Source organism: Kribbella sp. NPDC051587, from assembly GCF_044453945.1.
Taxonomy (GTDB): Bacteria; Actinomycetota; Actinomycetes; order Propionibacteriales; family Kribbellaceae; genus Kribbella.
On record NZ_JBITDE010000014.1, the window covers coordinates 57,458 to 113,713 of the forward strand.

General features: G+C 66.6%; 54 protein-coding genes, 1 tRNA gene and 2 pseudogenes (2 of these 57 only partly in view). 23 read left to right on the plus strand and 34 right to left on the minus strand.

Features of this window, described 5'->3' with window-relative positions:
- From ACIA49_RS35010 to ACIA49_RS35035, 6 genes are all read right to left on the minus strand, one after another.
- Nucleotides 1–536, minus strand: the 5' portion of a protein-coding gene (locus ACIA49_RS35010; RefSeq protein ID WP_396382448.1) for an ABC transporter ATP-binding protein. Its footprint begins 526 nt before the window's first position; 536 of the gene's 1,062 nt are visible here — the first part of the coding sequence; its start codon is at nt 534–536; its stop codon lies beyond the left edge, outside the window.
- Nucleotides 533–1,546 carry an ABC transporter permease gene (locus ACIA49_RS35015; RefSeq protein WP_396382450.1) on the minus strand — a complete coding sequence of 338 codons (1,014 nt, stop codon included), beginning with the start codon at nt 1,544–1,546 and terminating at the stop codon, nt 533–535. Before ACIA49_RS35015 ends, ACIA49_RS35010 begins: the two co-directional genes overlap by 4 nt.
- 99 nt (nt 1,547–1,645) lie before the next feature.
- Entirely contained in the window at nt 1,646–3,415 is a 1,770-nt protein-coding gene (locus ACIA49_RS35020; RefSeq protein WP_396382451.1) for an ABC transporter substrate-binding protein, read from the minus strand.
- Nucleotides 3,416–3,482: 67 nt separating this feature from the next.
- A complete protein-coding gene (locus ACIA49_RS35025; protein WP_396382453.1) occupies nt 3,483–4,475 on the minus strand; it encodes an ABC transporter permease in 993 nt (330 codons plus the stop codon).
- A gap of 242 nt (nt 4,476–4,717) precedes the next feature.
- Nucleotides 4,718–6,313 carry an ABC transporter substrate-binding protein gene (locus ACIA49_RS35030; RefSeq protein ID WP_396382454.1) on the minus strand — a complete coding sequence of 532 codons (1,596 nt, stop codon included), beginning with the start codon at nt 6,311–6,313 and terminating at the stop codon, nt 4,718–4,720.
- Between the two features lie 61 nt (nt 6,314–6,374).
- Nucleotides 6,375–7,022 (minus strand): HAD family hydrolase, encoded by a 648-nt coding sequence (locus ACIA49_RS35035; protein ID WP_396382455.1) that lies wholly within the window; start codon nt 7,020–7,022, stop codon nt 6,375–6,377.
- A gap of 191 nt (nt 7,023–7,213) precedes the next feature.
- On the opposite strand from ACIA49_RS35035, the gene ACIA49_RS35040 reads away from it, so the two are divergent.
- The 3 genes from ACIA49_RS35040 (at nt 7,214) to ACIA49_RS35050 (ending at nt 9,861) form a co-directional block, all read left to right on the plus strand.
- The gene (locus tag ACIA49_RS35040) at nt 7,214–8,065 is read left to right on the plus strand and encodes a PAC2 family protein (RefSeq protein WP_396382456.1); all 852 of its coding nucleotides are present in this window, start codon (nt 7,214–7,216) and stop codon (nt 8,063–8,065) included.
- 96 nt (nt 8,066–8,161) lie between these two features.
- Complete coding sequence (locus tag ACIA49_RS35045) at nt 8,162–8,947, plus strand: L,D-transpeptidase (RefSeq protein WP_396382457.1); 786 nt, start codon at nt 8,162–8,164, stop codon at nt 8,945–8,947.
- 20 nt (nt 8,948–8,967) lie between these two features.
- Nucleotides 8,968–9,861, plus strand: a complete 894-nt coding sequence (locus ACIA49_RS35050) for a hypothetical protein (protein ID WP_391545077.1) — start codon at nt 8,968–8,970, stop codon at nt 9,859–9,861.
- Here ACIA49_RS35050 and ACIA49_RS35055 read toward each other — a convergent pair.
- Both ACIA49_RS35055 and ACIA49_RS35060 read right to left on the minus strand, forming a co-directional pair.
- Nucleotides 9,851–10,423, minus strand: coding sequence for a vitamin K epoxide reductase family protein (locus ACIA49_RS35055; protein WP_396382459.1), 573 nt, complete (start codon nt 10,421–10,423; stop codon nt 9,851–9,853). The genes ACIA49_RS35050 and ACIA49_RS35055 overlap by 11 nt on opposite strands.
- The gene (locus ACIA49_RS35060; protein ID WP_396382460.1) at nt 10,404–11,045 is read right to left on the minus strand and encodes a DsbA family protein; all 642 of its coding nucleotides are present in this window, start codon (nt 11,043–11,045) and stop codon (nt 10,404–10,406) included. The genes ACIA49_RS35055 and ACIA49_RS35060 overlap by 20 nt, the downstream gene beginning before the upstream one ends.
- Before the next feature lie 480 nt (nt 11,046–11,525).
- Between ACIA49_RS35060 and ACIA49_RS35065 the strand changes: the two genes are divergently transcribed.
- The gene (locus ACIA49_RS35065; RefSeq protein WP_396382461.1) at nt 11,526–11,873 is read left to right on the plus strand and encodes an ArsR/SmtB family transcription factor; all 348 of its coding nucleotides are present in this window, start codon (nt 11,526–11,528) and stop codon (nt 11,871–11,873) included.
- The gene (locus ACIA49_RS35070; RefSeq protein ID WP_396382462.1) at nt 11,870–12,547 is read left to right on the plus strand and encodes a cation diffusion facilitator family transporter; all 678 of its coding nucleotides are present in this window, start codon (nt 11,870–11,872) and stop codon (nt 12,545–12,547) included. The genes ACIA49_RS35065 and ACIA49_RS35070 overlap by 4 nt, the downstream gene beginning before the upstream one ends.
- A 94-nt stretch (nt 12,548–12,641) precedes the next feature.
- Here the strand turns inward: ACIA49_RS35070 and mshC are convergent, their stop codons facing one another.
- From mshC to ACIA49_RS35090, 4 genes are all read right to left on the minus strand, one after another.
- The gene (gene mshC / locus ACIA49_RS35075; RefSeq protein WP_396382464.1) at nt 12,642–13,862 is read right to left on the minus strand and encodes a cysteine--1-D-myo-inosityl 2-amino-2-deoxy-alpha-D-glucopyranoside ligase; all 1,221 of its coding nucleotides are present in this window, start codon (nt 13,860–13,862) and stop codon (nt 12,642–12,644) included.
- Nucleotides 13,863–13,964: 102 nt separating this feature from the next.
- On the minus strand, nt 13,965–14,756 hold the full coding sequence (locus tag ACIA49_RS35080) for an SCO1664 family protein (protein ID WP_396382465.1): 792 nt from the start codon (nt 14,754–14,756) through the stop codon (nt 13,965–13,967).
- A complete protein-coding gene (locus ACIA49_RS35085; RefSeq protein WP_396382467.1) occupies nt 14,753–15,328 on the minus strand; it encodes a DUF3090 family protein in 576 nt (191 codons plus the stop codon). Before ACIA49_RS35085 ends, ACIA49_RS35080 begins: the two co-directional genes overlap by 4 nt.
- Nucleotides 15,329–15,341: 13 nt before the next feature.
- Complete coding sequence (locus ACIA49_RS35090) at nt 15,342–16,028, minus strand: histidine phosphatase family protein (protein ID WP_396382469.1); 687 nt, start codon at nt 16,026–16,028, stop codon at nt 15,342–15,344.
- A gap of 49 nt (nt 16,029–16,077) precedes the next feature.
- On the opposite strand from ACIA49_RS35090, the gene corA reads away from it, so the two are divergent.
- Nucleotides 16,078–17,049: a magnesium/cobalt transporter CorA gene (gene corA, locus ACIA49_RS35095; RefSeq protein WP_396382471.1), complete on the plus strand. Its 972-nt coding sequence runs from the start codon at nt 16,078–16,080 to the stop codon at nt 17,047–17,049.
- Here the strand turns inward: corA and ACIA49_RS35100 are convergent.
- Both ACIA49_RS35100 and ACIA49_RS35105 read right to left on the minus strand, forming a co-directional pair.
- Nucleotides 17,046–17,873 carry an undecaprenyl-diphosphate phosphatase gene (locus tag ACIA49_RS35100; protein ID WP_396382473.1) on the minus strand — a complete coding sequence of 276 codons (828 nt, stop codon included), beginning with the start codon at nt 17,871–17,873 and terminating at the stop codon, nt 17,046–17,048. The two genes, corA and ACIA49_RS35100, sit on opposite strands and share 4 nt — an antisense overlap.
- Nucleotides 17,870–18,946, minus strand: coding sequence for an LLM class F420-dependent oxidoreductase (locus ACIA49_RS35105; RefSeq protein WP_396382474.1), 1,077 nt, complete (start codon nt 18,944–18,946; stop codon nt 17,870–17,872). The genes ACIA49_RS35100 and ACIA49_RS35105 overlap by 4 nt, the downstream gene beginning before the upstream one ends.
- A gap of 51 nt (nt 18,947–18,997) precedes the next feature.
- Here ACIA49_RS35105 and ACIA49_RS35110 point away from each other — a divergent pair, with 51 nt between their 5' ends.
- The 5 genes from ACIA49_RS35110 to ACIA49_RS35130 are packed head-to-tail and all read left to right on the plus strand — an operon-like array spanning nt 18,998 to nt 22,245.
- Entirely contained in the window at nt 18,998–19,939 is a 942-nt protein-coding gene (locus tag ACIA49_RS35110; RefSeq protein WP_396382475.1) for an aldo/keto reductase, read from the plus strand.
- Between the two features lie 29 nt (nt 19,940–19,968).
- The gene (locus ACIA49_RS35115) at nt 19,969–20,154 is read left to right on the plus strand and encodes a DUF5703 family protein (RefSeq protein ID WP_132414093.1); all 186 of its coding nucleotides are present in this window, start codon (nt 19,969–19,971) and stop codon (nt 20,152–20,154) included.
- Between the two features lie 57 nt (nt 20,155–20,211).
- On the plus strand, nt 20,212–20,658 hold the full coding sequence (locus ACIA49_RS35120) for a MarR family winged helix-turn-helix transcriptional regulator (protein WP_396382476.1): 447 nt from the start codon (nt 20,212–20,214) through the stop codon (nt 20,656–20,658).
- Nucleotides 20,655–21,467, plus strand: coding sequence for an ABC transporter ATP-binding protein (locus ACIA49_RS35125; RefSeq protein WP_396382477.1), 813 nt, complete (start codon nt 20,655–20,657; stop codon nt 21,465–21,467). Before ACIA49_RS35120 ends, ACIA49_RS35125 begins: the two co-directional genes overlap by 4 nt.
- On the plus strand, nt 21,427–22,245 hold the full coding sequence (locus ACIA49_RS35130) for an ABC transporter permease (RefSeq protein WP_396382478.1): 819 nt from the start codon (nt 21,427–21,429) through the stop codon (nt 22,243–22,245). The genes ACIA49_RS35125 and ACIA49_RS35130 overlap by 41 nt, the downstream gene beginning before the upstream one ends.
- Here ACIA49_RS35130 and ACIA49_RS35135 read toward each other — a convergent pair.
- A complete protein-coding gene (locus tag ACIA49_RS35135) occupies nt 22,242–22,982 on the minus strand; it encodes a GNAT family N-acetyltransferase (protein ID WP_396382480.1) in 741 nt (246 codons plus the stop codon). The two genes, ACIA49_RS35130 and ACIA49_RS35135, sit on opposite strands and share 4 nt — an antisense overlap.
- A 55-nt stretch (nt 22,983–23,037) precedes the next feature.
- Here ACIA49_RS35135 and ACIA49_RS35140 point away from each other — a divergent pair, with 55 nt between their 5' ends.
- Nucleotides 23,038–24,075, plus strand: a complete 1,038-nt coding sequence (locus tag ACIA49_RS35140; RefSeq protein WP_396382481.1) for an enolase C-terminal domain-like protein — start codon at nt 23,038–23,040, stop codon at nt 24,073–24,075.
- Here the strand turns inward: ACIA49_RS35140 and ACIA49_RS35145 are convergent.
- Nucleotides 24,006–25,214 carry an MFS transporter gene (locus ACIA49_RS35145; protein ID WP_396382482.1) on the minus strand — a complete coding sequence of 403 codons (1,209 nt, stop codon included), beginning with the start codon at nt 25,212–25,214 and terminating at the stop codon, nt 24,006–24,008. The genes ACIA49_RS35140 and ACIA49_RS35145 overlap by 70 nt on opposite strands.
- Nucleotides 25,215–25,287: 73 nt before the next feature.
- On the opposite strand from ACIA49_RS35145, the gene ACIA49_RS35150 reads away from it, so the two are divergent.
- The gene (locus tag ACIA49_RS35150; RefSeq protein WP_396382483.1) at nt 25,288–26,139 is read left to right on the plus strand and encodes a LysR family transcriptional regulator; all 852 of its coding nucleotides are present in this window, start codon (nt 25,288–25,290) and stop codon (nt 26,137–26,139) included.
- Nucleotides 26,140–26,181: 42 nt separating this feature from the next.
- Nucleotides 26,182–26,808 (plus strand): lysoplasmalogenase family protein, encoded by a 627-nt coding sequence (locus ACIA49_RS35155; protein ID WP_396382484.1) that lies wholly within the window; start codon nt 26,182–26,184, stop codon nt 26,806–26,808.
- Here ACIA49_RS35155 and ACIA49_RS35160 read toward each other — a convergent pair.
- A complete protein-coding gene (locus ACIA49_RS35160; protein WP_396382485.1) occupies nt 26,768–27,199 on the minus strand; it encodes a VOC family protein in 432 nt (143 codons plus the stop codon). The genes ACIA49_RS35155 and ACIA49_RS35160 overlap by 41 nt on opposite strands.
- A gap of 44 nt (nt 27,200–27,243) precedes the next feature.
- Here ACIA49_RS35160 and ACIA49_RS35165 point away from each other — a divergent pair, with 44 nt between their 5' ends.
- Entirely contained in the window at nt 27,244–27,906 is a 663-nt protein-coding gene (locus ACIA49_RS35165) for a GntR family transcriptional regulator (RefSeq protein ID WP_396382487.1), read from the plus strand.
- 19 nt (nt 27,907–27,925) lie between these two features.
- On the opposite strand, the gene ACIA49_RS35170 is transcribed toward ACIA49_RS35165, so the two are convergent.
- The 6 genes from ACIA49_RS35170 to ACIA49_RS35195 form a co-directional block, all read right to left on the minus strand.
- On the minus strand, nt 27,926–31,024 hold the full coding sequence (locus ACIA49_RS35170; protein WP_396382488.1) for an AAA family ATPase: 3,099 nt from the start codon (nt 31,022–31,024) through the stop codon (nt 27,926–27,928).
- On the minus strand, nt 31,021–31,641 hold the full coding sequence (locus ACIA49_RS35175; RefSeq protein ID WP_396382489.1) for a hypothetical protein: 621 nt from the start codon (nt 31,639–31,641) through the stop codon (nt 31,021–31,023). The genes ACIA49_RS35170 and ACIA49_RS35175 overlap by 4 nt, the downstream gene beginning before the upstream one ends.
- A 48-nt stretch (nt 31,642–31,689) precedes the next feature.
- A complete protein-coding gene (locus ACIA49_RS35180; protein WP_396382490.1) occupies nt 31,690–32,703 on the minus strand; it encodes a hypothetical protein in 1,014 nt (337 codons plus the stop codon).
- Complete coding sequence (locus ACIA49_RS35185; protein ID WP_396382492.1) at nt 32,700–33,209, minus strand: DUF4365 domain-containing protein; 510 nt, start codon at nt 33,207–33,209, stop codon at nt 32,700–32,702. Before ACIA49_RS35185 ends, ACIA49_RS35180 begins: the two co-directional genes overlap by 4 nt.
- 129 nt (nt 33,210–33,338) lie before the next feature.
- Nucleotides 33,339–34,652 (minus strand): M20/M25/M40 family metallo-hydrolase, encoded by a 1,314-nt coding sequence (locus tag ACIA49_RS35190; protein WP_396382494.1) that lies wholly within the window; start codon nt 34,650–34,652, stop codon nt 33,339–33,341.
- A 27-nt stretch (nt 34,653–34,679) separates the two neighbouring features.
- Nucleotides 34,680–35,156: a VOC family protein gene (locus ACIA49_RS35195; RefSeq protein WP_396382496.1), complete on the minus strand. Its 477-nt coding sequence runs from the start codon at nt 35,154–35,156 to the stop codon at nt 34,680–34,682.
- A gap of 141 nt (nt 35,157–35,297) precedes the next feature.
- Here ACIA49_RS35195 and ACIA49_RS35200 point away from each other — a divergent pair.
- Nucleotides 35,298–35,383 (plus strand) — tRNA-Leu (locus ACIA49_RS35200).
- On the opposite strand, the gene ACIA49_RS35205 is transcribed toward ACIA49_RS35200, so the two are convergent.
- The gene (locus ACIA49_RS35205) at nt 35,365–36,039 is read right to left on the minus strand and encodes a zinc ribbon domain-containing protein (protein WP_396382660.1); all 675 of its coding nucleotides are present in this window, start codon (nt 36,037–36,039) and stop codon (nt 35,365–35,367) included. The two genes, ACIA49_RS35200 and ACIA49_RS35205, sit on opposite strands and share 19 nt — an antisense overlap.
- Before the next feature lie 57 nt (nt 36,040–36,096).
- Nucleotides 36,097–36,417: pseudogene (locus tag ACIA49_RS35210) on the minus strand (recombinase family protein); the annotation flags it as partial.
- 217 nt (nt 36,418–36,634) lie between these two features.
- Between ACIA49_RS35210 and ACIA49_RS35215 the strand changes: the two are divergent.
- The 3 genes from ACIA49_RS35215 (at nt 36,635) to ACIA49_RS35225 (ending at nt 43,530) form a co-directional block, all read left to right on the plus strand.
- A complete protein-coding gene (locus ACIA49_RS35215) occupies nt 36,635–37,780 on the plus strand; it encodes a PD-(D/E)XK nuclease family protein (RefSeq protein WP_396382498.1) in 1,146 nt (381 codons plus the stop codon).
- Between the two features lie 49 nt (nt 37,781–37,829).
- Complete coding sequence (locus ACIA49_RS35220; RefSeq protein WP_396382499.1) at nt 37,830–39,824, plus strand: zinc-ribbon domain-containing protein; 1,995 nt, start codon at nt 37,830–37,832, stop codon at nt 39,822–39,824.
- Between the two features lie 178 nt (nt 39,825–40,002).
- Entirely contained in the window at nt 40,003–43,530 is a 3,528-nt protein-coding gene (locus ACIA49_RS35225; RefSeq protein WP_396382500.1) for a DUF4020 domain-containing protein, read from the plus strand.
- Between the two features lie 182 nt (nt 43,531–43,712).
- Here the strand turns inward: ACIA49_RS35225 and ACIA49_RS35230 are convergent, their stop codons facing one another.
- The 6 genes from ACIA49_RS35230 to ACIA49_RS35255 all read right to left on the minus strand — a co-directional run bounded on the left by ACIA49_RS35230 (nt 43,713) and on the right by ACIA49_RS35255 (nt 50,463).
- Nucleotides 43,713–44,471: a hypothetical protein gene (locus ACIA49_RS35230; protein ID WP_396382502.1), complete on the minus strand. Its 759-nt coding sequence runs from the start codon at nt 44,469–44,471 to the stop codon at nt 43,713–43,715.
- A gap of 218 nt (nt 44,472–44,689) precedes the next feature.
- The gene (locus tag ACIA49_RS35235; protein ID WP_396382504.1) at nt 44,690–45,820 is read right to left on the minus strand and encodes a hypothetical protein; all 1,131 of its coding nucleotides are present in this window, start codon (nt 45,818–45,820) and stop codon (nt 44,690–44,692) included.
- Nucleotides 45,821–46,150: 330 nt separating this feature from the next.
- A complete protein-coding gene (locus ACIA49_RS35240) occupies nt 46,151–46,555 on the minus strand; it encodes an FAD-dependent oxidoreductase (protein WP_396382662.1) in 405 nt (134 codons plus the stop codon).
- Entirely contained in the window at nt 46,552–46,689 is a 138-nt protein-coding gene (locus ACIA49_RS35245) for a hypothetical protein (RefSeq protein ID WP_396382667.1), read from the minus strand. Before ACIA49_RS35245 ends, ACIA49_RS35240 begins: the two co-directional genes overlap by 4 nt.
- Nucleotides 46,690–46,828: 139 nt before the next feature.
- Complete coding sequence (locus ACIA49_RS35250; protein WP_396382505.1) at nt 46,829–47,968, minus strand: S8 family serine peptidase; 1,140 nt, start codon at nt 47,966–47,968, stop codon at nt 46,829–46,831.
- Nucleotides 47,947–50,463 carry a fibronectin type III domain-containing protein gene (locus ACIA49_RS35255; protein ID WP_396382507.1) on the minus strand — a complete coding sequence of 839 codons (2,517 nt, stop codon included), beginning with the start codon at nt 50,461–50,463 and terminating at the stop codon, nt 47,947–47,949. Before ACIA49_RS35255 ends, ACIA49_RS35250 begins: the two co-directional genes overlap by 22 nt.
- A 317-nt stretch (nt 50,464–50,780) precedes the next feature.
- Between ACIA49_RS35255 and ACIA49_RS35260 the strand changes: the two genes are divergently transcribed.
- The gene (locus ACIA49_RS35260; protein WP_396382509.1) at nt 50,781–51,215 is read left to right on the plus strand and encodes a nitroreductase/quinone reductase family protein; all 435 of its coding nucleotides are present in this window, start codon (nt 50,781–50,783) and stop codon (nt 51,213–51,215) included.
- Here ACIA49_RS35260 and ACIA49_RS35265 read toward each other — a convergent pair.
- Genes ACIA49_RS35265 through ACIA49_RS35275 form a run of 3 tightly spaced genes read right to left on the minus strand, consistent with a single transcriptional unit; the run spans nt 51,202 to nt 52,758 of the window.
- Nucleotides 51,202–51,489, minus strand: coding sequence for a hypothetical protein (locus tag ACIA49_RS35265; protein ID WP_396382510.1), 288 nt, complete (start codon nt 51,487–51,489; stop codon nt 51,202–51,204). The two genes, ACIA49_RS35260 and ACIA49_RS35265, sit on opposite strands and share 14 nt — an antisense overlap.
- Before the next feature lie 59 nt (nt 51,490–51,548).
- Nucleotides 51,549–51,872 (minus strand): hypothetical protein, encoded by a 324-nt coding sequence (locus ACIA49_RS35270; RefSeq protein WP_396382511.1) that lies wholly within the window; start codon nt 51,870–51,872, stop codon nt 51,549–51,551.
- A gap of 4 nt (nt 51,873–51,876) precedes the next feature.
- On the minus strand, nt 51,877–52,758 hold the full coding sequence (locus tag ACIA49_RS35275; RefSeq protein WP_396382512.1) for an alpha/beta fold hydrolase: 882 nt from the start codon (nt 52,756–52,758) through the stop codon (nt 51,877–51,879).
- 175 nt (nt 52,759–52,933) lie between these two features.
- On the opposite strand from ACIA49_RS35275, the pseudogene ACIA49_RS35280 reads away from it, so the two are divergent.
- From ACIA49_RS35280 to ACIA49_RS35290, 3 genes and pseudogenes are all read left to right on the plus strand, one after another.
- Nucleotides 52,934–53,155 (plus strand): annotated as a pseudogene (locus ACIA49_RS35280) (hypothetical protein); the annotation flags it as partial.
- Nucleotides 53,156–53,269: 114 nt separating this feature from the next.
- Nucleotides 53,270–54,709 (plus strand): acyltransferase domain-containing protein, encoded by a 1,440-nt coding sequence (locus tag ACIA49_RS35285; RefSeq protein WP_396382513.1) that lies wholly within the window; start codon nt 53,270–53,272, stop codon nt 54,707–54,709.
- On the plus strand, nt 54,706–56,256 hold the 5' portion of the coding sequence (locus tag ACIA49_RS35290) for a fatty acyl-AMP ligase (RefSeq protein WP_396382514.1). The gene runs 36 nt beyond the window's last position; the window shows 1,551 of its 1,587 coding nt (coding positions 1–1,551); its start codon is at nt 54,706–54,708; the stop codon falls past the right edge of the window. Before ACIA49_RS35285 ends, ACIA49_RS35290 begins: the two co-directional genes overlap by 4 nt.

Below are 56,256 nucleotides of genomic sequence, written 5' to 3' on the forward strand. Positions count from 1 at the left end.
ATCATCGCGCGCTGCCGCATACCGCCGGAGAACTGGTGCGGGTAGGAGTCCACGCGCTTGTCGGGCTGCGGGATACCGACCCGGTCGAGCATGTCGATCGCGTGCTTGCGGGCGACCTTCTTGGTCACCTGGTTGTGCACCCGGTAGGCCTCGACGATCTGCGCTCCGACTGTGTAGAAGGGGTGCATCGCCGACAGCGGGTCCTGGAAGATCATCGCCATCCGCTTGCCGCGGAGCAGCCGGACCTCCTCCGGCGTCGACGAGACCAACTCCTGACCGTCGAGGAAGATCTCCCCGGTGATCCGGGCGCCGCCACGGGCGTGCAGGCCCATGATCGACAGGCTGGTCACGCTCTTGCCGGAGCCGGACTCCCCCACGATGCCGAGGGTCTTGCCCCGCTCGAGCTGGAACGAAATCCCGTCGACCGACTTGACCACTCCGTCGTCGGTCGGGAAGTGCACCTTCAGATCCCGGACGTCGAGGAAGGCCTCGCCGCGGGGAATCCGCTGGACTGTGGTGTCTTGGGTTTCGGTCACGAGATGCGCACCCTCGGGTCGACGACGGCGTACAGGAGGTCAACGATCAGGTTCGCCAGCACGATGAAGAACGCGGCGATCAGGGTGACGCCGAGCACCTTCGGCAGGTCGTTGGCCCGCAGTGCGATGACGGCATACTGGCCGATCCCGGGCAGCGAGAACGTCGTCTCGGTGAGGATCGCGCCACCCATCAGCAGACCGAGGTCCAGACCGAAGATCGTCAGGATCGGAGTCAGTGCAGAGCGCAGCCCGTGCTTCATGACGACGGTCCGCTCGGTCAGGCCCTTCGCCCGAGCCGTCCGGACGAAGTCCTCGTTCATCGTCTCGAGCATGCCGGCCCGGGTCAGCCGTGCGTACGACGCGGCGTACAGGAAGGCCAGCGTCACCCAGGGCAGGATGAGGTCGTACGCCCACCAGACGGGGTTCGTTTCATCGAGTGGGTTGGTACCGCCCTGAACTGTCCAGCCGAGCCCGTAACTGAAGATCGACAAGGACAGCAGGCCGGTGAAGAAGATCGGGAGCGAGACACCTGCCAGCGCCACCGTCATCAACGAGCGGTCCAGCACCGAACCGCGCCGCAGCGCGGAGACGACCCCGGTACCGACGCCGGTGATGAGCCAGATGAAGGCCGCACCACCCGCCAGCGAGGCGGTGACAGGTAATCGCGCCACCAGGTCCGGCCAGACCGGCTGCTGGGTCAGGAACGAGTACCCGAAGCACGGAGCCGGGCAGTGCTCGGTCGCCGGGCCGTAGTTGTAGTCCTGCCCGACGAACAGGCCCTTGGCGAAGCGGCCGTACTGCTCGTAGAGCGGATCGGTGAAGCCGAGCCGGACCGCCGTCTCGTGGATCTGCGCCGCCCCCGCGCTCTTGCCGACATAGCGGGACGCCAGGTCGTCGGCGGTCGCGCCGCCGAGCTTGGGAACGAGAAAGAAGATCGCGAACGTCACGGCCGTGACGATGAAGAGCAGGATTACTGCTCCGATCACCCGGCGGACCAGATATGCGAACACCGTGCTCGGCGTGGTGGCCGATGATCATCGCTGATCACCGGCCACCGAAGCCTTCACCTACCTCTACTGGCGAAATGGTTGGTTGGGCAGGGCAACGACTTACTTGAGGCCGATGGCCGCGTAGTCGTACATGTTCTGACCGGAGTTGGTGAACACGTTGGCCACCGTGTCCGGGCGGTACAGCAAGCCCTTGGCCCAGATGCCCGGCAGCGCGCCGGCCTGCTCCATGACCTTCTTGTCGACGTCGACCCAGAGCTGGTTGCGCTTGGTCTCGTCGGTCTCGGACATCGCCTTGTCGACCAGCGCGTCGACCTCGGGGATCCGGATACCCAGGTTGGTGTTACCACCGGTGTCCCGGATGGTCCGGCTGTCCACGATCTGCTGCAGGAAGCCGAAGCCGTCGTTCCAGTCGGCACCCCAGCTGTAGACGATCAGGCCGAGCTTGTTGGTCTTCGCGAAGTCCGGCTTACCGGCGTACAGCTTGGTGTAGTCGCCGGTCGGGTAGGACTTGGCGGTCAGGATGATGCCGACCTTCTTCAACGACTCCTGCAGGGTCTCCGCGACCGCCTTCTCCTTACCGCGGTCCGTGCGGTAGGTGATGTTGATCGGGAAGCCGTCGGGCTTGCCGCACTGCTTCAGCTCGTCCTTGGCCTTCTCGGCGTTGCCGTTCTTGTCGGCCTCGAAGCCGTAGTCGTCGAACTTCTGCGAACCATTGACCGCGGGCGGCATCAGGTTCGTCGCGATGTCGCCACCGACCGGGCCACCGTAGGCACGCTGGTAACCCTCGTGGTCAGCGGCGTACAGGATCGCCTTGCGGCAGTGGATGTTGTCCAGCGGCGGGACCTGGGTGTTCAGCACGGTGAAGTTCAGGCGCGGTGCCGGCACGTTGTCCGTGTGCGCCTTCAGCTTCGGGTCGGCCAGCACCTTGGCCTGGGTCTCCGGCTGCACACCGGTACCAGCCAGGTCGACGTCGAGGTCACCGGCGATCAGCCGGTTGTCGATGTCCGTGCCCTCGACGTTGTAGGCGATGGTGATCTTGTCCGGCAGCGCCATGCGGCCCGAGTCCGGGTCGGTGGACGCGTCGTAGTTCTCGTTGCGGACCAGGTCGAAGCCCTTGTTCGAGTCAAAGGTCCCGAACTTGTACGGACCGGTCGAGACCGGGTGCTCCTTGTACTTCGCACCGGTGTCCTTCGCCTGCGGGACCGGGGCGGTCGACGGCAGTTGCGCGAAGTAGTCGAAGCTCGAGAACGGCTTCTTCAGGTGGAAGACGATCGTGTTGGCGTCCGGGGTCTCGATCGCCTTGGCGACGCCGGCCAGTGCCTTGTCCTTGTAGACGCTGAAGCCCTCCGGCACGTCCAGCAGGAAGTCGTTGAAGTACGTCGGGCCGCTCGGCAGCGTCGCCTTGTCCAGCGACCGCGCGACGGCGTACTTGACGTCCTTCGAGGTGACCTCGGTGCCGTCCTCGAACTTCACGCCCTTGCGGATCTTGTAGGTCCAGGTCTTGGCGCCGTCGCTCGGAACACCAGGAGCCTCGGCCAGGTCCGGAACCGGCTTGCCGCCCTCGGCACCCGGAACGGCCTTGAAGGTCATCAGCGGGCGGACGTAGTTCCGCACCAGGTTCCAGGACAGACCGTAGTAGGTGTCACCCGGGTCCGTGGAGTCCCAGTCCTGGGTGATGGCCATCCGGAGCGTGCCGCCCTTTTTGTCACTCGGGCTGTAGATCTTGTCGACGGCCGCGTTGGCCTCCGGCGCGCTGCCACCTTCGCTGGTGCCACCGCCCGGCTTGGCCTTCGGTCCCCCGCATGCCGCCAGACTCAAGGCGACGGCCGCAGCGACGGCTACTGCCGTCGTGATGCGTTTCCGACTCATCTCTTGTTGCACCCCTTTGTGTGGTGAGAACCCTGCCTTCACAAGGCTCCCGGTTTGGAGAGAAGTACTACCGCGACCGCGGGTCCAACGCGTCGCGCAACCCGTCGCCGAACAGGTTGAAGGCCAGGACCGTGACGAAGATCGCCAGGCCCGGCGGGATCATGTACATCGGGTCGACCGAGTACCACTTCGAGGCGATCGACAGCATGTCGCCCCAGCTCGCGGTCGGCGGGCGGACACCGACGCCCAGGTAGGACAGACCGGCCTCGAACAGGACGTTGGTCGGGATCAGCAGCGTCGCGTAGACCAGGATCGGCGCGATCAGGTTCGGGAGCAGCTCGGTGAACAGGATGTAGGGCCGCCGGGCGCCGAGGCTCCGGGCCGCGTCCACGAACTCGCGCTCCCGCAGTGAGAGCGTCTGACCGCGAATGATCCGGCCGATATAGGGCCAGCTGAAGAAGCCGATGATGAAGACGATCAGCGCTACCCGCAGCGCGTCACCCTCCAGGCCCAGCAGCTTGTCCGGAATCGCGCCGACCAGGGCGAGCGCGAACAGCACCAGCGGGAAGGCCAGGAAGATGTCCATCAAGCGGCTGATCAGCGAGTCGACCCAGCCGCCGAAGTAGCCGGCGACCACTCCCATGACGACGCCGATAACGACCGAGAGCATGGTGGCCAGGACTGCGATCAGCAGCGAGATCCGCGCGCCGTAGATGACCCGGGCCAGGATGTCGCGGCCGTTGACCGGCTCGACACCGAGCGGGTGGTCCCAGCTGACGCCGCCGAGCTTGCCGATCGGGGTCTGCAGCGACGGGTCGACCAGCTTCTGGTTGAAGTCGTTCGGCGTGATCCCGATCGCCTTGCAGATCAGCGGGGCGAAGATCGCCACCAGGATCAGCAGGACGACGAAGACGCCACCGGCGAGCGCGACCTTGTCGCGCTTGAGCCGCATCCAGGAGATCTGCCAGAGCGACCGGCCCTCGATCTTCTTCACGCCGTCGAGGACGGCCTCCGGCTGGGCGTCGGACGACCCCGGTGCGACCTCGAGTGGTGCGCTCACGCGATGCGACTCCCCTGCGTCATTCGGTTGAACCGGAACGGAATCCGGTATGGCTGCGGCCTTAACCTGCCGCCATTACGGTCTGGAGTCAAACGCCGAATGCGGTGCGTTGCCCGATCGTGATCGGCAGGAAATCGTCCCGTATCGTGGACGTTTTCGCAGTAAACCACGCCGTCCTACCGAGGGTCGCCATGACCTCGCAAACCGTTACTGTCATGGCATCTTTGTGTCATCCCACGGCGCTATTTGCGAAGTCCTGACAGATGCAAAAAGGCCAACGGATCGAGGGCTCCGGACAGGTTCTGCACATCCTGACCGGCGACTACGCTCAGTCGCCCCTGCCAGGTCGGCAGCACCGGAACCTCCCGGGCGAACACGCCCTGGAGCTGCTCGATCAGCTCGGCGCGCTTGATGCCGTTCTGCTCGGACCTTTCCTGCTGCAGCAGCTTCATCGCGGCCGCCGAGCGGTACCCGTTCGGGAAGGGATCGCTGACCCCGACGAACGGCGCCAGGTAGTTGTCCGCGTCCGGGTACTCCGGGATCCAGCCCGCGATGTAGAGGTCGAAGGCGCCCGCCTTGATCTGCGCCTGGTACGCCGGCCACTCCGCGCTCTTCAGCGTCACCCGGAAGAGTCCCGACGCGTCCAACTGCCGCTTCAGCTCCAGCGCCTCGGCCTTGGACCCCGGGCCGAACCGCGACGGCGTCCAGCCGAGCGTCAGCGGCACTACGCCCTTCACGCCGCCCGCTTTCAGGATCGCGGCGGCCGCCGCCTTGTTCGGCTGCTTGTACTCGGCCCGGAACGCATCCGTCGCGCCACCGAAGCTCGGCGGCACCATCGAGTACAGCGGGCTGACATGCTCGGCGTACGCCTTCTTCACCAGCGCCGGACGATCGATCAGCTGCGCGATCGCCCGTCGTACCGGCAGTCTGCGGGCCGTCACCGACTTCAGCTGGAACGCGACGAACTGGATCACCGCGTCCTCGGACTCGACCACCTGCACCTGGTTCGACGTCCGGAGCTTGTCGAGCTGGCCGATCGTGAACCCGCGATAGGCGAGATCGACCTGCCCACCGTTCTTGCTGCCGGTGCCCTTGCTCCCGGCAATCGCCTGGTTCAGCGCGACCGCGTCCTTGACCAGAGCGATCTGTACGCCGTCGTTCTGCGGGCCACGTGACCCCTTGTACCCGGCGAAGCGCGCGAGTGTGACCGACTCCCCCGGCCGGTACGACGTGAGCTGGTACGGCCCGCTGCCGAAAGCGGAGGTGTCGAGGAGCTTGGTGCGCGGGTACGCCTCCTCGTCCACGATCGACGCGCCGGTCGTGGTCAGCAGGTAGGGCAGCCGGGCATCCGGGCCCTTCAGGTTGAAGACCGCGGTCAGCTCGTCCGGCGTACTCACCGAGGTCACCGAGGAGAACAGTGGCGCCGGCCCACCGGGCGTCTTCAGCGCCAGCATCCGCTCGAAACTGAACCGCACGTCCGACGAGGTCAGCTGATGACCGTTGGGGAAGGTCAGCCCTTCCTTCAGACTGCACGTGTACGTCGTCGGCGAATCGAACTGGCAGTCCGCCGCGTCCGGCACCGGCGTCGGCTTGCCCGGCAGGATCGTCAGCAGCGTCTGGTACAGATTCGCCTGCACGGTCCGCGAGCCCACGTCGTACGGGCCGGCGGGATCCAGCGAACTGATCGAGTCGGTGGTCGCGACCCGCAACACCATCGACTTCGGCGTCGGGTCACCGGTGTGCGGTGCGTTGTCGTCGGGCTCACCGCACGCGACCAGGCCGGCACCCAGCCCACCGATCGCAGCGGACATCACGACCCGCCGCCACAACTCGCTCACCCTGTCACCTTCCCCACGACCCCAGTAACTGCCCCCGAGGGCACCAAGTGACGGTAACGCCTCAGCGGAGCAACTCCCGCAGCGCCTCCGGAGTCACGGCTTCCAATGAGCCGACCACCAGACGGCGCGGTGCCTCCGGGATCGGCACGAAATGCGGTACGGCGACCACGTACGCGCCGGCCGCCGTACCGGCCTGGGTCCCGGTCAGCGAGTCCTCGATCACCACGCACTGCGCCGGATCGACGCCCAGCTTGGCCGCGGCGGTCAGGTACGGCTCCGGGTGCGGCTTGCCGTTGATCACCTCGTCACCGGCGATGATCACGTCGAACGGATCGTCCGGCAGGTGGCTGAGCACCGCGTCGATCATCACCCGGTACGACGCCGACACCAGCGCACACGGCACGTCGGCCTTGCGGAGCGCCTGGAGCAGTTCGAGCGCACCCGGCTGGAACTCCACCTCACGGCGCAGCGACTCGATCACCTCGCTGAAGATCCGTTCGGCCAGCGCCTCGGCGGTGATCACACCGGCCGGGAGCGCGGCCAGCCAGACCTGGACGGCGTCCCGCAGATCACTGCCGAGCAGCCCGAGACTGTCCTCCTCCGTCCAGGTTCCGCCGAGCTCGGGCAGCACCCGGTGCTGCACCTCGTCCCAGACCTTCTCCGAGTCGACCAGCGTTCCGTCCATGTCCCAGAGCACGGCCTGCAGCACGGCTCCCCCTCCACTTGTGGTTGTTCCGGAACCATTTTCCCGTGACTCCACCCGACACGTTCCGCCGGGGGTACGGCGACACTTTTCGCTCCGCGTGAAAGCGAGGCGCGTGGCGTGAGTGAACGACGTAGGCTGGCAGTCCGGAATCCGGCAACCTCGCCGGATGGCTACAGACGACAGGGGGCCTGCGAGTGGTTGATCTCGCGAACCTGAGGGACCCGGTCGTGATCGCGGCGTTCGCGGGCTGGAACGACGCCGCCGAAGCGGCCACCGGAGCGGTCGACCACCTGATCGAGCAGTGGGGTGCCGAGCTCGTCACCGAGATCGACCCCGAGGAGTACTACGACTTCCAGGTGAACCGGCCCGAGGTCGGCTTCGACGAGAACGGCGAGCGGCAGCTGACCTGGCCGACCACCCGGGTCTTCGTCGCCCAGCCCGAGGACACCGACCGCGACATCCTGCTGATCCGCGGCATCGAGCCGAACATGCGCTGGCGCGGCTTCGCCCAGGAGCTGCTCGAGGTGGTCGACGAGTCGAACGCCCAGATCGTCGTCGTCCTCGGCGCGCTGCTCGCCGATTCCCCGCACACCCGGCCGATCCCGGTCTCCGCGACCTCGAACGACGAGGCGCTGAGCGCGTCGTGGAGTCTCGAGCCGTCGACGTACGAGGGTCCGACCGGCATCACCGGCGTCTTCGCCGACCTCTGCAGCGGCCTCGGCGTACCGTCGGTCTCGATCTGGTCGGCGATCCCGCACTACATCGCGGGCTCGCCCTGCCCGAAGGCGTCGCTGGCGCTGCTGAGCAAGATCGAGGCCCTGCTCGACCTGCAGATGCCCGAGGGCGAGCTGCCCGAGATGGCCCGCGCCTGGCAGCGCGGCGCGGACGAGCTGAGCGAAGAGGACCCCGAAGTCGCGGAGTACGTGCACTCCCTGGAGGAGCAGCGCGACACCGCCGACCTGCCGGAGGCCTCGGGCGACGCGATCGCTGCCGAGTTCGAGCGCTACCTGCGCCGCCGGAACAAGAACCACCCGGACACGCCCTAAATATTTGCTACTCACGGGTCACCTACCGTGGCGTAACTCCGTGGATCGGCCTATTGTCGTCGTCGGACGATAGGCCGGTCACGGGGAGCAAGGCAGATGCGCAGGTCGCGGAGTGAGCACGGCAGCTCCTCCATGCCTGCCCTCGCCGTCCTCATCCTGCTCGGGATCGTCGCCGTCATCGGCTTCCTCGGGAACAAGAAGGACGACGAACCACCGCCGGTCGACCTGACCACACTCGCCGCATCCAGTACGGCGACCACGATCGCCGGCGCCCCTCTCGACCCGGACCCGTACGAACCCACTACCGGGGTCGTCGTGCACCCACGCGCCGAGTCCGCGCTCTACACCTCCCCCGATGGCGACCCCTTCGCGAAGATCGCGCCGAAGCAGTTCGGCCCGACCTGGCTGCCCGTGGTCGAGCAGGCCGATGGCTGGGTCCGCGTGCTGCTCCCGTCCAAACCGAACCGCTCCACCGGCTGGATGCGCGAGGACGAACTCGATCGCGCCTCCTCGTCGTACCTGATCCGGGTGCACACCGGATCGCGGACGATCGAGCTGTTCGAGAAGGGCCGGCGCTTGGGGTCGTGGAAGGCCGGCGTCGGCGCCCGCAAGACCCCGACCCCGGCCGGCCGCACGTTCCTGCTCGGCTCGATCGTCGACCACAAGCGCTCCGCGTCGCCGATCGTGCTGCCGCTGGGTGCGCACAGTCCCACTCTCGACACGTTCGGTGGCGGACCTGGTACGGTCGCGATCCACGGGTGGCCGCGCGCCGACGTGTTCGGAGCCGCGATCAGCGCCGGGTGTGTTCGAGTCCCGAAGACCGCCCTGGCCAAACTTCAGCAGGTCCCGCTCGGGACGCTCGTGCAGATCGACAACAAATGACGTACGTGAGGAGACCGGAGATGCGCCGACAGCTCGTACCGACTGTCATCACGGCAGCCGCCGTGGCCGGAGTCGTGGCGTTCAGCCTGGTCGCCAGTGCCCCGGTGGGTAACGCCGCCGCCCGGCCCTCGTCGGCGTACGCCGTCAGCGCCACGGGCCAGGTGCCGGTCGACAAGACGCCGTACGTGGAATCTCTCGACGGCAAGCCGAAGAAGTCGTCGGCGCTGGAGCTGCCCGACAACCCGTTGCTCTCGGTCCGGGCCGGCACGGTCAATGCCGGCAACAACTCGGCCTCGGTCGAGCTGATCGACATCTCGGTCGGCGCCGACATCCTCGGCCAGATCCCGATCCCGCCGGACCTGAAGAAGCAGTGCGACGCGCTGCCGGCGACCGGCGCCGACGACCTGCCGATCCCGGACATCAAGCTGCCGGACCTCGGCCTGCCGCTCCCGTTGCCCTCGCTGAGCACCAAGGACCTGCCGGTCAAGAACCTCCCCGACCTGTGCAAGCTCCTGCTCACCCCGCCGAGCTCCCTGCTGGGCATCGACGCCGTGAACGTCTGGTGCTCCGGCGCCAAGGGCGGCATCGACGTCGGATCCCTGACCCTGCTGGGCCAGACGATCAAGATCCCCAGCACCACCCAGACCTTCAGTACGCCGGCCAACCCGCTGATCGCGCTCACCGTCAACGAGCAGACCAAGAACGCCGACGGCTCCTTCACGATCACGGGCTTGAAGATCGACCTCGGCAACGGAGCGCAGGTCATCCGCCTGGCCTCGGCCACCTGCGCCAAGCCGGCCGCCGCCAAGCCGACCCCGAAGCCCACCACGCCCAAGCCCACTCCCCCGGTGAACGCGCCGCCGGCCGCTCCGAAGCCGACCCCGATCAAGACGCACGTCGCCGTCACCGGCTGAGCAACGTCTGCCAGTACGGCCAGAACTGCTCACCGATCAAAGCCAGTACGACGACCGCCCAGATCGTCACCGGGACACTGTGAAACCGCGTGACCGCTGGGCGGTTGAGGTTGTGCACTGTCACGTACCAGAAGATCGGGATCGTGACGGCCCAAACCGCCAGGCAGTACGGACAGAGTGCCTGAATCCGGTAGAGGCTCTGGAACATCAGCCAGTGCACGAACACGACGCCGAACGTCACACCTGCCTGCAGGCCGAGCCAGAACCAGCGCCGGAAGACCGCACCGGCCAGTAGTGCAGCCCCGACCGTGGTGATCACGGCGAACCCGGCGATCCCGATGAGTGGGTTGGGGAACCCGAAGGCCTCGGCCTGTGGCTTGGTCATCACCGAACCGCACGAGAGGATCGGATTGATGCTGCACGACGGGATGTAGCCCGGGTCGCGCAGCATCGCGATCTTCTCGACAGTCAGTACGACGGCGGCGGTCAGCCCGATCGCGCCGCCGACCAGCAACAGCCACGGCAGCAGCCTCGGGAACGGCTCACTTCTTGAGGGCTGCATCGATACTCGCCGTCAGGTCCTGGGCCGACTGCGGCTGCAGCTTCTCGCCGTTCAGGAAGAAGGTCGGCGTACCGGTCACGCCGAGCGCCTCGCCATCGGCGATGTCGCGCTTGATCCGGTCCAGGGTGGCCGGGTCGGCGTAATCCTTGTCCCAGGCAACCAAATCCAGCCCGAGCTCCTTGGCATACCCGCGAAACCGGTCGTCGGCCGGCACTCGCTGCTCGCCCCACTCGGACTGGGTCTCGTACATCTTCTGGTACATCTGCTCGAACTTGTCCTGCTTGGCAGCGGCCTCGACCGCACGCGCGGCACGTTCGGCGTTGAAGTGACCGGGCAGCGGGAAGTACCGCACCACGAACGTCACCTTGCCGGCATAGGTCTTGCGCAGCTGCTCGACGACCGGGAACGCCGCGCCACAGGACTCACACTCGAAGTCCAGGAACTCGACGAAGGTGGCCTTGCCGTCGGCCGCGACATCGAGTTTGTGGCTGTCGGCCCGCACCAGACTGTCGGCGGCCGGACTAGCTGCCGGCTTGTCGTTGGCCTTGACGGCCACCAGTACGCCGGTGATCAGGATGAAGGCGGCCGCGATCGCAATCGATATCCGTGTAGTGGTACTCATGTGCTGCTCCTCGAATCAGGTAGGGCAAGGCATGCAAGGACGCACCGGCAGTACGCCGATGGTGTGGAGTGGTCCTGCTTGCGTGCCTACCTGCGCGAGATGCGCAACTGAATCACCGACGGAGTCGTCGCCCATGCTGGAGACGGCAGCCGTTCACCGGCGTACACCGGGCTCACCGAAGCCGTTCGGCACGGGGACGTGACGAGTCCGCTGACGACTGACGCGACGCCCAGCACACCCGCCACGGACAGGTGCGTGTCGTCGCCTCCCACCGGGCATCTGGTCGAATCGACCATCACCGCGGAGTCCGCTGCGGCCAAGCCCTCAACCGGCGCTGACGGACTGTGGAACGCGCACACGGCAAGGAGCGCCGCGACCACCATCAGGCCACGCACGAGAAGCCGCTGCAACGATCCGTTCATGTGAGGGCCTAGCCTAGCCAGCTTCTCAAAGCACGCCAGTTGCCGATAGCATCGCCAGATGGCGATGATCAATGAGGCGGCCGCTCTCTCGGTAGCGGCCTGTCTGTTCAACGGCTTCAGCGACGGATCCCGACTGGCCATCGTGCGGCACCTGGCACTCGGCGAACACCGCGTCGTCGACCTCACCGAACACCTCGGACTGGCGCAGTCCACGGTCTCCAAGCACCTGGCCTGCCTGCGCGACTGCGGCCTCGTCGAATCGCGCCCAGTCGGCCGCGCCTCGCTCTTCAGCCTCACCCACCCCGAGGCGACCATCGACCTGCTCTCGGCCGCCGAGCGGCTGCTCGATCTGACCGGCGACGCGGTCGCGCTCTGCCCGAACTACGGTCAGGCGGCCCAGGCATGAGCGAACCGCTGTCACTAACACCCAGCACGTGGACCACCGACCCCGAGTTGCGCCGCAAGCTGAGCCGCCGCGCGCAACTGCTCGCCGGCGCCTCGGTCACCTACAACATCATCGAGGCGATCGTCGCCATCAGCGCCGGCGTCGTCGCCGGTTCGGTCGCGCTGGTCGGGTTCGGCCTGGACTCGGTCGTCGAGGTCTCCAGCGGCCTGATCATCCTCTGGCAGTTCCGCCACAAAATGCCTGAATCCCGCGAGAAGCAGGCCCTGCGATTGCTCGCCTTCTCCTTCTTCGCCTTGGCCGCGTACGTCGCCTTCGAGTCGATCCGAACCCTGATCACAGGCGCCAACCCCGAGACGTCGCCGGTCGGCATCGGCCTGGCGATCGCCTCGTTGATCGTGATGCCGTTCCTGTCGTGGGCCCAACGCCGTACCGGCAAAGCCCTGGGCTCGAACGCCGTGGTCGCCGACTCGACCCAGACCCTGCTCTGCACCTACCTGAGCGCGGTCCTCCTGGTCGGCCTCATCCTCAACGCCACCCTCGGCTGGGGCTGGGCCGACCCCGTCGCCGGCCTCATCATCGCCGCCGTCGCCATCCGCGAAGGCGTCGAAGCCTGGCAAGGCAAGGGCTGCTGCGCCCCCACCGCCACCGCCTGCGCCGACCCCTGCTGCAGCTAGCCGCTTTCCCCGCGAAGACACGCGACTCCCCAGCAATTACTCAAGACCTCTTGTGCAAGGTTGATTGCAGAGGACGAGGTCAGCGCTCGCTGTGCTAGAGCTTGATGCCGAGGAGGGCGTCGATGGCTTGGGCTACCAGGGCGGGGGCGGAGGTGTCGTCGCCGTTCGACTCGGCCCAGGTGTCGACCGCGGATAGGGCCGCGACCGTATCCAGGTCGTTGGTGAGGGCGGCCCGTACGGCGTCGACGGCGGCCGCGCCATCGGGGCCGGAACCACGGCCGAGGGCGCCTCGCCAGAGGTCCAGGCGGGCCTGAGCTTCGGTGAGGCCTTCGGCGGTCCAGAACCAGTCGGTGCGGTAGTGGTGGGCCAGCAGGGCCAGGCGGATCGCCATGGGGTCAGTACCGGCCAGGCGTTCCTTGGAGACCAGGACAAGGTTGCCCTTGGACTTCGACATCTTCTCGCCGTCCAGGCCGACCATCGCCTGGTGCACGTAGGCACGAGCGAACGGGTGCTGACCGGTCGCGACCTGCGCGCCGCTGGCCGACATCTCGTGGTGCGGGAAGATCAGGTCCGATCCCCCACCCTGGACGTCGAACGACATCCCCAGGTGCCTCAGCGCGATCGCGGAACACTCGACGTGCCAGCCCGGACGGCCCCGGCCGACCGGTGAGTCCCACGACGGCTCGTCCGGGCGCTCGTGGCGCCACAGCAGACTGTCCAGCGGGTCCTGCTTGCCCTCGCGGTCCGGGTCGCCGCCGCGCTCGGCGAAGAGCGCCGTCATCGTTTCGCGGTCGTAGTTCGAGACCCCACCAAAAGCCGGGTCGGCCTTCACAGCGAAGTACAGGTCGCCGTCCACCGAGTAGACCGCGCCGGCCTGCTGCAGCTCCTGTACGGCGGACGCCACCAGATCGATCGACTCGACGACACCGATGTAATGCTGCGGCGGGATCACCCGCAGCGCGGTCATGTCGTCGCGGAAGAGCTGGATCTCCTTGTGCGCCAGGTCGGTCCACTCGACGCCCGTCGCGGCGGCCCGCTCGAGCAGCGGGTCGTCCACGTCGGTGATGTTCTGTGTGTACACGACCTCGTACCCGGCGTCGCGCCACAGCCGGTTCACCAGGTCGAACGTGACGTACGTCGCCGCGTGCCCCATGTGGGTCGCGTCGTACGGCGTGATGCCGCACACGTACATCCGCGCGGTGCTGCCGTCGACCGGTTGCACCTCGACCGGTCCGCCCGAGGCGGTGTCGTGGAGGCGCAGCCGCCGGGCGGGGCCCGGCACGACCGGGATGTCTGGATTCGTCCACGCCTGCATGGTCTGGAGCTTATGTCAGACCCGAATTCGCTGCGGTGACACGGTTCCATTCCCCGGTCCCGGCCACGCGCCACAGCCCGGTCGGCTACCCTGCGCGGCCGGTTAGAAGGCTGGCCACGGAATGGCCGGCCAGTCGTCGCTCGGGTACGGGTACGTGCCGGTCTTCAGCAGGGTCGCGCAGCGCTCGCGCGTGGCGGTCAGCTCGACCGCGGTGATCAGCTGAACCAACTCCTGCCCGAGACCACCGGCCAGTCCGTCGGCCAATCGCCGTACGTCGTCCAGGTCGTCCGGCGCGATCGGCTCACCGGCCCAACCCCACAACACGGTCCGGAGCTTGTCGTCGGCATTGAACGTCACACCGTGATCGACGCCGAACACCCGGCCGTCGCCCGGGTTCAGCACGTGGCCGCCCTTGCGGTCGGCATTGTTGACCAAGGCATCAAACACGGCCATCCGCCGCAGCGCCGGCGTATCGGCGTGCACCAGCGTCACCGGGTTGTGCCGGCCGTCCAGCGCGTCCAGGACGCCGACCCAGCCCTTCGGCACCCGGCCCTGCGGGACGATGTCGACCAGCTCGGTCTCCCCCGCACTCAGCTCGGCCTCGTCCACCCACAGCTGCACCATGCCCTCGCCGAGCGGCCCGTCGCGCAGCAGGGTCGGCGGCACGATCGACCACCCGAGCGCCTCGGAGACGACGTACGCCGCGTACTCACGCTCGGCCAGCGTGCCGTCGGGGAAGTCCCACAACGGCCGCTCCCCCTGCACAGGCTTGTAGACGACCGTCGCCGCCTCCGCCCCGAGACTGACCGACCCCTGGTAGGTCCCGTTCGAGGCCGCCATCAGCCGGCCGAGCAGGGACAGTTCCCCACGAGCCAACAGATCTGAATCGGTCATTCGGGCAAGTGCCTGCGGTAGCCGTTGGCGCGTGGGCAGATGTGGCCTTCGGGGTCGATCGGACGACCGCAGAACGGGCAGCTCGGCCGGCCGGACGCCACCAGCGCCACCGCTCGCCGGGCGAAGGCCCGGGCCTGCAGTTCGGTGAGCCGGACTGTGAGGGCCTCGCCCTCCTCCGACTCCAGGACCGCCGCGACCGGGTCGTCCTCCTCCAGCTCGACCTGCTCGCCGGTGACGACCGAGAACACCTCGATCACCACCCGTTCGGCGTCGGCCTCCCAGGCCAGCGTCATCGTGCCGGCCCGGAAGTCCTCCTCGATCGGCTGCTCCAGCGGGTCGGTGTCATCCGGCCCCACCGGCGTCAGCGGCTCCCGCTCGAACCGCCGCGCGACCTCGTCCAGCATCACGTCGAGCCGCTCCGCGAGCGCCATCACCTGTTCCTTCTCACAGGCCACCGAGGTCAGCCGGACCCCCGCCCGGGCCTGCAGGAAGAACGTTCTCGCACCGGGTTCCCCCACGGTGCCGGCGACGAACCGCTCGGGTTCGTCGTAGGAATGAACAACGCGTGCCATGACTAGAACCCTATTACCGTCCGCCTACAACGGCGTCGGAAGACTGCTTTTTGGTCGCCTTCCCCTTCGCCGGGGGCTTGGGGATCAGGGAGGCGAGCTCGCTGCCGGTGTCGTTCAGCCGGACCAGGAACGGGCGCGTCTTGGTGTAGGTGATGATCGTCGTCGAGGCCGTGTCGACGACGATCCGCTGGAAGGTGTCCAGGTGCTGGCCGAGCGCGTCAGCGACGATCGCCTTGATCACGTCACCGTGCGATACGGCCACCCAGATCGCGTCGTCGGGCAGGGCTGCGTTGTGCGCCCGGATCGCGTCCACGCCGCGCTGCTGCATGGCTCGCATCGACTCGCCGTTCGGGAACGTCACCGCCGACGGATGCGCCTGTACGACGGACCACAGCGGGTCCTTCGCCAGCGTCGAGATCTTCTGGCCGGTCCAATCGCCGTACCCGCATTCGGTCAGGCGCCGGTCGGTCGCCGGCCGCAGCCCGCTGTGGTGCTTGGCGATCGCGGCCGCGGTCTGCCGGCAACGCTCCAGCGGCGACGTCACGATCGCCGCCAGCGGCAGCGCGGCGAGTCGCTCAGCCACCGCTGCGGCCTGCTGAACACCGGTGTCGTCGAGCTTCACGCCCGGGGTCCGCCCGGCCAGCGTGCCGGATGTGTTCGACGTACTGCGGCCGTGCCGGACCAGAATCACCGTGGGCATAACGAGCACGCTATCCGGTCTGCGCAACCTCCGGTGCCATGATGGGTCCGTGATCGTCGATTGCGGGGTGTACGCCGAGGGTGAGCGGCTCGATCTGCCGAAGGAACCCGAGACCGTTGCCCAGACCATCGACCGCGACAACCAGACCTTCGGCTGGGTCGGCCTGCACGATCCCACCGACGCCGAGATGCGCCGCGTCCAGGCTCTGTTCGGCCTGCACGAACTCGCCGTCGAGGACGCCCTGCGAGCCCACGAGCGCCCCAAGGTCGAGCGGTACGGCGACGCGCTGGTCGTCGTACTGCGGACCCTCTGGTACGTCGACGAGGGCGACCAGGTGGAGACCGGCCAGGTCAGCGTCTTCGTCGGACCCCAGTACGTCGTGACCGTGCGGCACGGCGACGGCGCCGAACTCTCCACCACCCGGCACGCCCTGGAGGACCGAGCCTCGATGCTCGGCCACGGACCGGGCGCCGTCCTGTGGGCGGTCTGCGACTCGGTCGTGGACGGCTACGAGGAGGTCGCCGAGCAGGTCGAGATCGACGTCGACGAGGTCGAGAGCTCGGTGTTCTCCCCTGAGCGGACCAGCGACGCCGAGCGGATCTACAAGCTCAAGCGTGAGGTGCTGGAGATGCGCCGGGCGATCGTGCCGCTGCGCGAACCGATGGAGGCGTTCGCGCACGGCGCTCCCGGGATCAACCGGCACGCGGCGGCGTTCTTCCGTGACGTGGCCGACCACGTCACCCGGGTCTCGGAGCAGACCGATGGCCTCGATGCCCTGCTGACGTCGGCACTCAACGCCCACCTGGCGCGCGTGTCGGTCCAGCAGAACGACGACATGCGCAAGATCTCGGCCTGGGTCATGATCGCCGCAGTGCCGACCATGCTGGCCGGCATCTACGGCATGAACTTCGACAACATGCCCGAACTGCGCTGGCACTTCGGGTACTACGCGGTGTTGCTGCTGATGGGCGGTGTCTGCGGCACGATGTACGGCCTCTTCCGCAAGGTGGGCTGGCTCTAAGTCGCTGTGATCGTGCTGGTCGCCAGCAGGATCAGAATCACGATGCCGACCAGCACGCGGTAGAAGGCGAAGACCTCCGTCGTGTGCTTGGCCACGAACCGGATCAGCCACGCCACCGACGCGTAGCCGACGATGAAGCTGACCACAGTGCCGACCAGCAGCGGTACGGCGCCGACGTGGCCACCGAGGGCGTCCGGCAACTCGAAGACCGCCGCCCCCACCAGGGCCGGGATCCCGAGCAGGAACGCGACCCGCGTCGCGGCGACCCGGTCCAGACCGCGGAACAGACCGGCGGTGATGGTGGCGCCCGACCGCGAGACACCCGGGATCAGCGCGAGGCACTGGACCAGGCCCATCACGATGGCGTCGGTCATCGTGATCTTCTCCAGCGGCCGCTTCTTCGAGCCGAGGCGCTCGGCCGCGACCATGAAGAACGACCAGCCGATCAGCGAGGCGGCCACCCACCACAGGCTGCGCAGCGGGCCGGAGATCAGGTCCTTCGCGAGGAACCCGACGATGCAGATCGGCAGCGAGCCGACGATCACGTACCAGCCCATCCGGTGGTCGAACTCGCCGCGGTGCTCGGGCTTGGTGAGTCCGCGGAACCACGCCACGGCGTACCGGGCGATGTCCTTCCACAGGTAGAGCACGACCGCGGCGATCGCGCCGAACTGGATCACCGCGGTGAACGCGGTCACGCTCGGGTCGTCGATCGGCAGCCCGAGGGCCTTCGACGCGATGGTCAGGTGGCCGGTGCTGGAGACCGGCAGGAATTCGGTGAGCCCCTCGACGATGCCGAGGATGATCGAGTCCCAGATCGTCACTGGCTACCCACTCCGGACAGCTCGAGGGCCTCGGCGAGCACGCGGATGTCGGCCAGCCGCTGCTCCACCGTCGGGGCGAACGGCGTGACGGCGACCGTCGTCGTACCGGCCTCGGCGTAGGCGGTCAGCTTCTCGGCCAGCCGCTCCTTGCCGCCGAGCAGCGAAATGCCGTCGATGAAGCCCTGCGGTACGGCGGCCATCGCGTCGCGGTGCTGCTTGGCCAGGTACAGGTCCTGGATCTCCTTGGCCTCGTCGGCGTAGCCCATCCGGACCGCGAGCGCGTTGTAGAAGTTCTTCTCCCGGCTGCCCATGCCGCCGATGTACAAGGCGGCGTACCCACGGATCGGGTCCGCGGCAGCCGCCAGGTCGTCACCGGTCATGAGCGGAACCGAGGCGACGACGTCGAAGCCGTCCAGCCCCAGCTGACGCACAGTGCCGTCAGCGCGCTTCGCGCGGGTACGTCCCGCCTCGATGTGCTTCAACTGCTCTCCAAGATAAGCGGGGTCGTTGAGGATCCCGAGCCAGCCGTCGGCGATCTCGCCGGCCAGTTCGAGGTTCTTCGGGCCGACCGCGGCCAGGTAGACCGGCACGTGGTCGCGGAGCGGGCGGCTGGACAGCTTCAGCGCCTTGCCCGGCCCACCGGGCAGCGGCAGCTCGAAGTGCTCACCGTGGAACTCCACCGTCTCGCGCCGCAGGGCGGCGTTGACGATGGCAACGTACTCGCGGGTGCGGGCCAGCGGCTTGTCGAACCGGACTCCGTGCCACCCCTCGGACACCTGCGGCCCGGACACGCCGAGGCCGAGCCGGAACCGGCCGCCGGACAGCCGGTCCAGGGTGGCCGCCGTCATCGCGGTCATCGCCGGGGTCCGGGCCGGGATCTGGAAGACCGCCGCGCCGACGTCGATCGTCGTCGTCTGGGCGGCGATCCAGGTCAGCAGCGTGGCGGCGTCCGAGCCGTACGCCTCCGCCGCCCAGGTGACCGAGAAGCCGAGAGACTCGGCCTCTTTGACGAGCTTCAGATGGTCGAGGTGCTCGTCGCCGAAGACGAAGCCGATGTTCAGTCCGAGTCGCATGACTGGCGAGCCTATCCAGCCGTTGTCGGTGCCCCGCAATAGGCTCGACCCATGCAGCAGCGCTATCTCGGTCACAGTGGTCTGGCGGTGAGTCGGCTCGGCCTGGGCACCATGTCCTGGGGCCGTGACACCGACGAGCACGAGGCGCGCGAGCAGCTCGCCGCCTTCGTGGCCGCCGGCGGCACTCTGATCGACACCGCCGCGGCGTACGGCGACGGTGACAGCGAGCGACTGATCGGGACCCTGCTCGGCGACGTGGTCGAGCGCGACGATGTGGTGATCGCCACCAAGGCCGGCTTCAGCGTCCGCCGCGGCGAGCGGATCACCGACACCTCGCGGGGTTCGCTGCTGCGCGATCTCGATGCGTCGCTGCGCCGGTTGAACGTCGACTACATCGACCTGTGGCAGCTGCACACCTGGTCCGACGACGTCCCGCTCGAGGAGACGCTGTCCGCGCTCGACTACGCGGTCAACGCCGGCAAGGCCCGGTACGTCGGTGTCTCCAACTACGCCGGGTGGAAGTCCGCCCGTGCGGTGACGTGGCAGCAGGCGTGGCCGGGACGCGCCGTACCGGTCTCGAACCAGGTGGAGTATTCGCTGCTCGCCCGGGACGCCGAGGCGGACGCGATCCGCGCGGCCGGAGGGCTCGGCATCGGCGTACTGGCGTGGTCCCCGCTTGGCCGGGGTGTGTTGACTGGGAAGTACCGCACCGGCATCCCCGCGGACTCGCGGGCGGCGTCTCAGCATTTGTCCAGATTCGTCGACCCCTACCTCGACGGCCGTGGTTCGGGCATCGTTGAAGCGGTGGCACGTGCCGCGGACGGGCTCGGCTGGACTCCGCTCGAGGTCGCGCTCACCTGGGTCCGGGACCGGCCCGGCGTGTCGGCAGCCATCGTCGGCGCCCGGACTGCGATGCAATTGAAGTCGGTGCTGGGCGTTGAGGAACTGACTCTGCCGCCGGCCATCGTGGCGGCGCTGGAGGACGTTTCGTGAGGATTGTCGTCTGAAAGTCGGAGGTGCGGATGGCTGAATACGAGCTGCAACAGTTCGAGGTCTCCCGGACGGAGTCGCGTGGCGCGGTGCGCCGCCTCCTGACCGAGCACGCCGAGTACGGCGGCTGGGAGCTGGCCAGACTCCGCCGCTATCCCGACGGCACCCGCCGGGTCTGGCTCCGCCGCCGCGTCATCAAGGTGCTCCGTACCTTCTGAGGGGGCATCTTCTGACGACCTGCTGAAATATCTCTGCGACAGAGCTATGGTGAACAGGTGGTCACCACCGAGCTCCTCGCCGACGAGCTGCTGAGCACGCTCGGCCTCGTCAAACGCCATCTCCGCCGTACGACGGGCCGCCCGTTCCCGTTGTCCGACGCCCAGGCCGAGTTGATCCGGACTGTCCGCCGTACCCCCGGCATCTCGGTCGCCGAGGCCGCCACCGAGCTCGGCCTCGCCGCCAACACCATCTCCACCCTGGTCCGGCAACTCACCGACCAAGGCCTCCTCCAGCGCGCCAAGGACCAGGCCGACCGCCGCATCGCCCGCCTCACCCTCACCGACTCCGCCCGTCGCGAGGTCGAGGCCTGGCGCGACCGCCGGGCCACGCTCGTCTCGCAGGCCCTGGACGACCTCGACCCCGAGGAACGCGACGCCCTCCGGGCGGCCCTCCCAGTGCTCGGCATCCTCGCCGACCGCCTCCACCCTCAGGAGCAGCTATGAGCTCGCCGCCATCCGCCGTACAGATTTCCGGGCTCAGCCATCGGTTCGGCGAGCACCTAGCGGTCGACTCCCTCGACCTGACTGTCGCTCCGGGCGAGTGTTTCGGGCTGCTCGGGCCGAACGGCGCCGGCAAGACGACCACGCTGCGCGTCCTCAACACGCTCTACCCACCGCAGTCCGGTTCGGTCCACGTCTTCGGGCTCGACGTCCGCACCGATGCCATGTCGGTACGCCGGCTGCTCGGCTACGTCCCTCAGCAACTGTCGATCGAGGGCGCGCTCAGTGGTCGCGAGAACGTCTCCTGGTTCGCCCGGCTCTTCGACGTACCGCGTCGTGAGCGAGCCGCCCGGGTCGCCGAGGTCCTCGAGATCGTCGACCTGACCGACGCGGCCGACCGCCTCGCGTCGACGTACTCGGGTGGCATGGTCCGCCGCCTCGAGCTCGCGCAGGCACTCGTCAATCGCCCGGCTCTGCTGGTGCTCGACGAGCCGACCGTCGGCCTCGACCCGGTCGCGCGCGACTCGGTTTGGGCGCGCGTGCAGGAGATGCAGGAGAAGTACGGGATGACCGTGCTGCTGACCACGCACTACATGGAGGAGGCCGACATCCTCTGCGACCGCGTCGCCCTCATGCACCTCGGCCGGCTGCGTGCGGTGGGCAGTCCCGCTGACTTGAAGACCGAGCTCGGCCCCGACGCGAGTCTCGAGGACGTGTTCCGGCACCACACCGGTGAGAGCCTCGCGGCCGGCGAGAAGGGAGGTCTGCGCGATGTCCGTGGCACCCGTCGTACAGCCCAGCGTCTCGGCTGACACCCGCTGGCGTTCCGTCACCCGCCTCTTCAGCCGGATCGGCACGTTCTGCCTGGTCGAGCTGCAGAAACTGCGCCACGACCGGACCGAGCTGGTCACCCGCGCGATCCAGCCGATCCTCTGGCTGGTGATCTTCGGCCAGACCTTCAGCCGGATCCGCGCGATCCCGACCGGCGACGTCCCGTACCTCGACTACCTCGCGCCCGGCATCATCGCCCAGTCTGCGCTGTTCGTCGCGATCTTCTACGGCATCCAGATCATCTGGGAACGCGACGCCGGCATCCTCACCAAGCTCCTCGTCACCCCGACCCCACACTCGGCCCTGGTCGCCGGCAAGGCGTTCGCGGCCGGGATCCGGACGATCACCCAGGCGATCGTCGTACTGATCGTCGCCGCCCTGCTCGGCGTCGACCTGACCTGGAACCCTTTGAAGCTGCTCGCGGTTCTGGCCGTCGTCGTTCTCGGCGCCGCGTTCTTCTCCTGCCTGTCGATGACCATCGCCGGGCTGGTCCTGCGCCGCGACCGCCTGATGGGCATCGGCCAGGCGATCACCATGCCGCTGTTCTTCGCCTCCAGCGCGCTCTACCCGATCGACATCATGCCCGGCTGGCTCAAAGTCCTCAGCCACGTCAACCCGCTCACCTACGAGGTCGGCGCGCTCCGCGGCCTCCTCATCGGCCAACCCACCAACTACCTGCTCGACTTCGGCGTACTGATCGTCGCCGCCGTCGCCGGCATCATCGCTGCGTCGTCGCTGTTGGGCCGGCTGGCTCGCTAGACGTCGTGGCGGACCCAGACATTGGGCTCGACGTAGACGGCCCGGTCGTGCTCGACGTCGGCAAGCACCGGCACGAGAGCGCCCGGTACGACGACCTCCCCGCTGGCGTCGAAGGGCAGGCCGGTCCACTCCCGCCACTCGGCCAGCGAGGCGGCGACCACCATCGAGGCCGGCGCGACCTTGATGATCTTCCCGCCGGCCCGCACGTGCACGCGCAACCACGGGTCGACGGGCAGACCGTCGTCACGGGTGAGAGCGGCGTACTGGCTCATCGGAAGGTGCGCGTCGGTCTTGCCGTTCGGGCGGACCGGCGCGTACAGGGCGGTGTGGCCCTTCGCCTTCACCGCGTCGCGCAGGCCCTGAACCATCCGGTGCGATAGCCCGCGGCCGGTGTGCGACGGCTTGATCATCACCTCGAGCGCACTCGACACGGTGGTCTCGCGGCCCAGCCTGTGGTCCTCGATCCCCCACTGCAGGACCTGGTCCCAGCCGCGCGACGGCAACTCCGTGCGGTCCTCGATCGGGAACGCGAACGGGATGCTGCGCGCATGCGCGACCAGCTCACCGTCCTCGGTCGCGACCAGGCACTGGTCCGCGAACTCCCGGCTCACGTGCCCGATCAGCGCGTCACCGATCAGGTCCTCCAGCATGAACCGCGGCCAGACCTTCCAGAAGTTTCCCAGCACACTGGTGATCTCGGGCCGCTCGGCAAGTGTGGTGATCACGATCTCGGACATGCTCGGAGTGTGCCATCGACGCGGTGGCACTTCACCCGGATATCTGGAGGTCCCGATGCCGCATGTTGTCAGCTCGATCACCCCGGTCCAGGTCGGTGCGCGATTCCTCCGCAACATCGGCCGCAACTCGTTCCGCGATCACAAGGGCAGCGGCGCGCTCGAGACGGCGTACGTGGTGGAGACCTCGCGCGGTGCTCGCGGCTGGGGCCTGCCGCTCGGCCCGGGTGACCCTTCGGCGCTCATCGGCCGCTCGGTGGCTGAACTCATCGATCCGGAGGTCGGCGTGATCGCGGCCGACGCGTTGTTCCTCGACTACGCCCTGCACGACCTGGCCGCGCGGATCCTCGACGTACCGGTGCACGTGATGCTCGGTAGGGCGGGCAGCCCGCGGATCCGCTGCTACACCGGCGGCATCTACTTCGACGACCTCGACGAGGGCCTGCCGGTGATCGCGCGGAATCTCGCGCAGGACCACGCCTCCGGCTTCCGCGACTTCAAGCTCAAGATCGGCCGCGGTTACCGCTGGATGCCGCACGACGCCGGGCTCGCGCGCGACATCGAGGTCACCCGGCTGACCCGTGAGCTCTACCCCACCGCCGACATCCTGGTCGACGCCAACGACGGCTACACGATCAACACCCTGGTGGCCTATCTGGAAGCCGTTGCCGACTGCAACCTTTATTGGTTCGAGGAGCCGTTCGCCGAACGCTGGGAGGACCTGGAGTTCCTCCGCAACCACCCGACCGCACCGCCCCGGATCGCCGACGGCGAGTTCGAACCGGACGTCGACCGGATCATCCGGTACGGCGAGGCCGGGCTGATCGACGTCGCCCTGATGGACGTCATCGGCCACGGCCTCACCGCCTGGCGCCGTACGATGCCCAACCTCCCGATGAAGGCCTCTCCGCACGCCTGGGGACTGCCCTTGAAGACCCTGTACGCCGCCCATCTGGCTGCCGGTCTGGGCAACGTCGACATCATTGAAGGCGTTCCCGCCAACACCCTCGGCACTGTCGACGACGGCTACACCCTCGCGGACGGCGTACTGACCCTGGCTGACCGCCCCGGCTTCGGCATCGACCTCGCCGAGTAGCTCACGCCGAGCGCGACCAGCGTCGTCAGCAGTCCAGCGCCGATGAGGGTGTGCTGGGCTCCGACCGCACCGATGACCGAGCCGCCGACCAGCAGTCCGACTGAGCTGCTGGCGCTCACCACGACCGTCTGTCCCGACAGCAGCGCCCGGCGGTCGGCTCCATCGGAGGACTGCGTGATCACCGCCGAGATTGCGGAGATCCCCCAGACGATCACCATGCCCGCGAGCCCGGCCATCGCTGCGATGGCCGGCGGCGCGGTCCAGATCCCCATGCCGGTCCAGCAGAGCCCCACGACTGCCCACGACGCACAGGCCAACGGCAGCGCCGGCAGTCGTCGGATCACCTTCACTGCGACCAGCGTGCCCAGTACGGCGCCAACGCCGTACCCGCTGATGCCCGCCGCCACGTAGACACCTGGCCGTCCCCGCTCGGCGCCGAGCACCGACAACCCCAGCGTGAACGCGAACCACGTGATGCAGGACGTCCCACGCACCAGCCAGCCCAGGGCCACCTCACGCCGCCCTACCAAGCTCGCCCGGATCGACGGCGCTTCCCCACCTGACCGGCGCTCGGCGCGGATGCCGAGACACGCGATCCCGGCGACCAGCACCGCGACGGCCTCCACCCACAGCATCCCGTTCGTCAGCCCCGCGGCCACCGCCATCGCCCCGAGGAGCGGTCCGATCATCATCCCCACCCGCCGTACGCCGTCCTGCCAGGTGAGCAACTGGATCGCCTTGCCGGGCCCCCACCGGTCCCCGACGTCCGCCAGCAGGGCGGTCCGGCCCGGCGTACCCAAGGCGTCTCCGCACCCCAGCAGCAGCCCGGCGGCAACGAGCAACCCCGGCGTGAGCAAGCCGAGCGCGGCTGCCGTCGGCACCATCGCCAACGCCGCTGCGGTCACGACCGCCACCAATGCCAGTCGTGCTCCCGAATCCACCCACTGCCGTGCCCGACGGCCCCACCACGGCGACAACATCACCGGTACGCCGGCCGCCCCGCCCACCAGCCCAGTCGCCGCCACCGAGCCCGTCTCCTGCAGGATCACCAGCGGCAGCGCAACCTGCGTGAACCGCATCGCGAAGTCGGCCGCTCCCCCACTCGCCAGCAGCACGACCGCCTGACCCTGTGCTCTCATGCCCTTGATTCTTTGGCTTTCCGGCACCATGAGGTAGGCAGCACGGCTTGCACCCCTGCCATAGCCTGGCCCTATGACCTCATTGCCATCGGTGGAGGATCTACAGCTGATCCAGGCAATCGTCCGAACCGGCGCAGTCGGTACCGCGGCCCGCGAGCTCCGCATCGCACAGCCGTCCGCCTCGCAGCGCCTGGCCCGGATCGAACGCCTCTGCGGTGTGCGGCTGTTCGAACGCGACACCCGCGGCGCCCGCCCCACCGCAGCCGGCGCCGAGCTCGCCCGCCGTGCCGATCACATCCTCAGCCACCTCGAGGAGGTGTACGACGCCACCCGCGCCGCAGCCACCGGCCACCGCCTCGTCATCGGCACCTTCGCGAGCCTCGCGCCGATCCTCTTCCCCGTCCTGGACGCCGACCTCGAACTCGAACAGGTCGTCGACCACGGCCAGTTCCTGGTCGAACGCGTCGCGGAAGGGACCCTGGACGCGGCCTTCATCGCGATCGCCGAGCAGATGACCCTGCCGCGCGGCACCGTCGCCCGCCGGATCGGCCGTGACGACCTCGTCGTGTTCGTGCCCGCCGGCGTCCCGCTGCCCGGGACCAACAAGCAACCACTCAAGGACCGGCTCGTCGCCTTCTCGACGTACGACCGAGGCAGCGAAGAGATCCAAGCCCGCCTGGTCGCCCTCGGCGCCACCGCCCGCCGCGGCGTCACCCTCGGTACGACGGTCGCGATGGCTCGCCGCCGCGCCCACCTGGCCGTCGTACCGCGCAGTGCTCTCGCCACCGAACTCCTCCCCGGCGAGCAACTCGTCGCGGCCCCCTTCCGCTACCGCCTCACCCTCTCCGTCGTCACCACGCCCACCCCACCGAAGGACCTCGTCCGCTACCTCCCGCAGCTCCGCACGACATTGAACTTGTCGTGAACAACCGCTCAGCCGGGCCGTTTGTGCGGCAGACTCGGCCGCATGAACCTGCGGCGGCTGGCGACTGACCGAGGACGGCTGACGGCGTACTGGACTGCGGCCGTGATCCAAACGGTCGCCGTCGCCGCCGACATCAAAGTCCTCAGACAGGCCAGCAAGATCTCGTTGATGCCGCTGCTGCTCTCCTGGACCCGCTCCCAGCAGGCGCACCCCCTGCTGCAGGCCGCGTTGCTGGCGTCAGCGGCGGGCGACCTGCTGCTGGAGACCCGCTTCGAGCTCGCCGGCATGGCCGCCTTCGCGGCCGCGCACGCCTGCTACCTGGCCTTCTTCACCGGCCGCCCCGCCACCCGCAGCTGGCGCGTCCTCGCCGTGTACGGCGCCCTCTGGGCAGCGCTGATCGCCGCCCTCTCCCCCGGCCTCGGCAACCAGAAGATCCCCGTCGCCGCCTACGCCTTGTTGCTCACCGCAACAGCCGTCGTCTCCCGCTGGCACAACCCGCGCTCCGGCCTCGGCGGCACGCTCTTCCTGATCTCCGACGCCCTCATCGCCTACCGGATGTCAGGCCGCGACTTCCCCGGCCGCGGCGCACTGACGATGTCGGCGTACGCCGCCGGCCAGTACTTCCTGACTACGTCGCAAACACCTGCGAGTCGTCCGCGAACGCCTTGAACTCCAACGCGTTCCCGGCCGGATCGAACAGGAACATCGTCCACTGCTCCCCCGGCTGCCCCTCGAACCGCACGTACGGCTCGATCACAAACGCCGTACCGGCTGCTCTGAGCCTGTCCGCCAACTCATGGAACGCGGGCACCGTCAGCACCAGCCCGAAATGCGGCACCGGCACATCATGCCCGTCCACCGGATTGTGAATCCGCTTCGGCTGCTCCGCCGCCAGATGCGTCACGAACTGATGCCCGTGCAGGTTCCAGTCGATCCACGTCTCGGAACTACGCCCCTGCTCGAGCCCGAGCACCCTCCCGTAGAACTCCCGCGCCGCCTCCAGATCATCAACGGGCATCGCCAGGTGAAACCGCGGAATCGGCGAATCCAGAACGCTCATCTCAGCCTCCGTCGTCGTGATTGTCTTAATGTTAACATTGAGAGATGACCAGTGAAGGTGGTCTCAGACCCGCCAGCCGGCGGAGCCTGGCGGACGAAGTCGCCGACCGGATCCGCGCCGCGATCCTCACCGGCAGCTATGCCCCGGGCGACCAGCTTCGCGAGCTCGAACTGGCCGCAGCACTCGACGTCAGCCGCGGTCCGATCCGGGAAGCGCTCCTGCACCTGGAACGCGAAGGTCTGGTTCGCAGCGCCTGGCATCGCGGAGCGACGGTCATGTCCCTCACCGACGACGACCTCGCCGAGCTGTCCAGCCTCCGGGCGACCCTCGAACAGCTGGCCGTCAGCGAGCTGGTCCTGCACGCGACGGATGACGACTTCGCCGCCATCGACGCCGCGGTGACCGCGATGACCCGGGTGACCGACACCCACGCAATGGCTGCTTGCGACATCGCCTTCCATGACGCCGTCTACGGCGCGGCACATCACCGTCGCCTAGAACAGGCCTGGTACGCGATCCGTTCTCAGATCCACCTCTTCCTGCTCAGCCGGATCGGCGCCAAGAGCGACAACTACCTGGCGCTCATCCCCGCCGAGCACCGCGAGCTCGCGCAGGTGCTGCGGACTCGCAATGCGGATCACGCGAACGAGCTCTTCGCCGCTCATCGCAAGCACGCTCTCGACATCGTGACCCGCCGTACGACGTAGTGCCGCACGACGGCAGCAGCTAGCCACTCGGTCGCGCTCTGGCGATCACCTCGTCGACCGTCAGGGCGCTAGCCGGATGGTGACTCAGACACATCGGCACCCGGATCCGTGCGAACGCTGTTCCCTCCGTGGCCGCGTAGAACTCTCCCGCGGTGAGCCTCGCGATCTGGTCGACCGTGCCACCCTTGGCCTTGGCCAGCTCTTTGGCAGCATTGATCTGCACGGTGACATTGAGCAGGCCGTAGATCTGCGTGGTCGCGTTCCCCGGAATGCGGTTGTGCAACGCCTTGGGCGCCTGCGTGGCGAAGACCAGACCCAGGCCGTACTTCCTTGCTTGGGTTGCCAACGCGAGGGTGCTCTCGGTGCATGCCGTCGCTGCGCCCGACGACGCGAAGTTCTGGGCCTCGTCCATCACCAGCAGACCACCGAGTGGCCGATCCCCGGCCGGGTTCCGTTTGATCCAGGCGAACAGTGACATCTGCAGCTGATTCACGAAGCTCTGGCGCTGCTCGTCGGTCTGCAGGCCGACGAAGCTGATCACCGAGACCCGCGCCCGATAGCCGGACGACGGCGTGAGGAGAACTCCCGGATCGAGCGCCTCGCCGTCTCCACCGAACAGCGGATCGTTGACCATCCCGGCGTTCAGCGAGTCGGCGATCTCCTCGGCCAGCTTGCCGGCCGATCTGATCGAGCTGACGTCGTCCGGCAGGTCCGCGAGGAACGCAATGAACTTCCGCAGGTCGCTACCGCCGGCCCGGGCGAACCGGTTCAGTGCCTGCCGCAGCACGGCCTCACCGTTCCGTGCGCGTCTCCCGGTCAGATGCGCCCGCGGCAGCAGACCAGCAACCGCCGCGTCCAGCGCGTCATTGAACTCGTCCGGGTCGTCGAGTGCACCGCTGAAATCCGGAAGGGGCTGGAACGAGAGCGGGCGGCCCTTCTCCCGGCGCGGCGTCCACACCACCACCTCGGTCTGCTCCAGATACTCGCGCGCCTTGGCTGCGTCTCCGGCCAGCCATCCGTCTGGAGCCTCCGGCCACGCATCGCCGAGCCGCGCCAGGTCGTTGTTCGGATCGAGCACGATCGAGGAAACGCCGTACAGGGCACACTCCTCGACCAGCCGCCGAAGCATCACCGTCTTGCCCGATCCTGAACCGGCGAACGCGACGGTGTGTTTGCGCAGCGTCCGCAACGGTACGACGAACGGCTGGTCGCCACCGACCGGTATTCCCAGCTGAACCATCGGCTCCTCGGACATCGGCTCCGGCTGCCGACCGGCTTCCGGGTCGGCGATGATCTGCGGTGGTTGCTCCGCCGCGTGGTCCGCGAAGACTTGACGGAACAGCTCCGAATTCCCGACCGGACGCCGGGTACTCAGCCAGCCCAGAAAGCCAGGGTCCGGCCGGCGACGCAGTACGACGAGCGCGGCAAAGGTGCGCAGGTCGTCCTCGGTGATCACCAGCGACATTCCGCCGGCCGTCTCGAGCTCGGTGAGCTCCTCCGTGGTCTTCGGGCCCTTCGACCACTCGGTGTTCCGGATCACCACCAGACGCCGCTTGCCGGACGAAACACTCAGTCCTGCCGCGGTTCTGGCCGCACGCAACCGAGTCAGCGCGGCCAGGTGATGGTGGCTGGCGATCCCCCGGAAGCTCCACGCCATCTCGTCATCGGTGCGTTCGTCGAGCGTACGACGCAGGCGCGCATGCAGAGCGGGCTTGCTCCCCGGCGGCGGGTCGAGCTCGAACGCCGGCCCGCCATCGCCCAGCTCAGAGATGAAACAGCTGAGCGCGGCGGCCAGCAGCTCCGGCATCGCCGTATCCTCCGTCGCCGGATCGACCGCCGCGTCCACGTCGGCCTCCGCCCGCAGCTGAGCGAACCTTTCGTCCAACCGGTTCAAGCCCGGGGGCGCCGCGTGCCTGCCGGCTGGGGAGGACCCCGGTACCTCGTCCTCGAGGTCGGCCAGCTCGATCAGCTCATCGGTCTCCAGACAACGTCGGACGTGGGCATCGACGCGTTGCAGCACGCGGCGCGGCGTGTAGTTGCGAACCCGGGGGTCGGCGAGCGCCGACTGGAGGATCGGCCACGTCGGATACGGCGGGACGAATGCTGCCGCGCTGTACAACGCACCGAGCCGGCCACTGACCAGCTCCTCCACCACCGCGGCCGAAGGCAGGACCGACTGCATCGTCGCAATCCGGAACCGATCGGCAGCGGCGCCGACTGCCAACGAGTCGATCAGCTGCCAGGTAGCCGGCAGACAGGCAACGACGGTGACCGCCCGCCGCGTCACCTCGCGGAGCTCCATCAACCCGTCCGCGATCTCGTTGACCTCACGCGCGATCTCGCCCGCCGGCGCCTCGTCGGCGCGCGCAGTCGAGATCTGGGCCAGCAGGCTGTCCAGCTGATCAACAGCGATGACGCTGGGTCCGGTCAGCGCGATCAGCCGGGACAGATCACCCAGGATTTGTTGCGGCAGCCGCGGCCCACGCCGAAATCCCCACGTCTCCCGGTCGGGGTCCTCCACGAATCCGTCGAGTTCGAAATAGCTGTAGCCGATCTCCTGGACGGCCGCCTCCGGGCTCCGGCTCAGGATCAGCGCCCGGATGGTATTGCCGCAGTCCAGCACGATCTCCTCGTCGGTGGCCCGCAGCCCGGTCAGAAAGCTGTCCACGTCCTGACGCCGTACGGCGCTCTGCCCGACCAGCCGGCTGCGCGATTCGCCGTTGAGCCCGGCGTGCTCGGCAAGCCGACCGAGGAGTGTGCTCAGCTGGTTGGCGTGGGACGCCCGAAGCCCGTCCATCACTCCGCGAACGGCACTCGGCCAGAAAACGCCACCACTGACCAGCTTGATCAGGAAGAAGTATCCGCCGGTGTCCTGCACCTGCTGGCGGAGCCAGCCGAGCAGGTGCGTCTTCCCGACTCCCTTCTCCCCTCGCAGAGCGACGCCGAGCGGACTCGGGCCCCGGCTCTGTCTTGCCATCGAGAAGGCAGCGAGCGCCGTTCGGACGACACCCCGGTGGAGCTCATCGACGTGATGCTCGACCGGACTCCAGATGTCGTCCGGCGTCACCGCCCAGTTGAACTGCACGGCGGCCAAGGCATCACGTTCGTCGGATCTCATGGCTGCTCAATCAGCAGAATGTGCCGGCTGCTGCCGCCGAATCGAACGGCGGCTTCGTGATCGGCGGCTGTGAGGCTCTGCTGGTTCGCCTCCGCTTGAATGTGCACGCCGGGTGTGAGCGCCATCTGCTCCAGTGCCGCATCCAGCTCGTCGCGTGACACGTCGGCCAACGCCTTCCGGAGCGAGACCAGACTGATCCACGACTCACCTGGCCGGTCGCTCAGATCGGCGTACGAGGCGCGGACGCGATCTGGGAGCTCGGGCTCAGCGGCCGGCTGGAAGATTTCGGTCAGGTGCAGCCCGCCGCGCCGTACATAGCGGTGCAGCGACCCAAGAACCGCGTAGAGCGCGCCGCCGAAGGCTCCGGAGCGGGCCGGGCGCTCGGTCGCCAATTCCTTCTCACACCAGGCAGCGCCGCCTTCGGTCAGCACGTGGACGAAGGAGCGGCCTCGCTTGTCGGAGTCGACCAGGCCAAGGTCGTTCAGGCGCACTCGACTCACGCCGTCGAGTTTGATTCCCGCGACTGCCTGCAGATCCGCGTTGGTCAGCTCGCGCCCCTCGGCCAGCAGCGTCAGCAGAACGGCTCGTTCCTTCGAGTTCAGGTCGTGGTTCGGCACGTCTCGGTCCTTTGGTCGGCAGATTGCAGGAGATGTCGGAAGCGGGATTCACGGAGCTGGCAGGCTCATCAGTCCGTCCGGATCGGCATGGACTCGGGCGGGACCGTCGGGCGTCCACGTCCCGCTGACGCGGACTGGCTGATGGCGGCGATGCGCGTCCCACGACTGGTCGTACTGGGCCTGGCTGCCAAGGCGTATCCACACCGCTCGCGATGGCGTCGTACGGCGCTCGCTCGTGATGACGCCGTCGACCTTGATCCGCCAGCGATCGACTCCGTTGCCCGCGTCCTGAAGCCCGACGATGCGTCCCTCGACAGTCGTCGGACCGCTGTGGCCGGGCACCGTCCGGTCCTGCCGACTTCGTGCCTGGAGCCGCCGGGTCACGCGCCGCAGCTGTTCGCCGGTCCCCGGCCCGAAGTTCAGCCGGGTGTCGGGGATCTCCGACGGTACGCCGCGCGCCCAGCGAAACTCCAACTCGAACGAGCCGGCTCGGTCCGGGCCGGTCAGCCGGCCCAACGCCGTACAGAAGGAACTCGGAAGGCCAAGGGCGGTGACCTCTTCCAAGGAGTCCGTGCGGACGGCGGTGTGCACAGCTTCCGTCGCCGCGTAGAGGCGTTCCAGCATGCGCTGATCGCCGACGCCGGGGACGAGCAGCGTCGCAACCAGACGCTGCTCGATCGTCGTGCGTAGCAAGACATCTGACAGCGCATCCGACGATGCGACGGCCGACAGCATGTCCTGAATGCCCCGTAGGGCATCCAGTCCCGAGGACAACGCAACGAACCCGTCAACCCCTGCCACGACATCGGCTCGGTATAGCGCGCGATCCAGCAACGGAAATCTCGCGTCGCGCACGATCTCGCCCGGAGGTCGATCCTCGGCCTCGGCCACCGCCAGCAGCAGCTCGTGGAGCCGGGACGGGGTATCGCTCATCCCTTCGCGAGGCGGCACCAGTACCTCGTGAGCGCCGCGGGACCAGACCGCGCCTCCGTGCCAGGTTAGACCGGTCGCCGACCAGCCGGTCCCGGCCAGGTAGGCCGTCAGCTCGCCGATCCCGATCATCGGGCAACATCCGAGGACGGCTCGATCAATCTGCGCAACGCCGACACGGTCAGCACGTTGGCCACCGGAACTCTGACGCGGATCTTGCGGTCCTTCCGCGGCTGTTCGACCTTCGGTCTATCGCGTAAGGAGACGTAGTACCCGACTTGACGCAACAGCAGACCCGCCGTCCGCAGATCCGTGTAGTCGGCATCCGCAACCGGCATCACGATCAGGAACAGGTAGCACGGTACGACGACATCGGTACCGGCCAAACGATTGAACTGCAGCTGATCCAGTCCATCGAAGTCGAACGCAGCGGCTCGGCGCTGTGGCCGTGACGTCGTCTTGACCTGGACGTCGATCCGCGGCGAGAACCCGAATTTCGTCGGCCCGGGCTGTTTGATGCAGAAGTCGATACCGTCGTGGTCCACATCGTCTTGCGACACCAGCAGGCCGGCCGCGGACGCCAAGACCCGAATGTAATCCTCGCCGAACTTGCCCTGGTGAACCCGTGCATCAAGCATCCGACCCCCGGCGCTGCGGTGCGTCCTCCCCAAAGAGGCTAGGGCGCCGGGGAGCAGTTGTCAGTCGGAAGCGTTTCGCCGCTTGGCGCACCACGACCAAATGGCCGGGTGCGATGGCTAAGGCTTGCTTCAGGCCTTGTCGAAGAACTGGTCGAGGACGCGGGAACCGAACTCCAGGGAGGTGGTCGGGACGCGCTCGTCGATGCCGTGGAACATGCCCATGAAGTCGAGGTCCGGCGGGAGCTGCAGCGGTACGAAACCGAAGCAGCGGACGCCGAGGCGGCTCCACGACTTGGCGTCCGTCCCACCTGACATCAGCAGGGGCGCCGTACGGCTCTGTGGGTCTTCGGCCGCGAGACAAGCCTTCATCGCCTCGACCAGACCGCCGCTGAACTCGGTCTCCAGCGCGATGTCGGTGACCACGCTCTCGCGGGTGACCTTGTCGCCGAGCAGCTCGTCGATCGTCGCGTGGAACTCGTCCTCGAACCCCGGCAGGAAGCGCCCGTCGATGTGCGCCTCGGCCTCGCCCGGGATCACGTTCACCTTGTAGCCGGCGTTCAGCATCGTCGGGTTCGCCGTGTTCCGGATCGTCGCGCCGAACATCCGGCTGAAGCTGCCGAGCTTGGACAGCGTCTCGGTCATGTCCTCGGGATCGAGCTCGACCTCGAGCACGTCCTCCAGCGTCTTCAGGAACTCCCGCACCGTCGGCGTGAGCCGCAGCGGCCACTCGTGCCCACCGATCCGCGTCACCGCCTCGACCAGGTTCGTGACCGCGTTGTCGGTGTTGATCATCGAGCCGTGACCCGCCGTACCGCGGGCCTTGAGTCGCATCCAGTCCATGCCCTTCTCAGCGGTCTCGATCAGGTACAGCCGCAGGTCGTCCTTCACCGTCACCGAGAACCCGCCGACCTCACCGATCCCCTCGGTGCAGTCCGCCACCGTGTCCGGATGGTTCTCGATCAGCCACTGCGCGCCGTACACGCCACCGGCCTCTTCATCGGCCGTGAACACCAACCGCACCGGCCGCCGCGGCTTCACCCCGGCCCGCTGGCGCGCCCGCACGACGGACAGCACCATCGCATCGAAGTCCTTCATGTCGACCGCGCCGCGCCCCCACACGCACCCGTCGAAGATCTCCCCCGCGAACGGATCGACCTTCCAATCCTTCGGATCCGCGGGTACGACGTCCAGGTGCCCGTGCACGAGCAACGGATCAGCGCTCTGGTCCTCCCCCTCCCAGTGCGCCACCAGCGTCGCCCGCCCCGGCTCCGACTCGTAGATCGTCGACTCGATCCCGACCTCGTCGAGCTTCGCCGCGACATACTCCGCCGCCCCGCGCTCCCCGTTGCTCCGGCCGTTCCCGTAGTTCGTGGTGTCGAACCGGATCAGCTCGCTACACAACTCCACCACTTCGGCATCGGCGCTGTACGACGGATCAGTCATGCCACCCATCCTCTCGCATCGGGTTGATCAGAGGACGCTCAGCCCGTACATCTCCCCCAGCGGATCCGAGATCAGCTCCACCCGCGTCCCATCCGGGTCCCTGAAGTAGATCGACGTACCGCTCTCTTCGAGGTACTCGATGCCGGCCTCGTCCAGCCTCCCCTTGACCTCACTCCACCGCTCCGCCTCCATCGAGATCGCCATGTGGTGCAACCCACCCAGCACCTCCGCGTACGGCCCCAGCTCCAGCCCCGGAAAGTCGAAGAACGCCAGCAGATTCCCGTTGCCGATATCGAAGAAGAAGTGACTCGACCCCTCGTAGTCCCGGTTCCCCACGATCTCCGTCAACGGAAACCCCAGCACCCCCTGATAGAACCGGATGGTCGTCTCCACATCCGCACACAACACCGCCACATGATGCAACCCCCGCGCCGTACTACCCGCCCGCTCCTGCGTCAGATACTCCCCCCGCAACCGCTCCCGCTCCGCCTCAATCCCTGCCACATCAACAGTCCCCACAGCACCCAACCCCTCTCATTGAACTTCGAACCACCCCCATCAGACACCCCCACCCACCCGATGTGAATTCCACCCGACTTCTTTGCTACTGTTCTCCGGTCGGCGCCGCTGAGGCGCAGACCACCTGTCCGGGTGGCGGAATAGGCAGACGCGCTAGCTTGAGGTGCTAGTGCCCTTTACGGGGCGTGGGGGTTCAAGTCCCCCCTCGGACACAGACCTTATCCACACGGTCGGCCATCGGGTCGACCTCGACGTCGACTCTCTGATCGACGTGGTGATACGTCAGCGAAAGCCGCAACGACCGGTACAGCTGGCCAAGATCCTCCGGATTCGCCGCATTCAGCGCCTTTCCGACATCACCGAGCTCGTCCACCCAGACCTCAAGTTGCTTTCGGGTAACAACCCCGTCGTTGGGCAGCGAGGACCGCGCCCGTTCCGCCGCCTGCTTCTCGGCAACGGCCGCGTTATACTGGTCCCGCAGTTCGACTGGATCCCACCCCGCTTCGAGCGCTTTTCGGGTCCGATCCATCGTGACCTTCGCCGCACGGACACGCCCACGAAGATCCTCGACATAGTCGTTCCGATGCTGCTCACCATCGTCTGCAACGAAGAGCGCCTCGATCGTGTCGGCGCGATGCATCTGATCGAACAGGGAGCCGACCCATCGATTCACCGCTGGCATGACGGTGTCCTCCCGGAGATAGATCTGCCGAGGATGGGACAACGCGCTCGCCGAGCCGGGCACCAGTGTCCGCGCATTGCACCGGTAATACAGCACATCCTGCCGCCGCGCGGCCCCTTCCATCTTCCGCCCGCACAGCCCACACCGCACCAGACCGCGCAACGCGTACACCCTTTTGGTCGACATCCGGCGCCGATCAACCGCCGACCACTTCCGGATGCCCTCGACCTTTCGCTGCCGCGCCCGCAACTGAGCCTCCGTGAACTCCTCCACCGAGACGATCGCCGGATGCGCGGGCTCGCGCGATCGCACAATCTTCGCGTGCGGCGACCGCCGGAACTTCACCACGTAGCCAGCGGCAACATCATCTGGATCGAGCAGTTCCTCGACCTTCTGCCACCGCCCATACACGGCATAGCCCGTATACCGCGGATTGCCCAGGATCGCGATGACCGTCGAGTGCTGCCAGCCGTCCATCGTCCGATGCCGATTCTGCCGCGGGGTGTGCGCAGAAGGACACGGCACGCCCTCTCGATTCAGCTGCTCAACGATCGCCTTCCGACCCCACCCGTCGAGGCCGCGGACCGCGAGGTCGACCTAATTCCGACGTAAACACGTCAACCGTTAAGCGCCGCGGTTCTACGACATTGGCCACGCAGGACGGCCGCCCCAACGCGCCGCCGACGGTCTGCCTTTCTGCCGTCTCTCTCGTAACGCCGCGGTGACTCTACCCGATAGGTCATCCGACGACTACTGCAGCAGAGCAGCCCGGGGGGCTCGCATGCTTTCTGATCCTGACAGCCTTGCACCACCGGGCACCAGCCAACCCGTACTGAGGTACGCCCTCCCAGTTGGCAACGAGACCCGGTGGTCAGATCTTCTCGCAGTACTCATTGCTACGGATCCGGAGCCTCTCATCGCTCTCCTGGAGTTGGATGCTGCACCGAAGCGCGTCCAGGTCGGTCGAGAGATCGCCATCTCGGCGGCGGACCGGCCAGACATCTTGATCCAAAATGATGGGCGGACCTTGGCAGTAATCGAGGTGAAGGTCTTGGCCGGCCTTGGTCCTCGGCAATTGGATCGCTACATCGAAGCCGCACCAGACGCGGAACGCTATGCACTTATCATGCCGGCACACCTACCCATTCATCTTCCAGCAGCTGGAAGATGGCTGCCGGTGACCTGGGAGTCTGTGCTAGATGCCTACCAACGAAGCAGTAATCAGTGGGTTGTCCAGACGGCCGTCGCCTGGCTCGAACATCTCGGGGACTGCATCCCGGCGGTTGGCGCAGACACTCCCTGGAACGCGCTGAGACCGGGCGAGGATTTTGTGATCGCGCTGCGGACACGGATGTCTTGGATCTACCGGTCGATTCACCCGAAGTCGCCGATTGAGCACGACCTGACCACATCCAGCGCAGGAGTCAGCTCGGTCACTCGCATGTGCCTGCCAGCCCAAAAGGATGGCTACTGGGTAGTGCTTGAAGCCGAAGAGCGCCTGCCCGTCCGTGACTATCCGAAATACGCCGCGACCGTGCCGGAGAACAAGGTGCAAGGGCCGTCGGTGCGGATCTCGCTGCTTCAACAGGACGTGATCACCTCAGCACAGTTCGACTGGGACTACCTGCTGGCAATGTGGCCGCTGATGGCAGCCGCACGGGCTGACTGGGTGACAGCGTCTGCACGTCCTCGCGCGCCGCACGATCGAGCTGGCCATCAAGCCATCATCGCGAAAGGGGCGCCGCCGTACCTCGGCGTCGGCTTCGGAGAAGGACAGACCAAGCAGTCCGCACAATGCCTCTTCGGAGCACGATTCCAACTCCCACCGGACGTCACCTTGGTCGAAGTGGTCAAGACGCTGGAAAGCACCGCGGACCTGCTCATCAACATGGCCGACGTGATCCCACCAGTCCCCGCCCAGACGTGACCAGCTGCGAAACCACGTCGACTCCGCCTTACAACTAGCAGAGGAGGTTGTGACGAACAAGACCGGCGTACCGGGCCGCGCTAGATCAGGCTGGCTGTCAGACCATCGGCTGGCCGCCGAGTTCGACTACGCAGCAAACCATCCACTGACTCCGGATCAGGTGGCCGAGCAGAGCAACATCGCCGTGAACTGGGTCTGTGAATCCGGCCACCGCTGGACAGCAAGTCCGAACAATCGGGTTGGTAAGACGTCTGGATGCCCGGACTGCGGGGGCTACCGGGTGAACGACGCAAATCGACTCTCGATGAACTGCCCGGACAAGTTTCTGCTTGAGCAGTGGGACTATGTGCGCAACACCACGACTCCAAACGACTACTCGGTCGGCTCCAGCAAGAAGGTTTGGTGGACTTGCCCAGCGGCGGACGACCATAGCTGGCTGGCAACCATCGACAAGCGTGTCTCGGGCCGCAAATGCCCTTTCTGTTCGGGCCGGCGCGTGTCCTCCACCAATCGGTTGGCGATCCACCGACCTGACATCGCCTCACAACTCGACGAGGCGAAATCTGGCTTCACTGCGGACGACGTGAGCATCGCGAGCATGCGTGAAGGCATCTGGAACTGCCCTGTGAACGACAGACACCCCGCCTGGCCAGCCCCGGTTGGCCGAAGGACCGGCGGTTGGTCCCGCTCGGGAGCGGGGTGTCCGAGCTGCCACCTGCCGCATACCTCCGTCCAGGAGCTTCGGCTGAAGGCCGAGCTGGCAACAGTACTTCCGATCGACCACACAAGAAGCACCCTTCCGGACGCCGACGGCCGAATGGTCAAAGTCGACATCGTCGTAGACGACAATCCACGAGGCCTGCATCTCGTACTCGAGTTCGACGGCGTCTGGTGGCACAGGTCACCAATCTCCCAGCGACGCGACGCAGCCAAAGCTGACAGGTTGCGCCGAGCCGGATGGACCGTCGTTCGTGTCCGGGAGGCCGACCTCGAGCCACTCGATCCAGCCTTCGATCTGGTGATCGCACCCCAGCTATTGCCCGAGGAGGCAGCCACAGAGGTCCTCAACCACCTCGTGACTCTCGGCCTCCTGGATTCCGTAGAAGCGGCTGTATATCACGCTGACAACCTGCCGCGCGCCGAGGCGACGGCCGACGCATGGATCCTCGCGCAGCTAGGCGAGCCGGCATTATCCGACGACCGCCGAAGCCAGGAGAATCTGTGGGATCGGATGTTCACCGCGCTGTCCACCTTCGAGCTTGAGCACGGACATTGCCGTGTACCAAAAGAAGTATTCGTTGAAGAGGTCAACCTCGCCAGATGGATCGCCAAGCAACGCGGCCGCCACCGCGACGGGCAGCTGCCTTTGACGCGTCAGGACCGCCTCATCAGCCTGTCCTCCTGGACATTCTCTCCACAGGAGACCGAGTTCGCACGGCAACGCGACGCCTACATCGCTAGCCTAAAGAACCGCACCCGGGCTGACGCAGCATCGCGCGAGCAACTCAAGACATGGGCTGAGAACCTTCGGACACGAAGGCGGCGCCTGCGAGAGCAAGGCCGTGACCTCCCCGGTGAACAACTCGACCAGATTGGGGCGATACCCGGTTGGGAGTGGGACCCGCGGTCCGCCGGTTTCGATCGCAAGATCCAAATCCTCCAATCTGCCCTGACCGAGACCAACAAGACCATCGACCAGATCAGACAACGAGATCGCTGGAAAGACAGTCCGATCGGGACCTGGCTGAACACCTGGCGCACGCGCCCCGATCGACTCTCGATCGACCAACGCCAATTCCTTGAGAGCTTGCCTGGCTGGACCTGGAACGCGCGTGACGACATCTGGCAGACCCGCTTCACCATGCTCCAGGACTTCGGTGAGGGTGCAGGTCACCTTCATCCGTCTCTCACCGCCACAGAGGAAGACGAACGAGTCCTCGCACGCTGGAAACGAAACAACAAGAACCGCTTACAGGGCAGTAGAGGCACCAAGGCCCACCAGTTTCGAACCCTACTCGCACAGTACGGCGAGGAGCTGCCGTGAGGTCTACGCTTCTCCGCCGCACGTCAGGAATCCCGCCTGGGCTCGATCCCCACCCGAGCCTCGATGACCGGCACGAGATCTACCGGCCACTGGAGATCCTTTCTTGAGATATCAGGAGCGCGCAGCGGTGAGTTTAGTGGAGGTCGAGTGCACCTACCCTGGTGGGCAGACTCGTTGGTTGTGCGCCGAGCTCGCGGCGTACCGGAAGAGCAAAGGCTGGTTGACCGGGATGCTGCTCGGCGATATAGAGATTCCAGAAGAGATCCTTACCGCGTACGACGCAAATCGGCTGGTCCTCTTCACTGGCGCGGGCACTTCGTACGCCGCGCCCGCCGGTCTGCCGTCCTTTGGCGGTCTGGCCGACGGGATTGTCGAGAAGACGAACACGCACCTTGAGAACGGACTCAAGGAGTGGATGGACCGCCTCGACGTGCTGCTAGGCCAACTCGACGACAATCCGGCCATTGATGTCCACGAGCTGACCAAGATGGCGGTGACCCCGGCGCATTCGGAGCCGAACACTATCCATACCTCGCTGATGCGAATCGCCTCAGGCTCAGTACCACGCCTCGTCACCACCAACTACGATCTCCACCTCGAAGGCGCAGCACAGCAACTCGGTCTCGAAATTGACACCTATCGCGGGCCCGCAATGCCGCTCGGAGAAGACTTCGAGGGCATCGTGTACCTACACGGGGCCGCTGACGGCCCGGCACAGCAACTGATCGTCACGGATCGGGACTTCGGACGCGCCTACCTGCGGGACGCCTGGGCTTCACGCTTCCTCGAGCGAATGTTCAGTAAGTACTCTGTACTGTTCGTCGGCTACAGCCATTCCGACGTCGCGATGAAGTATCTCGGACTCGCGCTCGGTCGAGACACGAGTCGCTACGTCCTCACCGACAAGCCGGACGACGCCCTCTGGCGACGTCTCGGAATCACCCCCATCCCGTACTCGCCGGCAGACGACCATGCACAACTGGCGCGCTGTCTGTCCGACTGGGCGGACTTCAGCGACATGGATCTGCTCGATCACCGCAGCCGAATTCAATCGATCGTGAGCCAGCCGGCCGAGCCGACCCCCGGCGAGTTGTCCTACTTGGTGGAGTCGCTCGCTCGACCAGACCGTGTCGAATTCTTCACGAATGCCGCAAACGATCTCTACTGGCTGAACTGGGCCGCAACGCAGAAGTCATTTCGACTGTTGTTCGACCATTCGCCGCCAGCGCACGGTGGATCCGAGGCTAGCTACCTGCTGGCCAAATGGTTTGCCGGCAAATTCGCGCTCGACGAGGCTCGAAGCGACCACGCATGGTCGATCCTGATCAAGCTCGGCGGCCGACTGAGCCCAATCCTGTGGAACGCGCTTGCAGGTGCCCTGCACTCAGCGGAGTACAACTCGAGCGAGCCCCGGCTGCCTCACCACCGTCGGTGGTTGCAGCTCCTGCTCGAAGCACACCATCCTGAGTGCAGCACCCGCCTCCTTGAGTATGCCTTGCACGCAAGCCAGTGGCCTGACGACCGCGGTGACATCATCGAGCTATTCACGAAGTTGTCATTGCCCCAGGCTACCGTCGAGCCAGGCGACGGACTGTTGTCTCCGACCTTCAGGATCGCTCCCTTAGGCACCGCGCATTGGCTGAGCGAGTCCTGGGCGCGGCTGATCGCGCCGAACATCGACGAGCTCGCCATCGAGATGCTGCCGCTCCTCGAGAGGGCTCTTACGCACCACTATCGTCTGCACGAAACCCTGGTGACTACGTCATATGACGCGTTCAGCTCGCGACGTGTCTCGATCGAAACCGAGGACCCGAATCCTAAGAACGCAGTCGACGTGCTGGTCGACGCCGCTCGCGATTCTCTGACTCATCTGGTGGCCACGGAGTCGGCCTTGGCGAGCCTCATTATCGATCGCTGGTTGACAAGCCCCTACGCGCTCGTTCGCCGACTGGCCGTCCATGCCTTCGGCCAACGGGGCGACCTTACGGCATCCGCGAAACTCCAACAGCTTCTCGATGGCAACCTGTTCAATGACGCGCCGTGCCAACCCGAGATCCGCACATTACTGTCATCAAAAGAGATGAGCGAGGCGCCTGCCGCGCTTGTCGACTCGATCGTGACCGCTGCGCGGTCTGCACTCGTGGATGACGTCGTGGCACAGTATTCGTCCTTCCGCATCCTGGACGCCTTGCGCGAAGCAGGTGCAGCGACGGACAGCCTCAACTCCGCCATTGACAGGATGATCGCCAACCATCCGTTCTTTCTAGACGAGGAGCCAGAAAATGGTTTCACCTTTGGGTTCGTCGAGCCTCATGCGCCGATGTCCACCGCCGACTTTCACGACAAGGTCGCTGTCGATCCCAGCGACGCAATTGACTTTCTACTTGGGTATAGCGATGTTCCGTTTCCGCAGAAGACAGCACCGAACTGGGGCGATGCAGTCGCACTCCTGGCGGACCTGGTCCGCAAGCACCCGACAGATGGCTTGACAGTATGGCCTCATGTGGGTGGCGACCGCGAACTGCAGGACACGGTGATCCAGGCCTGGGCTTACACGGCGGACACCGAACTGCAGCCGCAGATCATCGCCGCGCTGCGGACGCTCTCTGCCGGCGAACATCTAGCGGCGCTTGGTCAGTTCTTCGCAACCATCCTCCGAGAGCAGGTCGTTGGTTGGCACAACGTGCCGGCGACGGCAGATCTGATTGGTGAGGTGTGGGCCGGGGCATCGGCAGACGAAGCGACGGCTAACGACTGGGTCAACTACGTCATCAACCACCCGATCGGTCACTTGCTGGACTTCTGGCTGGAAGGAGTTCGGCAGGCATGGTCTGCGGCCGGCCAGGCCTGGACAGGGCTCCGAGGCACTGACCTCGCGTTGATGTCAGCAGTCCTCGACGACGACACCAGAACGGGCGCGATCGCACTAACTCAGCTCGCTGGGCACCTGCACTTCCTGGACGCAGCAGACAACGCCTGGTGCCGTGGCAACCTGTTGCCACGGCACGACTGGGGCGCACCCGCTACGGCAGAACCTTTTTGGTGGGGTGCTCTGACATCCGGACGCTGGAACAGCGGCCTCCTCGGCGCTGGCCTTCTCGACGGACTCACTGAGACGGCGGCCGAGTTGGAGCGGTTCGGGAAAGTCCAGCAGCGGCGGTGGGCCGACTTTTCAGCGTCAGTCGCGCTGCGAGCCGAGCTACCCGACACGCTTCAATGGATCAGGGCACTCACCACGACCGCATCGGAGCCCCATCGAGTCGAATTGATCGACTCGCTCACACAGTTCCTCGGCGAACTGCCACAAGAAGGCAAACGGGCCGCCTGGGAGAACTGGATGGCGTCGTACTGGGAAGGGCGTGTGAATAACGTCCCGATCGTCTTGTCTCTGTCCGAGGCCTCATCCATGGCAGCGTGGGCAGTACATCTGCCCGCGGTCAACTTCGAGGCAGCGGTCGAACTCGCCACTACCAAATCAGCCGGCCTTGACGAGTACGGTGACGTGGCGGAGAAGCTGCTTCCGGACCTGATTACGCAGCGCCCCGGAACGGTCGGCAAGTTCCTCTTCCATCTCATGACCAACACAAAATCCCCGTTCTGGGGCCAAGATGCGCTGGAGCCCGTGCTGACCAAGCTGACCCAGCAGCCCGGTGATTGGAAGGCGCTCAAGGGCGCCGCGCTCGGCCTCGGCATCACGCTCGCCTAAGCCCTCGGCCGACCGACCGGAGCATGAACTCACACCTCGGAGCCGTACTGCAGCTGCCACGCGCAGGGCAGACCCCGCAAATACGACGCATAGATACCTCTCCACGAGGTCCCGACACATTCCCAACCACCCTCAGGTAGACCAGGAGAGACCGGCGGACCCTTGTTTAAAGCGGCGGCTGCCTAGTCCTTTGCATCGGCTCTGGGCGCAGGGGTTTCGCCATGGCCCACACGGAGCATAGCCAGCAAGTTCGCACCGAGGGCTGTCAACGCGTAGGCACCCTTACCCTCCAAGCCGGCCCAGGTCCCCTCGTACGTATCCCGAACCAGTTGCAGAGATAGGAGTGAGTCGAGAATGATGGCGACCACGGTCGCCGGGTAGTTGGATGCACTCCCCAGTCGCTCCGCGCTGATGCCTACGGATCGCGTCTCGTCATCGCCGTCGGGCGACGGCGTCTCATCCGCGAAACTATCAACGATGGCGAGGATCTCGATATGCTCCTCGTCGAGGGACTCAAGAACTCTCAACATGACGCTCGCGAGCGTGGGCGCCGATTTGCCAAGCGTCTCGCGACGCGCAAATGCACTAAGGATTGCCGCAAACGCCTCAATCTTGCGATCTGTCTGTGCAGTCCTGGCCGCCTGCATGCCGCGCACCCAGAGATCGGCAAGATCTCCATCGTCGTTGAGCAACTGTTCCAGCACCGCCAAGTCGGTGTCGAGCCTGTCAATGACGCTGAACAGCAGGTCTGCTTGACGTCGCTGGGCTCGCGCCTCGACAACATTGAGGGCCTCGATGGTGGGTCCCCCGAGGCCGGGCATGAAACTCAACGCGACTTTCAGGCCGTCTGCTCCGAGTTCTCGAAGGTGTTGGCCGACCGTCCCGTTCTTCCTACGCTGCGGGACTCGACCGCCCTCAGAGCTGGAGACGTCCTCGTTCATACACAGTCCTCTCGTCAGGTCAGCCGTGCCCGAATTGCACCATCCACACCAGTCCCCGCAGCCGAGGTCGATTGGCTGACCTCTCCCGGACCGACTGACCACTCGTATCACGTCCTCGAAGGAACTGAAGGCCTCGCGCCGCAAGTGGCAGACGGTCCGAACTTCGCCAACCCGGGCAAGAGGTCATGGGTCTTGGTGAACTCAGTCGAATGGCGATATCACGTCGAACTGGACGAGACGCCAAGGTTCAGCGTTGTCAGGATGACCTGCGGGAGGACGCCGGGAAGAGCCAGAACATCGAAGTTTGCAGCCGGCACGAGAGACCGGACACGACCCAAAAGATCTTGCATGAAGAGCAGCAGCATGGCGGTGAAAGCCAGGTCAGAGGGGCTGGAGTCAGCGTCGCGCAGGCCCGTGGTCAGCATGAGCCTCGCAGGCCCGACGAGCGAGCCGATCATCCACTCTCGTGCCGCTGGGCCAGGCGTATTGGACGCGACTTCAGCCTCCGTGTCGGCGCAGAGACGGTCAGCCCATTCGGCGACCTGCATGGCCGTCTCCAACGCGTTGCGGAGCTCCGCGAGCGGTCGGTTGACCGCATACTCCTCGAACTGCTGCCGTAGGTCTCCTTCAGGGATGAACGAGAGGCCTCCGGATTCATTGAGCAGTAGCTCGCGGTCGGCTTCGTCGTCAGGCCAGTTGCGCTCCATGTCCGCGGCGACTGGCACGACTGCGTTCTTCGGAAGGACCGACCGCGCCATCTGTGCCATCTGCTCGATGGTCAAGTCCCCGCCACCTTTCAGCAGGGCAAGGACTGCGTTGTAGGCCCAGTCCTTCGGTGTAAGCGGATCACTGGTCGGGCCTGGATCGAGGTCGCCGAGGCCTGGCAGGGCCCAGTCGGCTCCGAGCGCCTCAAGAGATTGGTCGATGCGTCGGACGCGCTCAGGCAGCACGGTTGCGGCGGGACCAGCGTCTGCTGCAGCTTCTGCGATGTCCTCTGGTTCGGCACCCTCCGGGAAGTCGCGCTCGACCGAGAGGAGTGGTCGCCGGATAGCGGCGACAAAGGCCTCTCGAACCGTAGCCTCCGGAACAGGCAGTCCGTCTGCGAGGGCCAGGAGCGCCAGGTCAGCCGGCCGACGCCCCCGTCGAGCATTCTGCGAGAGCCAGCGGACAAGCTCGATGGTTCCGGCCGCAGCCGTCGCCGAGCTGCCTCGTCCAGGGAAGACTCGCTCGTTCGGAGGCAGCAGACCCTTCTCACGCCAGCGCTCGATCTGACGCGGGGTCGTCGGATAGCCCTCGTCGGACGCTTGCCGGGCGAGCTGTACATCGACAGGGCTGACAGACCGAGACACGGCAACACTGTAGGCCCTTAGAACCCCCCGATCTTCTCCCAACGCACCGTCTGACGACCTGATGCACTGTCCCTGAGCCCGAACGATCTCGGGTGACAACAGATGCGTCGAGTACGCGGGACAGGTGTCAATCACGATGGGTAAGGCCAAAAGAGGCCGTACAGGCTCCGGCCGTGCGACGGACGAGCATCAGCCAGGGTCTGGATCCGCTGCGCGCACCGTGATCGACCTGCTCGACGTCGTGCTCAACTCGCACGCGCTGGTCGCCCTGGCAGTCGGCTATTCTTGCCCAGAGGCCCTATCCGCCATCGAATCGATGTGGCCACATCACTAAGTCCGTACGAGATGTCGAGGCGCCTGTATCGACGTAGCCGCGGCTACGAGACAGCTCACCACCCTCGCACTCGACACGCCCAGGCCCGAGCAGCCTGCAACGTAGCCAGGATCGCGCCCACATCCCAATCGGTCCGGCGAAAATCGCTCCAGCGCGATGCCGTCGACCGCGATGTCACCAACGGCGAATGCGTGCGTGAACCCGTGTCCCGAGAACCCACCGGCCAGCACGAGAGACGGTGCTGCTGCCGGCGCGCCAATCACGAAGTCACCGTCCGGGGTCTTCGAATTCATGCATGGCTCCGCCGCCATCGCGACGGGGTTGATCTGCGGGAACGCCCGCTTCGACCGGGCTGACGTCCTCCGGGCCGAGCAGCTCCGGCAGCCGAGGCCGCCCGTCAGATCCTGTCGACCGGCCGGAGTCCATGATCGGCGGCCGCTGCCGCGACGGCCAGCTGACCACCTACGCCAACACCACCGCCCAGGTGCGTGAGCTCGACGCCGAGCTTCACACCCGCCGGGCACAACCCATCCATGGCCGGACGAGATCTCCTCCCAGTGGCAGCGAGAGAAGCGGCGCCTGAGCAAGGTCGATTCTCTGTATGTCCGGCGGCTTGGGCCGCCGGACATAAGACGCACAATTGGGCGTTCGTCAGAGAACATCACTGATCGTCATCAGCGTGGGCCTGCTGCCGACGCCGGTTCGCGAAGAGTGGGACGAGTCGGCGGGTTCGCCCAAGACTGGTCGAGGCTGGCCATGTCGTTGGGCTGGGATGTCTTGTCGGCCGCCATTCCGGTCTTCAGCAGAACTGATGGTCGGAGGAACTGGGCCAGATTCTGGACGAACGGACTCCAGGTCGGTCCCCGGTACTGCTGGGCTAACCAGTTAATATCCATGACGATCGCCAATCGGCCCCCTCCAGTGACGTCCTGCGGTCCCCATGCGGCGACCACGGCGCGATCCGGTTCGGAGGAATACCCGACGACATTGGCCGGCGCTACGCCCGACAACGAGCCCGGCGAAGCGGTCGTGAGGGTCGACACGGTGCGTGGTCTGCTGGCCAAGCCGAACTGAGCTGACGGGAGGATCGTGACGCTGTCCCCGTCGGGTCCTGCATGGGCGACTGACGAGCCCGGCACGAGGCGATTGATGAGTGCTATCGACGAGCTGTCGACCGAGCAGCAGCCCCAGTCGCCGGTGAGATATACCGACTTGCCGTCGGCGACATAGGCTGCGACACGGTCCTGCTCGCTCTCGGTCAAGGCATCGGTGTCGACGTACCAGATCTGGCCGAAGCCGGACAGATCGTTCGGCAACGTCCGGGAGGTTGCTACGGAGTATCCGAGCGACTCGAGCTGGGCGGTCAGGTCACCTAGATCGGTTCCGTTCCCGGACGACGTTCTGTCGCCCTGACCGGCGATCAATACGTCGCCACGGCGGATGCCGTCACGTACACATTCGACCGCTGCTCGAGCGTCGATAACCGGGATCGATCCGGCGAATGCGATCTTGGGCTGGATCGGGGCGTCGTCGGCCTTCGCAGGCAGCGTGCTCCGTGACGTCAGATTCGGCGTCGAGATGCCGGCGGTGGAGGTTATGCAGCTTCCTACGTCAGCAGCAGTCGCTGACAGATTCGACGAGATCGCCAATGCGGCAACCCCGGCAACGACAGGTGCTGCCATCGAAGTTCCCGCCATGGGTGAGTAGGTCGGGCACCACCCCTTGTTGAGGAGTCCACACTTTCGCGGTGTCGTACTCCAGACACCGCTGGCCCCGCCCTGGATGTCAACGCCTACACCTCCCGGCGCGGCCACTCCACTCCCGGACCAAAGTTGGAAAACGATGCCAACGTGCTGTCGGAGTTGCTGGCTGCCACCGTGATGACGTTGGGGAGGGCCCAGCTGGCGCCGAACGGGCTGTGTACGCCCACGCCACAGTTGTTGCCTGCTGAGAGCGTCCAGACGATGTCCCTGCCGATAGGTCCGTTGAACAGTTGCCGGGACGGCGCCGCACCGGCCTGCATCTCTGCGTTGATTGCGTCGCTCCGCGCCTTGGTCACGCAGAAGTCAGGGTCGTGCTCGTTCTTACCGAGACTCATGTTGATAACCCGCGGTTCAGTTTTTGCGGTCTGCCGGGCGGCCTGCAAGGCATTCTTTCCGAGTTGTGCCTTGATGTCTCCCGGTGCGAGTCCACTCGAAACGACAGGGCATCCCCACGCCGTGCCGACGAGACCACGGCCATTGGCGACTGCGCATGCCAAACCCGCAACGTGGGTGGCATGTTCGGCGATCTCGGTACTGCCGAGAGTCTGGGTGACATTGAGATCCTCGTGGTCCCGGTACACGGTGCCACCATCGACGATGCCGACCTTGACGTTGCCTCCGGTGGTGATGTCCCAGGCCTCCTGCGCATGAATCTGCTGGAACGGCCACTTGACGGCCTGGCCGTCGTCGTTCCAGTCGCCCGGCGGAGTTGCGTTGATCTCTGCAGATCCGAACGTCGACCGGGTGGCGGAGGCAACGATTGGTGAGCTGGACAGCTCCGCGAGGATGGGGTCGAGATCGGAGGGCGGCGTTGTCCAACGCAGCTCGTAGACGCCCAGATCCTCCAGGCCTCCACTGACGACAGCGCCGACGCCCATGGCCAGCGATCGTGCCTCACCGAGAGTGCCCGGATTCTGGGGAGAGCCGAGGGTGAGGATGACCTCGTCATTGAGCGCCTTGACGTCGTCGACGGTCTCGGCACGAGCCAATCTGTCGGGCGCAGGCTGTGTGAAGTCCTCGTTGGCTGGAGTCGCATCAGCGAGCGCAATGACACTCGCGTTGATGGCGACGACGAAGGGGATGTCGCAGTTCTTGTCGACACAGCCAGATCCGTCCGCCACAAGGCTGGCCAAGCCGCTGTCCACGGTCGACGTTACCGCGAGGGTGACGACCCCCGTATCGGTCAGTTGCACCGTCAGGCCTGCCGGGCTTCCCGACCGAGGGTGTATCGAGGCAACTCGTGAGAACGTGTCGGAGACATCGATCGGGATCGAACTGCCGACGATGACGTCAACGGAGCGCTCGAGGCTGACTGGCGTACCGCTTGATGTCGTTGCGCGTACCGTCGCCGCTGTGGCGAGTTCGGGCGTGCCGTTGTGTGCGAAGAGCGCGTACGAGTACTCGGTGCCAGCGGCCAGTCCGCCGTCGGTGTACTCGGTGGTGTTCGTGGGAACTTCTGCGACCAGAGACCCTTCGCTCGGTGACTCCGGCGCGGTCGCGCCGGCCAGGCGTCGGATCATGACACCCGCAAGGCTCGGTTCGGTCGGGTTCTTCCACGTGAGTGACACCGATGCTGGAGTCATCACCGAAGTGCCCGCATCTGTGACGGGGCCGGGCGGTTCTGCAGTGGCCGCCGTCGTCGCGGAGATAGAAATCGCCGAGGAGTAGTTCGCAGTGAAGTCGTGGGAGAAGAAGGCGAACGTGTACTGCGTGCCCGAGACAAGACCCATCACGTCAACTTCGGCGGCGGGCATTGTCAGCTCCGCGACCGCGGTTCCACTGGTGGGCGAAGAGGGCGGTGTCGAACCAGAAGCACTCCGCACGGTGACGCCTGCGAAGTCTGCGTCTACGGGATTGTGCCAGGACAGCTTGACCGACGTGCCGGTGACGCTGCTGACCGAGATGTTGGTAACCCGAGCTGGCGCGGTCGTGTCATGGATCGTGTAGCCGTAAATGTTGGCGATGAGTTGGACGGTGCCGGCCGAGCCGTTGAAGAAGGTAACCTTGCCACCGATACCGACCGGAACGCTGACAAGGTTCGCGACGGTCTGTCGCGCTGAGTAGTACACGTTGGGCGTTCGCGGCCGGGCTCCACCTCCGGGGTAAGTGGTGATAGACCCGTTGGTCGATCCGCCGGCGGCAACCACATTGAGGAGCACAGTTGCGAGGCCAGTGCTTGGAATACCCGCCCGGCCAGTGACCTGAACGGTGACGGCGGCGTTCGGCTTGACCGCGGCTCGCGGGATACCGGTGCCAACTCCGGAGTCAACGATTCGCGCTGCTGCCACTGCGCGGTACGCGCCCGCTTGGGCTGCGGCGCCGGCCAGCGTGTAGCCGTGAATGTTGGCGATGAGTTGGACAGTGCCGGCCGAGCCGTTGAAGAAGGTAACCTTGCCACCGATACCGACCGGAACGCCGACGAGGTTCGCGACGGTCTGTCGCGGTGGGTAATACAGGTTGGGCGTTCGCGGCCGGGCTCCACTCCCCGGGTACGCGGTGATGGATCCGCTGGCGGTTCCGGCGGTCGCGACGACGTTCAGCAGCACGCTGCCCACACCACTGACAGGCACGCCGCCCCGGCCGGTTACCTGGACGGTGACGGCAGTGTTCGCGCGAACCTGGTCACGTCCTGGCCCGAGTGCGGAGCGGAGCCGGAGACGACCAATCGGAGTGCACTGGCGATGCCGGCGGGGGGGGTTCCGCGTTCCAGACCAGCTCGGCCAGCGTGCTGTCCGGCAGGTCGTCGTGGTCAGTGCCTTCAGCAACCGTCGCGGCAGAACACCCGGCTGATGTAGCTACCCTCGGACTGAAGGGACAAAAGGGCGGGCGACGTGCCCTAACGGGCATATCGGCCGTGGCTACGATGTACAAAGTACTTATGTGGGAGCACAACAAGGATGTCATCGCGAGCTTTCGCGCCAACGGCGGAAAGGTCGCAGCCGACGTCAGACCGGCGCTGGCGAAGGCCGACGTCGTTCTGATCGGGACCACCGGCGCCAGAACAGGCAAGAAGTATGTGATTCCGCTGGTGTACTTCAGCCTCGGTGACGACTTCTTCGTCGTGGGCACGGCCGGGGGAAGCACCACGACGCCGTCGTGGTGCCACAACCTGCGTGCGCATCCCGACGTCGAGGTCGAGCGAGGAACCGAGAGATATCCCGGCGTCGCCGTGCTGGTGGAGGACGCGGACGAGCGGGCTCGGCTGTTCGCGCAGGCCGTCGAGACCATGCCGGCTTTCGGTGCCTACGCGGAGACGGCCGGTCGCGTCATTCCCGTCTTCGTCATCAGGCGACGCTGAAGCGCGCACGAAGCGCATCTGTCAGCTCGGGCGACATCCCGAGTCCGCTTGTGCCGCGATCTGCCTGGGTTTGGCTCTGCGGTCGCAGCGACCTCCACGCGCGCTCGTTCAGCCCGTCGGAGGCTTCGTCCTTGACCTCCGCGGTGGCGCCGGTCCGGAAATCGGCGGTGAGCCTGCCACCGGCGTTGCCTACAGCAACATTCCACGGGTTGGTCGCGTCCGAGGACCCGGCGCCGGCGGCGATAGCGAGCTGCAGGTCGGTGCCGCCGATCACCGCGGCGACGACCGGATCGCGCCGGATCGCTGTGTCGAGCAGGCTCGGTGGAGCCCGGTTCAGGCGCCGGGCGGGCGACCGACCCAGGTCTGTACGTAGTAGCTCTTCGGCTGGCCGCAGGAGGCGCGGGAGATCTGGTTCGACGGAACCCAGCGGCCCGCGTAATTCGCGTCGACGCAGACCACCACCACGCGGTGCCAGTACGCCTCATTGCCGGGCGGGCAGTACGACTGGTAGTCGCCGTACACACCGGGGGTGGGTCGCGCGGCGCAGGTCGACCCCGCCGCCGAGGCCGGGGCCGGCGCGAAGGTTGCCGGAATCAACGGGTCCGCCGCGGGGAATCCTGGGCGCGCCGACGCCGGGCGGATGAAGGTGATTGACACGCGCCTAGCGCGCCGACAGCAGTTGCTCGATCGCTGCGATGACGACATCAGGACGGTCTTTCGGTACGTCGTGGGAGCTTCGTTCGGCGGTGATGAGCCGCCGGTTGGGCGCCGCGTCGACGAACGTCTGCTGGGCGTTTCGCCACAGCTGGGCGTCTTGAGGGCTCTCGAAGGGAGTTGTTGCCGAGACGATGGAGATGACGGGGATGCCGTGGGGCCAGGAGATCCGGTGGTACGCGCGGTGTGCCGGGCCGAAGTTGGCGGCGGTGGCTTGGAGTTGCCGGGTCTTCTTGGTTGAAGGCTGGTTCTTCAGCCCTGCGATCACGGGCCGGTAGGCGGCGTCGAGCCGGGCGACCTCTTCGTCGGTGAAGAAGTTGGGCACGTTGGCGTCGACCAGGACCGCCGCGGCGACCTGTTGAGGACGGTCTTTGGCGAAGTACGTGGCGACCTCACCGGCCTGCGAATGCGAGACCAAGAGCACCGGGCCGGTGACGCCGATCTGGGTCAGTCCCGCTTCGAGGTCGGACACAGCGCTGGCGACGTTCCAGGGACCGGGCAGCTCGTCGCTTTGTCCGAGGCCGGCGCGGTCGTAGGTGACGATCGTCGCGCCGGTCTTCGCCGCCAGCACCGGCACCAGCTTGTTCCAGTACGACGAGTCCTCGCCGCCCCCCGAATCCAGGACGATGGTCCGCGAGCGTCCGGGCGTGACATGGAAGGCCACCGCTCGGCCCTTGTTCTCGGTCATCCGCAACGCAGCGGCCGGTGCACTCGGTGGTTTCGCGGCCGGGGCGGGCGTCGTCTCCGCGCACCCGGACAACCCGGCCAGCATGGTGACCACAGCAAGGACTCCCAGCGCCGTACGGCGTCCGTTTGGCTTATGGGGCATGGTGACAGCTCCAACCGTGAGATCGATCGATGACCTCCAGCCTTGCGAGCTTCGTCCTCAAGAGCAGGAGAGCCAGCACCACAGCGACGGGCTCCCAACCCCCCTGGAAGGTTGGTGCCATCACCTCCATCAGACGGCGGGCGGTGATGTCCCGGAGCATGGGTACTGATGGATCGTGACCTGTGACCCGAGCGACACCTTTGTGCACGTGCGGGGTGCAGGCGAGCACAATCTGCGCGACGTCGACGTCGACATCCCGCGCGACGCCATGGTCGGCTTCACCGGGGTCTCCGGGTTCGGCAAGTCGTCACTCACGTTCGGCACGCTGTACGCCGAGGCGCAGCGCCGCTACTTCGAGTCGGTCGCGCCGTACGCCCGTCGGCTGCTTCAGCAGGTTGGTGCAACAAACCGTGGACCAAGCTGAAGAAGAAGGACCGGAACTGGCTGCTCTTCACCGACGAGCAGCCGTCGGTGCTGATCACTCCTGACCCTAGGAGGCTACGGTTACGTCGTGGCCACTGTCAGCGAAGAGGAGTTGCGGGGATTCTTGCTGGGGCGGTTGGCGCTGGTGTGCGGAGAGGTCGATCCTGATCGGCGGCTCGAGGAGTACGGGGTGTCGTCGCGGGACGCGGTGGCGATCGCGGGCGAGCTGGGTGAGTTGCTGGATCGGCCCTTGCGGCCGGAGAGATTGTGGCGCAGTCCGACGGTGAATCAGATGGTCCGCGGGCTGATCGCCGAGGGACGCGAGATCGCGATCATCGGACGGGGCCGGCGCCGTGAGGATGCGTTGGAGCGGGCGGGGTTGTTCGAGCCCGAGCGGTTGGAAGTGGTGGCTGACGGGTCCGCAGTGGTGGCAGCTTTGGCCGGGGCGGAGCGGCTGCGGGCGGGCGACGTGGATGTTGTGGTGGCGACTGGGGCGAGTGGATCCGTCGTACTGAAGCGGTTGCCGGAGGCTGAGCGGGACGGGGACCGGATGCTGGCGGTGATCAGTGAGACCGTGACAACGGATGAGGTGGAGTTCGGCGACCTGATTGACGCCGTGCTGGACGGCAAACCGGTGGTTCGGTTGCGGGATGCGGGTGGCGCTGAGCTGGTACTGCGGCGGGTGCGGCCGCCGGTCGCCGCCGTACCGCTGGAGGGGGTTGGACATTTCGCGCTGTCCGACACCAGCATCGAGCGGATCAGCCGGTACGCCGGAGAGTTGGCCGAACATGTCCGCAACAGCAGCGACGCTCTGGCGGATGTCGCGTGCACGCTCGCTCGGCAGGTAGCCCGCGGACCGGTGCGGGCTGTCGTTGTCGCCAGGGATCGGAGCGAACTGCTCGACGGGCTGTCGGCTCTTGCCGGCAACACTCCTCATCCGGCGGTGGTTGCGGGTGAGGCACTCGCGATTCCGCAGCCGGTGTGGGTGTTTTCGGGTGAGCAGCCGTGGTTCAGCCTGCGGAGACTGCTGGAAGGTGAGCCCGAATTCGCCGCGACGATCGGCGAGCTGGATCGGCTACTGCAGTGGGCGTGCGGACTGCAGCTCCACGAGGTAGTACTCACCGGTCGACCACCGGAGCCGCAGCAGGTGGCGGCCGCGCAGTACGGCGTGCAGCTCGCGCTGGCCCTCCTCTGGCGCCAGTACGGCGTGACGCCCGCCGCCGTTGTCGGGCTCTCCACCGGCCGCCTGGCCGCCGCCGTACTCGCGGGCGTCCTCACCACCACCGAAGGCGCGCAACTCCTCGCCGGACAGCCGGCCGAGCACAAGGCCCCACGCGTCCCGTACTACGAGTCACGCGAAGCAGCAGCCCAAGCCGGCCACGAGCTCTTCCTCGACCTCACCCTTCCGTACACCGAGGACCCCGCGATCGCCTTCCACCACCAACTGGCGTCCCTGGAAGCACTCGGCCACCCATTGACCCGACGCCCGGGCCGGATCACCGACCTCCCCCTCCGAGGCCGTCCATGACGACGGTCGACCTGGTACGTCGGTGGGCCGGCGAGAAGCCACATGCGCCGGCTTACACCTTCATCGACTACCAGACCGATCCCAACGGCAGACGGCACACGCTGACCTGGGGTGAGGTCGACCGCCGTGCCCGTACGACGGCGGCAGCGATTCGCCGGCACGCGGCGCGGGGCGACCGGGTCGCGATCCTCGCACCGCAGGGCCTCGATTATCTGGTCGGGCTCGTCGGCTCGTTCTACGCAGGCGCGATCGCGGTCCCGCTCTTTCCACCTGGTCTGTCCGGCCACCAAGCACGCCTCGACAACGCACTCGCCGACAGTGAACCAGCCTGCGTCCTGACCACCGGCGATGTTGCCGTGGACAACTTCCCGGTCGTTGCCCTCGACAACCTGATCGATCAGGACCGGGAACCGGAACCCGTCGACGGCAACGAGATCGCCTACCTGCAGTACACCTCCGGCGCCACCGGCACCCCCTCCGCGGTCATGGTCACGCACGCCAATCTCGTGGCGAACATCGACCAGCTCATCTCCGCGTTCCACTTCCGGCCAGGCCGTTCCACGACGGTCAGCTGGCTTCCCCTCTGGCACGACATGGGCCTGGTTCTCGCCTTCGGCGTACCGCTCCTGTACGGCGATCAGTCCAGCTTCATCGACCCACTCGCCTTCCTGATGCGCCCCGCCCGCTGGCTCGAACTCACCCGGTCGGCGCTCGACGTCTACACAGCCGGCCCGAACTTCGGCTACGACTACTGCACGCGCCGCATCACCGACAAGTCCGCACTCGACCTGTCCCAGGTCAAGGTGTTCCTGAACGGCGCCGAGCCCGTGCGCGCCACCACCGTCGAGGCATTCACCGCCACCTTCCAGGTCCCGCCCGCAACCCACACCCCGGCGTACGGGCTGGCCGAGGCCACCGTCTTCGTCACCAGCGCCAACGTCTCCGAGCCACCAACCACGCACGCCTTCGACCGAGAGGCGATGAGCAGGGGGCGGCTCACGCCGTCCGACGCAGGCCTCGAGCTCGTCTCCCTCGGCACACCGGCAGGTCAGCGCCTCGAGATCGTCGACCCGACCGGCCATCCCTGCGCTCCAGGCGTCATCGGCGAGATCTGGCTGCAAGGCCCCAACGTCGCCGCCGGCTACTGGAACAACCCCGCGCGCACGGCCGACATCTTCGGCGCCCGCCTCGCCGACGGCACCGGCCCCTGGCTACGCACCGGCGACCTCGGCGCCCGGTACGCCGGAGAGCTCTATCTCACCGGCCGTCTCAAGGACCTGGTCATCATCGACGGCCGCAACCACCATCCCCACGACATCGAGGCCACCGTCGAGTCCGCGCACCCACAGCTCAAACCGGGCCGCACAGTCGCGTTCTCCGTCCCCGGGCCCGACACCGAACGCCTCGTCGTCCTGATCGAGAGCACCAACCTTCCCGACGGCGCCATCAGGGCCGCCGTTCAACGCGACCACGGCCTGACCATTCATCAGCTGCTCGAAGTCCCACCCGGCACTATCCGACGAACCTCCAGCGCCAAACTCGCCCGG

Coding starts and splice junctions, on each gene's coding strand:
- ACIA49_RS35020 (WP_396382451.1), bottom strand. CDS start 3,415: ATGAGTCGGAAACGCATCACGACGGCAGTAGCCGTCGCTGCGGCCGTC.
- ACIA49_RS35045 (WP_396382457.1), top strand. CDS start 8,162: ATGCGCAGGTCGCGGAGTGAGCACGGCAGCTCCTCCATGCCTGCCCTC.
- ACIA49_RS35050 (WP_391545077.1), top strand. CDS start 8,968: ATGCGCCGACAGCTCGTACCGACTGTCATCACGGCAGCCGCCGTGGCC.
- ACIA49_RS35055 (WP_396382459.1), bottom strand. CDS start 10,423: ATGCAGCCCTCAAGAAGTGAGCCGTTCCCGAGGCTGCTGCCGTGGCTG.
- ACIA49_RS35060 (WP_396382460.1), bottom strand. CDS start 11,045: ATGAGTACCACTACACGGATATCGATTGCGATCGCGGCCGCCTTCATC.
- ACIA49_RS35065 (WP_396382461.1), top strand. CDS start 11,526: ATGGCGATGATCAATGAGGCGGCCGCTCTCTCGGTAGCGGCCTGTCTG.
- ACIA49_RS35070 (WP_396382462.1), top strand. CDS start 11,870: ATGAGCGAACCGCTGTCACTAACACCCAGCACGTGGACCACCGACCCC.
- mshC (WP_396382464.1), bottom strand. CDS start 13,862: ATGCAGGCGTGGACGAATCCAGACATCCCGGTCGTGCCGGGCCCCGCC.
- ACIA49_RS35080 (WP_396382465.1), bottom strand. CDS start 14,756: ATGACCGATTCAGATCTGTTGGCTCGTGGGGAACTGTCCCTGCTCGGC.
- ACIA49_RS35085 (WP_396382467.1), bottom strand. CDS start 15,328: ATGGCACGCGTTGTTCATTCCTACGACGAACCCGAGCGGTTCGTCGCC.
- ACIA49_RS35090 (WP_396382469.1), bottom strand. CDS start 16,028: ATGCCCACGGTGATTCTGGTCCGGCACGGCCGCAGTACGTCGAACACA.
- ACIA49_RS35105 (WP_396382474.1), bottom strand. CDS start 18,946: ATGCGACTCGGACTGAACATCGGCTTCGTCTTCGGCGACGAGCACCTC.
- ACIA49_RS35110 (WP_396382475.1), top strand. CDS start 18,998: ATGCAGCAGCGCTATCTCGGTCACAGTGGTCTGGCGGTGAGTCGGCTC.
- ACIA49_RS35115 (WP_132414093.1), top strand. CDS start 19,969: ATGGCTGAATACGAGCTGCAACAGTTCGAGGTCTCCCGGACGGAGTCG.
- ACIA49_RS35125 (WP_396382477.1), top strand. CDS start 20,655: ATGAGCTCGCCGCCATCCGCCGTACAGATTTCCGGGCTCAGCCATCGG.
- ACIA49_RS35130 (WP_396382478.1), top strand. CDS start 21,427: ATGTCCGTGGCACCCGTCGTACAGCCCAGCGTCTCGGCTGACACCCGC.
- ACIA49_RS35135 (WP_396382480.1), bottom strand. CDS start 22,982: ATGTCCGAGATCGTGATCACCACACTTGCCGAGCGGCCCGAGATCACC.
- ACIA49_RS35140 (WP_396382481.1), top strand. CDS start 23,038: ATGCCGCATGTTGTCAGCTCGATCACCCCGGTCCAGGTCGGTGCGCGA.
- ACIA49_RS35145 (WP_396382482.1), bottom strand. CDS start 25,214: ATGAGAGCACAGGGTCAGGCGGTCGTGCTGCTGGCGAGTGGGGGAGCG.
- ACIA49_RS35150 (WP_396382483.1), top strand. CDS start 25,288: ATGACCTCATTGCCATCGGTGGAGGATCTACAGCTGATCCAGGCAATC.
- ACIA49_RS35155 (WP_396382484.1), top strand. CDS start 26,182: ATGAACCTGCGGCGGCTGGCGACTGACCGAGGACGGCTGACGGCGTAC.
- ACIA49_RS35160 (WP_396382485.1), bottom strand. CDS start 27,199: ATGAGCGTTCTGGATTCGCCGATTCCGCGGTTTCACCTGGCGATGCCC.
- ACIA49_RS35165 (WP_396382487.1), top strand. CDS start 27,244: ATGACCAGTGAAGGTGGTCTCAGACCCGCCAGCCGGCGGAGCCTGGCG.
- ACIA49_RS35170 (WP_396382488.1), bottom strand. CDS start 31,024: ATGAGATCCGACGAACGTGATGCCTTGGCCGCCGTGCAGTTCAACTGG.
- ACIA49_RS35180 (WP_396382490.1), bottom strand. CDS start 32,703: ATGATCGGGATCGGCGAGCTGACGGCCTACCTGGCCGGGACCGGCTGG.
- ACIA49_RS35185 (WP_396382492.1), bottom strand. CDS start 33,209: ATGCTTGATGCACGGGTTCACCAGGGCAAGTTCGGCGAGGATTACATT.
- ACIA49_RS35190 (WP_396382494.1), bottom strand. CDS start 34,652: ATGACTGATCCGTCGTACAGCGCCGATGCCGAAGTGGTGGAGTTGTGT.
- ACIA49_RS35205 (WP_396382660.1), bottom strand. CDS start 36,039: ATGTCGACCAAAAGGGTGTACGCGTTGCGCGGTCTGGTGCGGTGTGGG.
- ACIA49_RS35215 (WP_396382498.1), top strand. CDS start 36,635: ATGCTTTCTGATCCTGACAGCCTTGCACCACCGGGCACCAGCCAACCC.
- ACIA49_RS35230 (WP_396382502.1), bottom strand. CDS start 44,471: ATGAACGAGGACGTCTCCAGCTCTGAGGGCGGTCGAGTCCCGCAGCGT.
- ACIA49_RS35245 (WP_396382667.1), bottom strand. CDS start 46,689: ATGGATGGGTTGTGCCCGGCGGGTGTGAAGCTCGGCGTCGAGCTCACG.
- ACIA49_RS35260 (WP_396382509.1), top strand. CDS start 50,781: ATGTACAAAGTACTTATGTGGGAGCACAACAAGGATGTCATCGCGAGC.
- ACIA49_RS35275 (WP_396382512.1), bottom strand. CDS start 52,758: ATGCCCCATAAGCCAAACGGACGCCGTACGGCGCTGGGAGTCCTTGCT.